The sequence below is a fragment of the Lactobacillus sp. RTP31084st1_F9_RTP31084_210423 genome, from assembly GCF_040919545.1.
In the GTDB taxonomy this organism is placed as follows: Bacteria; Bacillota; Bacilli; order Lactobacillales; family Lactobacillaceae; genus Lactobacillus; species Lactobacillus paragasseri.
In genome coordinates this window covers 877,366-935,036 of record NZ_JBCOVH010000001.1, presented here as the reverse complement: position 1 = coordinate 935,036, position 57,671 = coordinate 877,366, and the positions used below count along the sequence as shown (strand labels likewise).

Genomic DNA, 57,671 nt, shown 5'->3' with positions numbered 1-57,671 from the left:
TCAAGGAACAATGGGAGATGGATTTGGTTTGACCCCAACTATTGGAAAGGTTGTAGCACCTGTTTCAGGAAAAATCAGTATGGTTGCCGATACTAAACATGCTGTCGGAATCGTTACTAACGAAGGGCTAGAAGTACTAGTCCACATGGGCGTTGATACAGTCGGCTTAAAGGGTGCACCATTCACGATTAAGATTGAAAATGGTCAAGAAGTTAAGGCCGGTGATGAAATTGCTGAAATGGATTTAGATGAAATCAAAGCTAAGGGATTAGATACAACAATCATGGTTTTGATTACTAATTCAGCTGACAAGATTTCAGGACTTGATGTAACTGAAGGTGAAGCAAAAGCTGGTGAAGCTGTAGCAACGGCTTACTTAAAGACGGCAGAAGCAGAAGACACTTCAAGCAAAAAATTATCTTATCCAGAGTTAGCTTCTTTTATTATTAAAAATGTCGGCGGTAAGGAGAATGTTAATAATGTAATTCACTGTATTACACGCTTACGTTTTTACTTAAAAGATGAAAATAAAGCAAATGATGACGTTTTAAAAAATCAACGTGGAATTTTAGACGTGATGCATGCGTCAGGACAATATCAGGTTGTAATTGGTAATGAAGTAACTAATGTCTTTGATGAAGTAGTTAAGCAATTAGGACCTTTAGATAGTGAAGCAGCTCCTGCTCCAGAAGATGACGATAAAAATCCAGTTTCAAAAGCTTTTGGTAATTTAATTGGATTTATCACTGGTTCAATGAGTCCAATTATCGGTGTAATTGCTGCAGCTGGTATTATTAAAGGTATTTTGGCATTGCTTACTCTGCCACAATTAGGTAGTTTACTTAGTGTCAAGAGTACAGCCTATATCACTACTAGCGCAATTGCTGATTCGGCTTTCTTCTTCTTGCCAGTTCTAGTTGGTTACTGCGCAGCTAAAAGATTGAATTCCGATCCAATCATCGCAGCAGTAATTGGTGGAGTATTAGTTTATCCGCAGTTAGTTGAATGGGGCAAAGCCTTTAAGACAATGTTTGAAGTTGGCGGAATTAAGTTTGAATTTTTGAACTATACTTACTCAATTTTCCCAATGATTTTAGCCGCATGGCTTGCTAAGAAGTGTGAAGATTGGCTTAAGAAATGGCTACCATCGTACTTACAAATGATTTTTATTCCATTAATTACTGTTTTAGTAGTTTCAGCATTGACTTTAATGGTAACCGGCCCAATTATTCAAGGTGTTGCTAATGGTATTGCAGTCTTCATCAACTGGTTAGTTCATGCATCTGGCTGGATTGGTGGATTTATTATTGGTGGTTTCTACCAAGTATTGGTTATCTTTGGTTTGCACTGGGGTGTTGTGCCGCTTGTTGCCCAACAAATTGCTGGCACTGGTGAAAGTGCATTGAACGCAATTATTTGTTCATCAATGATTGCTCAAGGTGCTGCCGTATTAGCGGTAGCTGTTAAGTCTAAGAAAGAAGACTTAAAGGAATTAGGTTTTGCTTCAACTATTTCTGCAATGTGTGGTGTTACTGAACCAGCTGTTTATGGTATTAGTTTAAGATATAAGAAAGTATTTATTTCCGGTTGTATTGGTTCTGCATTTGGTGGCCTTGTTACTGGTTTAATGCACGGAACAATGTATGGCTTTACTGGTGGATTAATTGGATTTTCTTCATTCTTTAATCCTAAGCATCCTACTGATTTATCTAGCTTCTATACATTTTTGATTGCTAGTGCTGTAACAATTGTGGTTTCATTTATCGTAACTTGGGTTTGGGGCTACAATGATAGCATGGTTCAAGGAGCTAAGGTTGCAAAGAAAAAGAGACCTGGTAGTAAGTAAAAGAATTTATTTAAATTAGATAAAAAATAAAACAACGTTGAAAATTTCAGCGTTGTTTTTTGCGTTTAGGAGTTGCAAATATTAAATCATATTAATATAATTAATAATAATTTAATTAAGTCGTGGATTAGGGGGAAAGGCTATGATTTTTGAAAAGCTTTTTTCTAAAGAGAATAAAAAAGATGAGATAGTTGATGTAAAGTTAAGTGATAAAAAGTTCAATGAATTAAGAATAAAGCTAAGTATTGGAGACGTAACAGTTGAACAAGGCGAGAATTTTTCGGTTAATTTTACTGGGAAAAGACACTACTTACCGCCTATTCGCTTAGAAGATGGTAAACTACGACTTAAGCAAAAAATGAATTTGATTGAAAAGGGAGAAGCTCACTTAAAAGTTGTAATTCCTGCAAAGGCTACTTTGGATAGTCTTGATATTCAAACTAGTAGCGGTGATATTGAGATAGTTGATATTAAGACTGAAAAAGCTTATCTTAAATCGACTGAAGGCAGAGTCAGAGTAAGACGAGTGGCGATAGCTGAGTCACTTCTTGAATCAACAGATGGAAATGTAACAGTACGAAATAGTGATCTGGCCGATGGCAAGTTAGCGACATATGATGGCGAAATCAAAGTATCGGGATCTATTTTATCTAAGATTTCTTTAAATGTAACAGATGGAGATATGAATCTAACTGATGTTACGATTGACGAAGGCAGCGCAAATTTAAAGGCTGGCAACTTTACGCTCGATCATGCTGTATTTAAGAGTGATTATGAAATAAAGAATATTGAAGGAAATAATACTGTTTGGAGTGCAAATTTAAAATATGCCCATGTAAGAACGGCAAATGGTTTAAATAATATTTCGTTTGATCCACAACCTTCAGGCGTTGTTTTAACAATGACAACGGTAGATGGAGATAATGTAGTTGAGTAGAAAAAAAATAAACCTCGTAGAGTAACCTACGAGGTTTATTTCTATTTAACGTTACTTAAAACTGAACGAATTTTAGTAGTAAGCATATCAATTGCTACATCATTTTCGCCGCCTTCTGGAACGATGATGTCAGCGTAGCGTTTAGTTGGTTCGATAAATTGATTGTACATTGGTTTAACGGTCTTTAAGTATTGATCAATAACTGAATGAACTGAACGACCACGTTCTTGCGTGTCGCGCTCTAATCGTCTAATGAAACGAATGTCATCATCAGTATCGACGAAGACCTTGATGCTCATTAAGTTACGTAAGTTTTCTTCACCAAGGACGAGAATACCTTCTAGGATAATAATATCAGCTGGTTCGGTGTGAATAGTCTTTTCACTTCTAGTATGAGCAGTAAAATCATAAACTGGCATTTCAACTGCCTTATAGTCCATTAATTGACGAAGTTGGTCAACAAGTAGTGGCATGTCAAAGGCATCGGGATGATCGTAGTTAATCTTCTTACGCTCTGACATTGATAAGTCATCGTTATTTTTGTAATAAGAATCTTGCGTCATAATTAAAATATGGTCATCTTGTTGTAATTGGTCATAAATTTCATGGGCAATGGTCGTTTTACCACTACCTGAACCACCGGCAATTCCAATGATAATAGGGCGTTTACTTTGCACGATTAAAATCTCCTTTTTTAAACTATTACAATAATACCTTAAAATTACGCTCTGTGATAGATTTACAGGCAATAATATTGACAAATATGTGTTTTTTCTGAACATGTGAAGTAAAATAAAATTGAAAGTGTTATATATGGTTTTAAAAAGAAGGTTTTACTTTGACTGCTCAAGAAAAAGCCGCAATCAAGAATTGGAATCCCCGATATCGGAGAAATGTTTATTTATATCTATGGATTTACGGAATTTTAGGTGCGGTAACTGGAATTACTAATGATGCGGCTTTGTCATACTTTGATATAGTAGCACCAGGATTAATTTCAGGTCTGAATATCTTTAATGCGATTACTGCATTATTAATGTCGTTGATGATTGTTTGGGTGCATGAATTAGGTTATCGTAAAATTTTGTTGATTTTGCCGCCTTTAACTTCTATTTTCCTGGCGTTAACTACTATTACAACTAATCAAATAATTATTATGTTTGCCTACATTATTTCATGGACTGCAATTGGAGTTTATGACTTAATGTATCCTTTGATGTGGACTTCTTATGTACCTAAAGAAATCAGAACTAAGATGTTTACAGTAGTAATGGTTGTAAACTTAGTTGCTCAAACTATCTTAACTTTTATCGGTGGAAAAGCAGTAGTGTACTTCTTTAGTAAGATGCAGGGTATTTCTTATGATATTGCTTCTAATCTATCTGCTCATACCGCCCAATTAAGTGGAAGTTATCTAGCTAATTATACCAATGCCTTTAGAATAGTATTGATTTTGACTGCTTTAGTTAATGTAGTTGCTTTTGTATTAGCAATCTTTATTAAAGATGAGCCAAAGGACTATCGAACCGTGGGGATGAAAAAACCGCAAACGCCAGAAGAGAAGAAAAAAGCTTTTGAAGCTTTGATTAATAAAAAGACGATTATGTGGATCTTGTATATTGCAGGTATTCAACTAGGTGCTAGATTGGTTGTTCCTTATATTCCAATTTATTTGAATGATTATCTGCATATTCCCCGGGGAATTACCTCAACAATTAATACATTTCAGACCGCAGCAATGTTTATTGGATATTTCTTTGCTCCATTCTTAGCCAAGAAGCTAGGTGCCATTGTTTCTATTGCTGCTGGAACCTTAACTTGTGCACCATTAATGTTTTTAATGGCTAACGGTCGACACTTCGGCACTGGAATTACTCTTTTTGTAATTGTAGGGGTTTTGCTATTCTTACGTAGTGGTTTAGCAAATGCAACAATGCCGATTCAGCAAGAAGTACAGATGATTATTGTTGATAAAGATATGCGTCCAGCCTTTACTGCTGTGGTTCAGATTGCATATGCGGTAATTGGAATAATTGATGGATTATTTACAGCCTTTTACTTACTTAAGACGCCAGCTGGGTATGCGAATGCATATTACATTGCGACTGCTCTATATGTAGTAGTAAGTATCTTATTAATTGTAATGTTTGCTAAGCAATATAACTGGATCTTAGATGAGAAAAAGAGCACATCTAATGAAAAATAGTTAATTGATAACTTAAGAATAATAATAAAATACCGAATTAGTCGTAAAAGTGACTGATTCGGTATTTTTGGTATTTTCGAGGGATGAAAGATGGTAATATTTAAGACATAAAAATAATATTTATTATTTAAGGAGAAGAATAATGAAAGAAATTAGAAAAGAAAATATTGTTAAAACTACTACTTTGAGTGAAGAAGAAATGATTGAAGTTGTTGGTGGTACTAGAGTAAATGGTTTTGTTAATGGAAATTTTAGTAAAGGTATATTTTACTGGACGCGCAACATTTGGAAATAAAAATGTTGTTAGTTTATAGCTTTTTAATGCTTATTTCTGGAATAACTGATTTATGGATATTTTTTAGAGTTTCTCAAATTGCAGCTAGTAAAAAAAATATTTTGATTCTCGGTGGAGTGTTATTCTTACTTCCAATTTTATGTGGAGGAGTTGTTGAACTAGCCACTTTTTTGGAAATTTTATTTTTCATATTTTATTTTAGAAAGAGTAAAGAAAAAAATTGGGCTATTGGGGCAATTTTAATTGTAGGAGTTGTAGATTCCATAATAGATATACTAAGTAGTATCTTAATGGAGCTTTTACATATTGAGGATATAATTTATCTTAATTTATTAGTCCAAATTAGTATTATACTTCTTGCAGTTTTTATAATTGAGATCTTCTATAAGTATCTTCACTCATATTTAATGAAAGAAAATCACAATGTGTTTATAGGACTGTTGATCTATCTATATGTTTCCACTACTTTAACAATGATTTTTTATGGACAAACCCAGAAAAATGCATCGTTAAGTATGTTTTTTACAATTTTTGTATTAATTCAAATAGTTTTTGCTATGGCGACTTACGTGGAACTAATAAATATTCAAAAGCATCTTTTAAAAAAATCACAACAAGATAATTTAATAAAAGAGCAAAAACAATTACAAGACTATGCGCAATATCTTGAAGAGAGCGAAGATGAGTTACGTGCTTTTCGGCATGATTATCGAAATATGTTTAACTCATTAAAAATCAGTGCACAGGAAGGAAATACTAAAGAAGTAATCCAAAAGCTTGATGAATATACTAAGGCCAATTTAAATGCAAAAGCATTTGAAAAATATAGAGATGTTAATCATATAAAAATAAAATCTCTCAAAAGTATCATTATTGCTAAGTTAACAGAAATGTATAGAGAACATATTTCATATAATTTTGAATGTAGCAGTGAAATTACGAAATTGCCTAAAAATATTAATGAAATAGATTTAGTCAGAATCGTCGGTATAAGTTGTGACAATGCGATTGAAGAAAGCAAAGTATTAATAGAGCAAAATCAAGAAGCTCATATTGAAATTATGGCTTATTCAAACGAACGTGGTGAATTTGAATATGAAATACAAAATAAACGAGGTGATTCTGAAATTTCAATTAAACAAATACGACAAAACGGTTATTCAACAAAGAAAAGTCACTCTGGCTTGGGCTTAGCCAATATCAATAGTATTAAAAATAAATATGAAAATATGACTATTTCTTATGAAGTGCCTGAAGGATACTTTGATTTCTATCTCGTGATTGAACCAGAGGAGGAAAGTGAAGAATGAAATATTCCGTAATCGTTTGTGATGATGACGAAGTATTAGCAAAAAATTTAGCGAAAAATATTAAATATGCAGTTAGTAACTTTACCGATGATAATCCAGTCTACGAAAATATTGAAATCAATTTAGAGCTAGTTGCTAATACATTTGAGCAAGTTGTAAGTTATGTAGTTGCTAATGATATTCAAAATGCAATTTATTTTTTAGATATTGAATTAAGTCAAAATTCAAAAGCTAAAAACGGAGTAGACTTAGCAGAATTTATTAAAAAGCAAGATCCAAATGCACAAATAATTTTTGTTACTGCTTATGACAAATATGCTCCTTTAACTTATCGTAGAAGAATTGGTGCTATTGATTATATTAATAAGGCCTTAGATTCAAGAGAAATGATGCAGCGATTAGAAGAAACCTTGACTGGCGCCGTTCAAAGTATCAATAATCTTATGAAATCAGGAAGAAAAGAACTTATCTATAAAATTGGACGGAGAGTTAATAAAGTTGAAGACACGACTATTTATTATCTTGAAAATAGTACGTCACAACACAAAGTTAATTTGATAACTGAAACTGGTGTAGCTGAATTCAGAAGTAATATCTCCAAAATTAACGAAGAAAATGATTTTTTAGTTAAGGTATCTCAATCTTGTGTAGTAAATCCAAATAATATCAACAGCATCGACTTTTCAAAAAAGACAATAAAGTTTCCTAATGGAGATGAAGTAGTGTTCGCTCGTAGTTGCAGAAAAACTGTTGAGGATCTATTAAATAAATATCCAGAAATTAATGTTAAGTAAAAGGTAAGACTTATGTTATTCAAATATAAATCCGTATACGTGCCACAAGTGGATGAGATGGATTGCGGCGTTGCTTGTCTAGCAATGATCTTAAAGCAATATCATTCTCGCGTATCTTTAGCACATTTACGTCATGAAGCTCGTACTAATCTTGAAGGCACAACTGCTTTAGGACTAGTGAAGACAGCACAAAAATTTAATTTCAAAACAGAAGCCGTAAAAGCAGATATGTCTTTATTTGATGAGAATAGTATTCAATATCCTTTTATTGCCCACGTCCTAAAACAAGGAGAAATACTTCATTATTACGTAGTTCTTAAAAATGCTAAGAATTATTTAGTAATTGCAGATCCTGATCCATCAGTTGGTGTAGTAAAGATGCCAAAAGACAAATTTGCTCAAGAATGGACTGGTGTTGCACTCTTTATGGTTCCTAACGAAGACTTTGAACCAATCAAAGAAAAGAAGAATAATTTATGGTCTCTCTTTCCATATATGTTTAAACAAAAGCGGCTGATGATTAACATCATTTTAGCCGCTTTATTAATGACCATAATTAGTATCTGTAGTTCATATTTTGTTCAAGGAATAATTGATACTTACATTCCAGATGGAACCTATCAGACTCTTTCGATCTTAGCTGTTGGACTATTAATTGCTTATGTCTTTAATTCAATTTTTTCTTATGGACAGAATTTTTTATTAAATATTTTAGGTCAAAGATTAAGTATTGATCTAAATCTGCGATACATCAGGCATATTTTTGAATTACCAATGGAATTCTTTGTAACAAGAAGAACGGGTGAAATTACTTCGCGTTTTTCTGATGCAAGTAGAATTATTGACGCTTTGGCAAGTACAGTTATTTCGCTCTTCTTAGACCTCTCAATTGTGATTGTGATGGGATTAGTCTTAGCAGCACAAAATATGACATTATTTGGGATTACACTGTTAGCTTTGCCTATTTATGCAGTTGTAATTCTAGGTTTTACTAAAAAGTTTGAAAAACTAAATAACGAACAAATGGAAAGTAATGCTGTTTTGAGTTCTTCAGTTATTGAAGATATTCAAGGAATTGAAACTATTAAAGCTTTAAATAGTGAGAATACAAGATATAGAAGAATCGATAGTCAGTTTGTAGATTACTTAAAGAAGTCATTTAAATATAGTAAGACTGAGAGTTTACAGACAGCACTCAAGACATTTATTCAATTATCTCTTAATGTAATTGTTCTTTGGGTTGGTGCAAAGATTGTAATGCAAGGACAATTGAGCATTGGTCAGTTAATGACGTTCAATGCATTGCTGGCATATTTCATTGATCCCTTGCAAAGTATTATTAATTTACAACCGCGACTTCAATCAGCTAGTGTTGCTCAAAATCGATTAAATGAGGTCTATCAAGTAAAAAGTGAATTCAATCAGAAGGCTACTATTGAAGATCGTAAGCTCCTAGAAGGAAATATTGAATATAAGAATGTGGATTATAGCTATGGTTATGGCACAGATGTCTTAAAAGATATTAATCTCAAAATTAGCCAGGGCGAAAAATTAACGATTGTTGGAATGAGTGGTTCTGGAAAATCTACGATGGTTAAGTTGTTAGTAGATTTCTTTTCGCCAAGTAAAGGTCAGGTTACATTAAATGGACATGCAACAAGTGAAATTGATAAGCATACGTTGCGGTCATATGTAAATTATGTACCTCAAACTCCATATATCTTTTCTGGAACAGTTAAAGAGAATTTGTTGTTAGGTTGTAGGCCAGATATCACTGAAGAAGATGTAATAAAGGCTTGTCAAATTGCTGAGATTGACCAAGAAATAGCTAATCTACCTTTGCAATTTGAAACAAAATTAGATGAAAATGCCAAAATTTTATCTGGTGGACAAAAACAAAGGTTAACTATTGCCCGGGCATTACTATCTCCTGCAAAGGTATTTATTTTTGATGAAGTAACAAGTGGCTTAGATACAATTACTGAGAAGAAAGTGATTGATAATTTGATGAAGCTAAAGGATAAGACAATTATCTTTATTGCGCATCGACTAGCAATTGCAGAACGGGCAGACAAGGTAGTTGTAATTGATCATGGTCAAATAGTTGAAGAAGGCAGCCACAGCGAATTGATGAGTAAGCATGGTTTTTACTATGACTTAGTGAAGGGATAGGTGAGTACAGATGGATGCAAAAGAGTATGAAAGTACAGAATTCTATTCCTATAAGTTCAAGAATTTCTCGACAATGATTATTATTCCAGCCGCTATTTTTGTTCTACTTTTATTTATTGGATCTTTTTTTGCTGTTAGACAGAGTACAGTCTCTTCGGTTGGCGTTGTTGAACCAACGGTTGTAATTAATCAGAAAAATGTTAGCTATGATGAGGGACAAGTCGTTACAAAACATGGTCAAAAATGGGTAGCTCATGTTGATCAAGATAGTGGGATTAGTTTAATGCCTGTTATGAAAGCTAAAGGAAAAGTGAGGATTGTTACCTATGTGCTCACTAATAAAATCTCGTCTATTAAGAAGGGGCAGAAGTTAAACTTTTCTGTACCTACAGTAGACGGCTTGAATAGTAGATTAACTGGTAAGGTAAAGGAGATTGGTGTTTATCCAATAAATGTGAACAAGCAAAGTATGTATGAAGTTATTTCGATTGCCATAGTTAGTGATATAAATGTTAAGTACGGAATGCAAGGTAATGCCACAATAGTGACAGGTCGTAGCACATATTTTAACTATTTTTTAGATAAGGTATTGAATAAAAGATAAATTTGATAGAATAAAAAATTAAAATTTTATTAATCTAAAGATAAAAATATAAGTGAATAAAAAAGAGATGTTAGATAAGAATATTGATTTGCAAAGAGCAATATTTCATATAAAGCAAGATATTAATTTGTATTCTGTAGTGTATGGATTTAAATTGCCTGAAACTTAATTTTGGGAACGAATTTGGATAAAATATACTGTTTTGGTTAGTAAGTAAGCAATATTAATCCATATAAAAAATAAATTGTTTTTTATAGTAGGCTAAATATATAAAGATTATTAATTATAGGAGGTCTTTATTATGAAAAATTTTAATACATTATCATTTGAAACATTGGCTAACATAGTTGGTGGGAGAAATAATTTGGCTGCTAATATAGGTGGAGTAGGTGGAGCGACAGTCGCTGGATGGGCTCTTGGAAATGCAGTTTGCGGTCCTGCTTGTGGCTTTGTTGGAGCACACTATGTTCCAATAGCATGGGCTGGCGTAACGGCAGCTACTGGTGGATTCGGAAAGATAAGAAAGTAGGGAATTAATATGGCTTTAAAAACATTAGAAAAACATGAATTAAGAAATGTAATGGGTGGAAACAAGTGGGGGAATGCTGTAATAGGAGCTGCTACGGGAGCTACTCGCGGAGTAAGTTGGTGCAGAGGATTCGGACCATGGGGAATGACTGCCTGTGGCTTAGGAGGTGCTGCAATTGGAGGATATCTGGGATATAAGAGTAATTAATTTATATAGAGATTTATGTTATTCTTTGTAACTATTATTAATGTAATACTTTTTTTAGGTAACTTGTATCAAACGGGCTTTAATTATTTTAACTTTAATCAATTGCAAGCACTTTTACTAACTATTTTTCTTATTGTTACTGTAATAGTTATCGCTATTAATAAAAAATTAGAAAGAGGTTATGATCTTTCTTTTTTTGCACTTTATTTGTATTGGCCAATTTATGTTTTTGAAGTTAAATTATATAATTCAACAAATTATAAAGATGGAATAGAATTTTGGGTTTATTTCGTACTAATTTTGGCCATATCGTTTGTAATAGGAAAAATATTAAAAAGAATCATAAGAAAGTAATAATAAAACTGAAAGTACTAAATTAGTTTTTGAATGACTGATTTAGTGCTTTTTCTACTTTCTCCTTTATTTAAGTAAATATGAAAATCTAATAGATTTACTTAATGTTAAGCTTATTTTATAAAATTTTGAAAGAGATGGGATTACATGGAATTAAATAAGAAAATCACTACATTAATGTATCTGGGAAAAACTCAGAAATTAAGAAATGCTATTAAATCTTGATATTAATAAACCTTGGTTTAATAACGTTTTTCTTTTGAGTAAAAATCCAGAATTAACTAAAAATAGACTTCTTTCCCAGACACTACTTATCGTTTTGTTTGCTAAGCCAGTAAATGCGCAAGAAGTATAAAATACACAACTTCAAGAAATAAAAATAGAAAAGTATGCTGATGTATCACCTCAGAAATATGAAAACAATGTTTGAGATCAAATATGACTCAAGTTAAGGATTTAATTAGTAAACGCGATAATAAAGAATATTTGCTTTATATTGGACGTCCAACTTGTTATTACTGTCGTGAATTTTTTCAGCATTAAAGGAATTTAATCGGGTAACAGGTGAAAGTCATTATATTTTGATATTTGATGCAAGGTAATGCCACAATAGTGACAGTACGCAGTACATATTTTGAATATTTTTTAGATAAGGTATTGAATAAGCGGTAAATTTGATAGAATAAAACGACATTAAATTATATTATGTGAGGATAAAAAGATGAACGAAACCAAATTAAAAGAGATGTTAGATAAGATTAAAGCAAACTCTGATATTGCAACTGATCCAGAAGCTCAAAAATTGATTGACACCGCTATTGAAAAATTGGATAAGGAAATTAATTTACAAAAGGTAGTATTTAATCTAAAGCAAGATATTAATTTGTATTCTGTAGCACATGGATTCAAATTGCCTGAAACTTTGACCAAGTTGCAACTTTTATTAGATAAAGATCTCGACAAGTGGGCTGGGGCTGGTGAAACTTTGTCATTGACTAATTTTTAGATAAATCAGTATTCAAGCACTAGGCACTATTGAACTTGGCACGTAATAAATAAATACCAAATTTGTCATAAAAAAGACCAAATAGGTCTTTTTTATTTTTTGCCAATTTTTAAATGCTAAAATCATAGCAAGATCTTTACAGGAGAAGAAAGAAAATGAATGATAAACAGCTTATTTTTTATTCTATTCTTAGCGGAATTTTAATTAGTATTCTTGCTAGCTTGGGTGATCTTGCAGTTGGAAGTCAGCTAACTTTTTGCATAATTTTAGGGAATATCCTATGGGGAATAATCTTTGCCTATTTAGTATTTGAATTTATAAAAAGAATGAAAAATAAGAAATTAAAAGTATAAAGGAAGACTACCAATGAAATGGATTGAAACAATTAAAAATAAGGAAACAAATACGGAAGAATGGATAGTGGTTGTACTAAGCTTAATCTTTGCAATTTTTGTAAGAAAAATATTCTTCTATTTCGTAAATATTGATAGTGTAGTCCTAAACTTTGCAATCGGAATTACTAGTATGTGGATTTTCTCAATTACTTATTATTATATGAAAGACAAGTTGCAACAACGCTTAAAGAATAGAAAATAAGAAATATAGGTATGAGCAAAAGAAGAACTTATTAAAAAAAGTAAATAATTTATATATCTAAATACCAAATTGGTAATATATTAGGTCAAATCAGTCATTTTCAAGTTTTACAAAAAATGATAGTAAAATTAATGAATAAATGATAATATTTGGAAACAAAACTACTCTTTGGAGGACAGAAATATGAAAAATGAATTGGAACAAGTGTTGAATTACTTTATCTCACTTGCTAAGACTCATTATGATAGGAAAGGCAATGAATACTTACTAGAACAACTTGAAGTTGCCTTAGACAAGTTAGAACATAATGTTCAAGATGAAGTAGATGAAGCCCGTGTAACTTATCAAAATATAAATACTATTTGTCTTACTAACCATCTTCACTTGGAAACAGATGAAGAAGCATTACTTGAAAAGATTAAAAAAATTTCAATGAGTAAAGGCTGGCTTGGTGGCTTAAACAGCTGGAATACAACTAATACTTGGCCTGGAAGATAAGAAAAACATAAATATCAAAAGAAAAATTTAACAAAGAATGAAGAGTAGTCGAAGGCTACTCTTTTTTTAATATATTAACTTTATGTGCATATTTTTTAAAAGTGAACTAAAATGGATCTGTAAAAAGGAATAGAAGTGATAACTTTGACTAAAAATGATGAAAACGATGAGATAATTAAGGTTGCTCAATTATCTGTTGAAGATGCACTGAAGGAATTAAATACTAGTCAAAGCGGCTTAACAATTGATGAAGTTCATACATTGCAGCAAAAATATGGAGAGAATATTTTTGCCAAAGCAAAACAGGAGCCACTTTGGAAGAAATTTTTAACTAATTTTACTAATTTAATGGCGATTCTGCTTTGGGTAGCAGGTATTATTGCTTTTTGTGCTGATTTAGTGCAATTAGGAATTGCTATTTGGGCAGTAAATATCATTAATGGTATTTTTAGTTTTTGGCAAGAATTTCAAGCTGATAAGGCAACTGAGGCCTTAGCGAATATGCTTCCCTCTTATACTCGTGTTATAAGAAATGGTAAGGAAGAGAAGATTTTAGCTAAAGACTTAGTTCCTGGCGATATCGTTAAGCTTGAAGAGGGAGACGATATTCCAGCTGATATTCGTGTAATTGCAGCTACAACGGCTCAAGCAGATCAGTCCTCACTGACTGGTGAAGTGAACCCAGTTCATAAAGGGGCACATGCTGTTGAAGACGTTAAGAAGAAAAATCATGCTGATCTTAATAACATGATTTTTTCTGGTACTAATATGATGAAGGGCAACATTACCGGTGTTGTGGTTAAAACAGGTATGAATACTGATTTCGGTAAGATTGCTGAATTAACTCAAAACGTTGCTCAACAAAAGAGTCCGCTTGAAAAGGAACTAGATACTTTAACTAAGCAGATTTCAATTTTGGCAATTTCAATTGGAATTATTTTCTTCCTAATTGCTACTTTCTTTGTTCACTATCCTTTAGTAAAGGGCTTTGTTTTTGCCCTGGGAATGATTGTAGCCTTTATTCCAGAAGGATTAGAGCCAACAGTTACTTTATCTTTAGCTGGTGCGGTTCAACGAATGGCAAAAAAGCACGCTCTAATTAAGCGTTTATCTAGCGTAGAAACGTTAGGTTCAACATCAGTGATTTGTTCTGATAAAACAGGAACTTTAACTAAGAATGAAATGACAGTTAAGGAACTTTGGACACTAGAAAAGAGTTATCATGTGTCAGGTGAAGGCTATGCTGTTCGAGGCCATATTAAAGAAGGACCGAAGCATGTTTTTGCTAAAGATAACGATACTTTAAAAGAAGTATTACTTGGTGGCTTTTTTGCAGACAACGCAAGAATTCAAGCACCAGATAAAAAGCATGTCCGTTATCAAATCTTGGGCGATCCAACTGAAGCATGCCTTGAAGTGGTTGCTCGAAAAGGTAAAGTTGATGTTGAAGCTGAATTAAAAAATACGCCGCGAGTTAAAGAACTACCATTTGATTCAAGCAGAAAAATGATGACGGTAATTCAAAGCTCTGATGGCACACACCGTTTTAATACCTATACTAAAGGTGCTCCAAATTGTGTGGTTGATAAGTGTACTTCTTATTTAGAACACGGTGAGATAAAACCTATTACCCAGGAAATAAAAGATAAGATTATGCGAGCTAATGATGGCTATGCGAAGGATGGACTGCGTGTTTTAGCAGTTGCGGGACGTAATCTTGATCAAAAGATGATGAACAATTTAGACTCAGCAACGATTGAGACAGTTGAAGAAAATCTTACTTTCTTAGGTTTAACAGTCATGATGGATCCACCAAGAGCAGAAGTATATAAAGCTGCTCGTGAGTGTCGCAAAGCTGGAATTAAGGTAACGATGGTTACCGGTGATTATGGTTTAACTGCTAAAAGTATTGCGCGCCAGATTGGTTTGACCGATCCAGATAAGCCTTTAACTGTAATTACAGGGGATGCTTTAAAGACAATGCCAGATGATGAATTAAGACATTATCTTGAAGGTGAGGTTGTCTTTGCTAGAATGGCACCTGAGCAAAAATATCGTGTTGTTTCTATGTATGAAAAAATGGGCAAGATTGTTGCTGCTACCGGTGACGGTGTTAACGATGTTCCAGCCTTAAAGAAAGCCAATATTGGAATTGCCATGGGCGGTACTGGTACTGATGTTGCAAAAGAAGCAGCTGATATGATTTTAACTGATGATAACTTTGCTTCTATCGTTGGTGCAATTAAAGAAGGACGCGGTGTGTACAGTAATATTCGTAAGTTCTTAATTTATATTTTGAACTCAAACATGCCTGAAGCAGTTCCTTCAGTCTTGTTCTTGCTTTCAGGTGGTGCAATTCCGCTTGCTTTAACTGTAATGGAAATTCTATTTATTGACCTAGGAACAGATATGATTCCAGCCCTCGGATTAGGACGGGAAGATCCTGAAAAAGGTATCATGGATCGACCTCCAAGGTCACCTAAAGATCACTTAATTAATAAGCATGTTTTAGCTAAAGCATTTTTATGGTATGGCTTAATTGCTTCAATTATTGCAACAGCAGCATTCTTTGGCGCTAATTTCTATCGTGGTCATATTTTTCCAAATTTGCCAGTGGTAGGTTGGGATTATTGTCAAGCAACGACAGTAACTTTAGCTGCAATTATCTTTTGTCAGATTGCGGCAGTATTAAATATTCGTTATTCAAGACAATCAATGTTTAATAGGCATTTCTTCAAGAATTCCATGATCTTTATCGGAATTATTATGGAGATAGTTTTGCTGCTATGCATTTCTTATGTGCCAGTTTTCCAGTCATTCTTTGGTACAGAGCCACTTAATGCACATGATTGGATTATGCTAGTATGTATTCCAATTCCTCTAATTTTAATTGATGAATTAAGAAAGTGGATTCTCAGGAAAAATTATAAAAAGTAAATAAACTTTAACTGCTAGTTTTAACTAGCAGTTTTTTCTTGCTAAAATATTAAAAATAAAGGTGGCGAAAGTATGAAAAAAGGATTGGTAATGGAAGGCGGAGCGATGCGCTGCATGTTTACCGCTGGTGTTATTGATACTTTAATGAAAGAAAAAATTAAGTTTGATGGAGCAATTGGTGTGTCAGCTGGGGCTGCATTTGGCTGTAATTATAAATCTGAACAAATAGGAAGAGTTTTACGTTATAACATTAAATATGCTCATGATCCTCGCTTATCAAGTTGGCAGTCGTGGCTAAAGACAGGAGATTTATATGGCGCTGATTTTTGCTACCGAGAGCTACCAGTTAAATTAGATATCTTTGATACAAATGCTTTTCAAAAAAATCCAATGGATTTTTGGTGTGTGGCAACTGACATTGATAATGGAGAAGCTGTATATCACAAGTTGTTGTCAGGCAAAGAGGCTGATTTAAAATGGATTCGTGCATCTTCTTCTATTCCAGTTTTTGCAAGGCCAGTAGAGATAGGTAATCGTAAATATTGGGATGGGGGAATTAGAGATTCAATCCCGATTAAATTTTTTGAAAAAATTGGCTATCAGAAGAATGTTGTAATTTTAACGCAGCCACTATCTTACCGAAAAGAAGCAAGTAAACTATACCCAGCGTTAGAGTTAGTATTACACAAGTATCCTGCTGTCTTAAAAAAATTGAAGACTAGGGCAACAGATTATAATGATGTCCTTAGTTACATTAGAAAAAAAGAAGTACAAGGCAAAATGTTAGTTATCAGGCCTCCTTATCCTTTAGATATTGGTACGATGGAAAAAGATCCTAAGGAATTGAAACGAGTATACAATATTGGCGTAAAAGAAGCTCAAAAGTGTCTAAAAGCAGTTCAATCTTATTTAAAAGAATAATATTTACTTGTCTTCATTGCGTTTCATTCGCTATAATTAACAAAAGCTTAAAATTTCAGTTTTTAATTTTTAATAGTAATAATATAGAGGGAATGAGCGTAATGAAGAAAACAAAACTATTTAGTTTTTTCTTTGCATTTTTACTCTTCTTCTCACTCGGTGCCACTTTTATTCAACCAGCTCAAGCAGCTAGTGAAAAGAAAGTAGCAGAAGGTAGTGTTTTAAAGAAGATTAAAAAGAGTGGAGAGCTAGTAGTAGGTACATCCGCCGACTATCCGCCATTAGAATTTACAGCAAGTGAAAATGGCAAGACTAAGTATGTTGGAGTCGATATTGAATTAGCTAAAGACATTGCCAAAGATTTAAACGTAAAGCTTGTTATTAAAAATATGTCTTTTGATTCACTGTTAGTTGCACTTGAAACAGGAAAGGTAGACATGGTTATTTCTGCTATGACGCCTACCCCTGAGAGAAAAAAAAGTGTAGCTTTTTCAAAAATTTACTACAAGCCAAGTGGTGAATATTTTTTAGTAAACAAAAAAGATAAGGATAAGTATACAAGCATCCAAAGCCTTAAAGGCCAAACTATTGGTGCTCAAACAGGAAGTAACCAATATAATTTAGTTAAGTCGCAAATGAAAGATTCTAAGTTAAAAGGTCTTGGGAAAATTAATAACTTGGTCTTAGCTTTACAATCTGGTAAGGTTTCGGCAGTTGTCGTTGAAGAATTAATCGCTAAAGCTTATGCGGAAAATAATAATAGCTTAGCTGCAGTACGTTCAAACCTGAAAGAAACACAGTCTGGAAATGCAGTAGCAATTGCAAAGGGACAAGATGAATTAGTTGCTCAGGTGAATAAAACTATTGATCATGTTCAAAAGAAAGACTTAATTAATAAACAATACCTTCCAGCAGCTGCCAAATATATGAAAACGGAAAAGAAAAGTAATACTTTTGCTAAATATATTCCATACTTCTTCAAGGGCATCTGGTACACGATTGTAATTACTGTCTTTTCTGTCATTATTGGTATTGTTTTAGGAATCATTTTAGCCTTGATGCGCCTGTCTAAGAATCCAATTTTACATTGGCTTGCTGTTTGTTATATTGAATTTATTCGCGGTACGCCTCAAATGGTTCAAATCTTGTTTGTATACTTTGGAATTGGATATTTGATTTCTAATCTTTCAGCCTTGGTTGCTGGTATTATTGCCATTGGGCTTAATTCTGGAGCCTATGTGGCTGAGGATATTAGGTCAGGAATTGATTCTTTGCCAAAAGGACAAATGGAAGCAGCACGTTCCCTAGGTTTAAGCCGTCAGAAGGCATTTAGATATGTAATTATTCCTCAGGCAATAAAGAATATTTGGCCAGCCTTAGGTAATGAGTTTATTACTTTATTAAAGGACAGTTCTTTGGTTTCAGTAATTGGGGTTGCTGAATTAATGTACCAAACACAATTAGTTCAGACTTCAACTTATAAGGGTGTATTGCCATTATTCATTGCCATGATTATTTACTTTGTTATGACTTTCTCATTGACGAGATTGTTGAATCACTTTGAAAAGAGGATGAAGCGTAATGACAGCAATGATTAAGGTTGAACATTTAAAGAAAAGTTTTGGAAAAAAAGAAGTCCTCAAAGATATTTCAGCAAATGTTGATAAAGGAAAAGTTATCAGTATCATTGGCCCATCAGGTTCAGGAAAAAGTACATTTTTACGCTGTCTTAATGTACTTGAAAAGCCAAGTAGTGGTAAGATCGTTTTTGATGGACAAGATTTAACGCATATTAATGAAAAAGAGTTAGATGTTTTACGTGAAAAAATGGGAATGGTTTTTCAAAGTTTCAATCTTTTTCCTAATATGAATGTAGTTGAAAATATCAAACTTGCTCCAATGAAGGTTAAGGGCGTAAGTGAAGATGAGGCTGAGAAACAAGCTTTAGAATTACTGGCTAAAGTTGGTTTGAAAGATCGGGCTGAGCAATATCCTTCGAGTCTCTCTGGTGGTCAGCAGCAGCGTGTTGCCATTGCTCGGGCGTTAGCGATGGATCCAGAGGTAATGCTGTTTGATGAGCCAACAAGTGCATTAGACCCAGAAATGGTCGGAGAAGTTTTAAAGACAATGCAGGACTTAGCTGATTCGGGAATGACGATGGTTATCGTTACTCACGAAATGGGGTTTGCTCGTGAAGTTTCTGATGAAGTTTGGTTTATGGCGGATGGATATTTACAGGAACAGGGCAGTCCTGAGCAAATTTTTGAAAATCCGCAGAGCCCACGTGCACAAGATTTCCTTTCTAAAGTTTTATAAATATTAATATTTCTTTTAAATAAGCACTTTCTTTTTACAAGGAGAGTGCTTTTCTTTATAATGGTTTCTTGATAAAAAAGTTGGAAAGGGATGAGTTTAATGAAGATTAGACAAGCTACAATAAATGACTATGATCAAATCATGACAATTTTGAAGGATGGAGCAAACCAACTAGCAGAGCGCGGAGTTGATCAATGGCAAGGAGACTATCCTTCTCCAGATCAAATTAAAGATGATATTGAAAAAGGCTTTGCTTATCTTGCTGTTTCAGCTGATGGCGAAACTGTTGGAGCCATTTCAATTGTTGAAGCTCCAGATCATTCCTACGATAATTTAAAGGGTAAATGGCTTCGTAATACAGACAAGTATGTGGTAATACACCGTGTCGCAATTCATTCAAAGCATGCGGGCAATGGTTATGCTACTAAATTGTTGACTGAGGTAATTGATTATATCCGTGATAATCGTAAAGATATTGATAGTATTCGTATTGATACTCATGAAAATAATACTGCGATGCAGCATTTGATTGATAAAATGAACTTTACTAAAGTAGGAGAACTACATGGCGTTTATCGTCCCGATGAAATTTCATATGTTTATGAAAATGTCAGAGAATAGATAACTTTTTGGCTAGGTTGAAAAACCTAGCCTTTTGTTTAGTTTATGCGTTCTGTTGACAGAGGATATTATGATAAAATATTCTTGTTAAATACTGTAAATTACATGGAGAAATTGATGAGAACAAATTTTAAATTTAAAATAGCTGCTGTTTTAGGACTGCTAGCTATTTTAATCGGACTTACAGGCTGTGCTAACAATAATAGCAATAAGATTACTGTTGTTGGATCTAGTGCCATGCAGCTTTTGGCTGAGCAAGCTGGAAATGACTATCGTCTTTCTCATCCAGACAGTAATATTGTTGTTCAAGGTGGAGGTTCTGGGACTGGTCTTAGCCAAGTACAGGCTGGTGCTGTTGAAATCGGAACTTCTGATGTTTTTGCTGAAACACAAAAAGGAATTGACGCCAAAAAATTGCAAAATCATCTAGTTGCAGTTGTAGGTATTGTACCAATTGTTAATAAGAGCGCTGGCGTGAAAAATTTAACCAGACAGCAATTGAGTGATATTTTTACTGGTAAGATTACCAACTGGAAACAAGTTGGCGGAAAAAATCAAAATATCACTGTAATTAATCGTTCTAAAGGTAGCGGTACTCGAGGAACTTTTGAAGGCTTAATTCTGAATGGAAAAAAGCCAATTCAAGCGCAAGAACAAGATTCTAACGGTACTGTGCGTAAGATCGTCAGCTCTACGCCAGGGACGATTTCTTATATTTCTTTCCCATATGCTAATGATGAAAATATTCAAAAACTGAGTATTGACAAAATAAAGCCTACGAATAAAAATGTGGAAACAAATCGTTGGCATCTTTGGTCTTACGAGCATATGTATACTAACGGAAAGCCTAATAAAAATGTTCAAAAGTTTATTGATTATATGCTTGGTAGTAAAGTTCAAAATGACTTAGTGCCAAAGCTAGGCTACATTAGTATCAATAAGATGCAAGTTGAACGTGATAGTAATAATCATGTTGTTCAAAAATAAAGAATAGGACGTTTTGATGAATAACAAAGATCTAAAAAAAGTAGTTGAATCTGCTTTAGATAAGCAAAAGGTTCCTCATGTTAAATTAAAGAAGATTGGAGCTAGCAAGGTTGATGTTGCTAGTTTAACTGAACCCTCAAAAGAAACGCGACAAGAATATTGGGGTAAGGGGTTAACTTACTGTGCTATTATCTTAATTATTATTTTAGTTGCTTCAATTATTGGTTTTATTGGCTTCCATGGCTTAGAAACATTTACTAAAGACCACGTAAATGTATTTCAATTTTTGGCTTCTAGTGACTGGGATCCAGGTGAAGGAAAGAGCCATGTTGGTGCAGCTGCAATGATTGTAACTTCTTTTTCAGTAACTTTATTAGCAGCTTTAGTAGCAACACCATTTGCCATTGCAGTAGCCTTGTTTATGACTGAATATTCTTCTAAAAAAGGCGCGCGCTTTTTACAATCCGTAATTGAATTATTAGTTGGGATTCCATCTGTTGTTTACGGATTTTTGGGGTTAACAATTATTGTTCCATTTATTAGAAATATTTTTGGTGGCACAGGATTTGGTATTTTGTCTGCTACTTTGGTTTTATTTGTCATGGTCTTACCAACGATTACTTCTTTGACTGTTGACAGTTTAAAGGCTGTTCCTTCTGACTACCGAAAGGCTTCTTTGGCTTTGGGAGCAACTAAGTGGCAAACAATTTATAAGGTGATTTTGCGAGTTGCTTCTCCTAGAATTATGACTGCGGTAATTTTCGGAATGGCACGTGCTTTTGGGGAAGCATTAGCCGTACAAATGGTTATTGGTAATGCGGTTTTAATGCCAGCTAACTTAGTAAGTCCATCAGCTACTTTAACTAGTCAATTAACTAGTCAAATGGGAAATACCGTGATGGGAACTTTGCCTAATAATGCCCTTTGGTCCTTAGCCTTGTTATTATTAATTATGTCTTTAGTCTTTAACTTCTTAGTCCGCTTAATTGGAAAGAGAGGACAGAAATAATGAATGCAAAAACGCGTAATAAAATTGCTACGGCTGGTATTTATACCTTGGTGAGTATTGTCGTAATTATTCTTTTTGGAATTTTAGGCGATATTTTAGTTTCTGGTGTACCACATCTTTCATGGCATTTTTTATCTTCTGAAGCCTCTTCTTATCAAGCTGGTGGTGGAGTAAGAGATCAGCTTTTTAATTCTTTATATTTATTAGTCTTGACACTGATTATTTCTTTGCCAATTGCATTAGGGGCTGGGATTTATTTAGCAGAATATGCAAAGGATAATTGGTTTACAAACTTAATTAGAACAACCATTGAAATCCTGAGTTCTTTACCATCCATTGTTGTAGGTTTATTTGGTTACTTATTATTTGTAGTGCAATTTGGTTTTGGCTTTTCTATTATTTCTGGTGCATTAGCACTAACATTTTTTAATCTACCAACTTTGACTAGTAATATTGAACAAGCTATTGAAGGTGTTCCACAAGCCCAAAGAGATGCTGGACTTGCTTTAGGCTTATCGAACTGGAAGACAATTCGGGGGATTGTTTTACCTGCAGCTTTACCTGGAATTTTAACAGGTATTATTTTAAGTGCTGGTAGAATTTTTGGTGAAGCAGCAGCTTTAATTTATACTGCAGGTCAAAGTGGATCAACTATTGACTATAGTAATTGGAATCCGCTTAGTCCAACTAGTTTCTTAAATGTTATGCGCCCAGCAGAAACTTTAGCTGTTCATATTTGGAAAGTTAATACCGAAGGAATCATTCCTGATGCAACAATTGTTTCAGCTGCAACTTCTGCTTTATTAATCATTGTGGTTATTTTGTTTAACCTGGGTGCACGTGCCTTAGGTAACCATTTATACCGCAAGTTGACAGCTGCTAAGTCATAAGGAGAAATTTATGCAAAATGTAAATGAAGCACCTACTTTTATTCATCAATTCGATCAAGATGAACAAATTATTTCTACTAAGGACCTTAGTGTTTTTTACGGTGGGAGTATTCAAAAGCTTTTTGGAGCTAGTCTGCAATTTAAGAAAAAAACAATTACTGCCTTAATTGGTGGATCTGGATCAGGAAAGTCGACTTTTTTACGTTGCCTTAATAGAATGAATGATAAGGTTGCTCGAGTTGATGGTGAAATTTGGTATCACGGCTTAGATATTAATAAAAACAATATCAATGTTTACCAATTAAGAAAAAATATTGGCATGGTCTTTCAAAAGCCAAATCCATTTCCAAAATCAATTAGAGAAAATATTACGTATGCTCTAAAAGCAAATGGCGAAAAAGATAAGCAAAAGCTAGATCAAATTGTCGAAGAAAGTTTAAGAGCAGCTGCTTTGTGGGATGAGGTGAAGGATAAGCTCGATAAGAGTGCCTTAGCAATGTCGGGTGGACAACAGCAACGTTTATGTATTGCTCGAGCGCTTGCCTTGAAACCTGAAATTCTGCTTCTTGATGAACCAGCTAGTGCGCTTGATCCTGTTTCTACCTCTAAGCTTGAAGATACGCTCAAGCAATTGAGAACCGATTATACGATGATTATGGTTACTCACAATATGCAGCAAGCTAGTCGTATTAGTGACTATACAGCTTTCTTTCATTTAGGACATGTTCTAGAGTACGATAAAACAGAAAATATTTTCACTAATCCTAAGGGTGAAATTACGGAAGATTATATTCGCGGAAGTTTTGGATAAGGGGTTTACTGTGGAAAATATTATTACAAGTAAAGATGTTCATCTAAGTTATGGAAATGTTGAAGCCTTGCATGGGATTAGCTTGGATTTTGAAGAAAAAGAATTAACTGCTTTAATTGGACCTTCGGGATGTGGAAAGTCAACTTTCTTGCGCTGTTTAAATAGGATGAACGATGATATTCCCAACATTCATATTAGCGGTGATATTCAGTTCGAAGGACAAAACATTTATGGTTCTAAGATGGATCTGGTAGAATTGCGTAAGGAAGTTGGGATGGTTTTCCAGCAGCCGAGTCCTTTTCCATTTTCTGTTTATGACAATATTGCTTACGGATTAAAGATTGCTGGAATTAAGGATAAAGAGTTAATTGATCAGCGCGTTGAAGAAAGTCTTAAGCAGGCAGCAATTTGGAAAGAAACAAAAGATAATTTAGATCGCAATGCCCAAGCCTTTTCTGGTGGTCAGCAGCAAAGAATTTGTATTGCGCGTGCTTTAGCAGTTCGTCCGAAAGTAATTTTGCTTGATGAACCCACGAGTGCGCTTGATCCAATTTCAAGTAGTGAAATTGAGGAAACCTTACTTGAATTAAAGCATGAATATACTTTCATCATGGTAACGCATAACTTGCAGCAGGCCAGTCGAATCAGCGATTATACTGCTTTCTTAATGAGTGGGGACTTAATTGAATATGGTAAAACAGCTGATATGTTCATGAATCCTAAGAAACAGATTACAAGTGATTATCTGAATGGACGTTTTGGTTAATAAGGAGAAGTTTTAAGATGCATGAAGTTTTTTTAGATGAATTACGTAAATTAAATACCCGCTTTATGGGGATGGGGATTGATGTTAGTGAGTCAATTGAGGAAGCTACGCAAGCCTTTGTTGATCATGATAAAAAATTAGCTCAAAGCCTAGTAAAAGATGATCAAAAAGTTTCTCGGGCTGCTACTAAAGTTGAGAAGAGAACCTTGAAGTTAATGGCTCTTCAGCAACCGGTTGCTAGTGACTTTAGAAATGTAATTAGTATCTTAAAGGCAACGGGAGATTTAGAACGAATTGGCGAAAATGCACTTTCAATTGCTTGGGAGACAATAAGAGTAAAGGGTAATCCACGTATTCCAGAAGTTGAAACAATTATTAAGTCAATGTCTAAGAAAGTAAACTTCATGCTTGATCAAGTTTTAAAAGCTTATGTTCAAGGCGATGAAAAATTAGCTCGTGAAGTTGCTAAAAAGGATGACGAAGTAGATGAAGATTATGTGAAGGCGCGTAAGTTGATTATTGCTGGGATTAAACAAGATCCAGAAGCTGCAGTTGCTTCTTCAAGTTACTTTATGGTAATTCGTTTACTAGAACGTATTGGTGACCACGTAGTTAATTTAGCACAGTGGGTTGTTTATAAGATGTCAGGTGAATTAGTTGATTTAAATACTAAAGATACTGATGAAATGACTGAACTATAATTGAAAATATTTAAATTAGAAGACTGCAATTTTGCAGTCTTTTTTGTACAGATAAATGTAAGAGCGTGCAAATTTTCATAAAGAAATCTATAATGAAACTATAAATTAAACTGTAAATGTGATCGGGGGAAGTTATGAGTAATACAGTTCAAAAAAAGAAAAAGCATCAATTTCCAACAGCGTATACGGTTATTATTATCGTTCTGCTATTGGTGCAGATTTTAACGTTTTTTATTCCATCGGGTAATTATGCAACGCTTGAGTATGATCAACCTAATAAGGAATTTGTGATTACTAAGCCAAATGGTAGTAAACATAAAGAGGCAGCAACTCAAAAAACTTTAGATAAGTATAAAGTTAAGATTGACGTGAAGAAGTTTACTAATGGTACCATTTATAAGCCTGTGGCAATTCCTGATTCTTATGAAAAGATCGATCAGAAAAAGCCAGGACTAGGTGGAGCAATTTATCAATTTTTATCTTCACAAGTAAATGGAATTGCGCAAAGTATTGATATTATTGCCTTTGTTTTAATTCTTGGTGGATGTATTGGTGTTGTTCACGCAAATGGTGCAATTGATGCCGGTATGCAGGCACTTTCTAAAAAGATTAAAGGTAAGCAAGTATTATTGATTGTTTTGGTAATGGGCTTGATTGCCATTGGTGGTACAACTTTTGGCTTAGCTGAAGAAACCATGGCCTTTTATCCAATTTTAATTCCAGTATTCTTACTGGCAGGATTTGACCGTATGACGGTTGTCGCGACGATCTTCTTAGGAACCAGCATTGGTACGATGGCGTCAACTATTAACCCATTTTCAACTGTAATTGCTTCTAATACTGCTGGTGTTAACTTTACAGAGGCATTGCCGTTAAGAATTTGCATGTGGGCAACTTGTGTTATTGTGGGGATGATTTATGTTATTGCATATGCTAAAAAGGTACAAAAGAACCCTAAGGCTTCATATGTTTATAATGATTTCGTTAAGGAAGATCAAGAATATCTGAATCAAGACCAAACAATACAAGAGCATGAATTTACTTGGCGCCAAAAATTAACATTACTTGTTTTCGCAATTGCATTTATTGTAATGATTTGGGGCGTTCAGCAAAAGGGCTGGTACTTCACTGAAATTGCAGTTGTCTTCTTAGCAACTGGATATATTTTTGCCTTTATTTCAGGCTTAAGTGAGCACAAGTTTGTTGAAAGCTTCGTAAATGGTGCAGGCGACTTATTAGGTGTAGCTTTGACAATTGGATTAGCGCGTGCCGTTTCAATTGTGATGGAAGAAAGTCATACTAGCGATACCATTATGAACTTCTTTAGCCAACAAGTTTCTGGTATGCCACCATTAGTGTTCATTTGGTTTATGTTCTTGGTCTACATTGTTTTAGGATTCTTTATTCAATCATCTTCAGGTTTAGCCGTTCTTTCAATGCCAATTATGGCACCATTAGCTAACGTAGTTGGTATTGACCGAGCAAGTATTATTGATGCTTATAACTGGGGACAAGGCTTTATCAGCTTGGTAGCTCCAACTGGTTTGATCTTAATGAGCTTAATGATGGTGAATATCGGCTTTAATAAGTGGTTTAAGTTTTGCTGGAAATTATTAGTAATTGAATTTGGTATTTGTTTAGCATTTTTAGCAATTGGCTTAGTTGTTTACTGATAAGGCAGATAAATAGCTTTTATTAATTTTTATAGTTATGATTTAAATATAAATATTGTTTTATTCAAGGAGGCATTTTTATGGCTTATCCAAAAACTAAAAAAATTATGAATGAAATCGTTGCTGATTTAACTCAAGCGCATATGGTTGTTCATCAACATCATTGGTATATGCTCGGAAGAGGATTTTTGAAATTACACCCATATTTAGATGATGTAATGGATGAATTAGCTGAACAACAAGATGGAGTTGCAGAAAGATTAATTGAGATTAACGGTAGTCCAATTTCAACTTATGAAGAAGTATTAGAAGAAACTAACGTTCCAGATCAAGTTGGCAGCTGGGACTTATCCATGGAAGAAAGATTTCAATTAATTGTTAATGCATATAAGCAATTACGAGATGATTATGAACGTGGTATTAAGATTAGTGAAGATGAAGGCGACAATTCCACTAATGACTTATTAATTGCTTATCATACCGCCGTTGAAAAGAGAATCTGGATGATGTCAGCTGAACTTGGTAAGAGACCTGGCGAAGGTGAATAGATTTTAAAGAATAAAAAAGGAGCGAATGAATTTTTGCTCCTTTTTATCGTTTATTGTATGATTTAGAAAAATTATAAGTTAAATATATTCTTTTAAGTGAAATGAAAAATTTAGGTATAACAATGGATCTATTTAACAACCAACAAGCTCGAGATGCTGCAATTAAAGCCATGCATGAATATCATTTAGCCTATAAAGCAGGGCAAAGTATTGATACAACAGAAGTTAAACAATCACTGAAAAAGTTATCTCAATCAGATAGAACTTTTATGTTTATTATAGGAAATACAAGCAATCCATTAGTTGCAATTCCGTCGATCAATTATGATATAAAGAAAAACACTTTAAATAAATTAATTATGGCCTACTTTTATTTCAAAAAAGAAACCGAAAACAAAATGGACAGGCAAATATTAGTGGTGCAGGCAGATAACTTTTATAAATCAGTTGCCTTAAATAAATAATAAATGCTCCTTTTTGCTATAATTAAAAGAAAAAGATCGTGCATGAAAGGAAAAATTGATGAATAAAGTTACAATTGTTGGATCAATTAACGTTGACAACATTATGCATATCAAGAAACTTCCTCAACCAGGAGAAACAATAGCAATGTCTGAATTTTCAAAGGCAGCTGGTGGAAAGGGCGCAAATCAAGCAGTTGCAAGTAGTCGTGCCAAGAATGAAACAATATTTGTTGGCCGTGTTGGAGATGATGACAATGGCCGCTTTATGCTTGAACAATTTAAGGATAATGGAGTTAATGTTGATCATGTAACAGTAACGCCTAATGAACAAACTGGTCAAGCTTATATCTTGCTTCAAGAATCTGGTCAAAATTCGATTATTATTCAACATGGTGCCAACTTTGATGTAACTGCTGAAGATGTTAGAAATGCCAAGGATCAAATTGAAGATAGCGATTTTGTGATTGCACAATTTGAAACTCCACTTGAAGCAACTATTGAAGCCTTCAAGATTGCTAGAGCTGCAGGTAAAACTACTATTTTAAATCCTGCTCCTGCTCGTACTGACATTCCTAAAGAATTATTAGAGTTGACCGATTTAATTACTCCTAATGAAACTGAAGCTGAAAGTATTACCGGGATTAAGGTTGATAGTGAAGAATCAATGAAGAAAAGCAGTGAAGTCTTTCATCAGATGGGGATTAAAGGCGTAATTATCACTATTGGTGAACGTGGTTCTTATGTTTCTTATGAAGATATTGAAGAGATTATTCCAGCCTTTAAAGTCAAGGCCGTAGATACAACCGCCGCAGGTGACACTTTCTTAGGTGCTCTATCTAGTGAGTTAAGACCTGATTTAAGCAACTTAAAAGATAGTGTAGTTTATGCGTCTAAATCTTCGTCATTTACTGTACAAAAACTAGGTGCATTTCCATCCATTCCGACTAGAGATGTAGTTGAGCAAGCTTTAAAGGAGAATTAAATAATGGATAAGAGTGAACAAGATCAATTAAAAAAGGAAGCAGCCACTAAAGCTGCTATGATGGTAGAACCTGATTCTGTTTTAGGTGTTGGAACTGGGTCAACAGTTGCTTTCTTTATTGATGCATTAGGTGAACGCAAAGAAAAAGAGGGTTTTAGTCTTAAGCATATTGTTACTACTTCTAATCGTAGTAAAAAGCAACTTGAGGGTTTAGGCTTTAAAGTTGATAAGTTAGCAGATATTGACCAGGCAGATTTGACTGTAGATGGAGCAGATCGTGTTGATGATAATCTAGATGGAATCAAGGGTGGCGGTGGCGCTTTAACTTTAGAAAAGAATGTCGCTATTAACTCAAAGAAGATCATTTGGATTGTTGATGAATCTAAACTCGTTCACCGCCTAAGTGGTTTTCCGCTTCCAGTTGAGGTTCTACCAGTTTCAGCTGAACAAAACTTTAAACGTTTTGAAGTAGAAGGCTTAAAGCCGCAATGGCGTCTAGATAATAGCGGCAAGCGTTATGTAACGCATTATGGAAATTACATTATTGACTTAGCTGCTGATCCAACTCCTGTACCACATGGCTTAGCAGATTACTTAGATCGCACAGTTGGTGTTGTTGAACATGGATTGTTCTTAGATATGTGCGATGAAGTTATTATTGCTCATAGCGATGGTACGATTGAAGATAAGAAAAGAAAATAGATAGTTTTAAAGAAAATAATCTAACTTTTAAAGACTTGACTAGTTCAAGTCTTTTTTTGTAACAAATCTTAGTTCATAATAAATATGATACGTAAATTTAGAAAGAAGGACCTTTATGTCAAAAAAGCCCTTAATTATTAGTACAGATCCAGGAATTGATGATGTAGCTGCAATGACGATTAGTCTCTTTGCAGCTGATCTTGATGTTAAGATGATTGTTCCTACTTGGGGAAATGTATCCTTAGAACACACGCTTCAAAATACTCTTGATTTAGAAAATTTTTTACATACTAAGGTACCAGTAGTTAAAGGTGCTAATCAACCACTAGTACGTCCAGCAATTAGTGCTGCTTCAGTTCATGGCGAAACAGGAATTGCAGGTTTTGAATTTGAAAAAGCAAATAATGATTTATTAATGTCAGGTCTTGCTGCTACTAAAATGTATGAAGCAATTAAAAGTAGTCCTGAAAAGGTAACTCTTTTAGGAATCGGCCCATTAACTGATTTTGCACTTTTATTTAAGCAGTATCCTGATGTAGTAGACAGTATTGCTAAAGTTTACATTATGGGCGGAAATATTGGTCATGGAAATCACAGTCCATTTGCGGAATATAATATTGCTGGAGATCCAGAAGCTGCTCAAATTGTCTTTCATTCTGGATTACCAGTCTATGTTGCTCCACTTGAAATTGGCGACAAGGCGCATTTGACACAAGATCAAATGGATAAGATTAAGGAATGCGGCGAAGTTGGAAAGATGCTATATTCGATGTTTTCACATATTCATGAGCCAGATGGTGATCTTAGAATTAAGATTTATGATCCAACTGCTGTAGGTATAATGCTTCATCCTGAATTCTTCACCTTGAAGCCTGCGAATGTTGAAATTGAATTAGCTGGACGTTATACTTATGGCGCTAGCGTGATGGACTTTTTAAGCAAAGAACATAACGCACAAATCGCAACCGACGTCGATACAGAGAGGTTTGCAACTTGGTTCGTTCAAAGTATCCAAGCTGCCAATAACGGGAGAAAATAATGACTGATTTAGTCTATCGCTCAGTAATGCGCGATATTAAACAAAAAATACTTAATAATGAATATGAAGATATGCGCTTACCAGATGAGCGGAGTTTAAGTGATTATTACCATGTAAGTCGTTCATCAATGAAGCGAGCTTTGGGATTACTTGCACAGCAAGGAATAGTCTTTAAAAAAAGGGGTAGTGGAACTTTTATTAATCCTCTTTACTTAAAGAATCAAGCTCTCTTTAAATATGAGGGATCAAATTTAGGTATTACGGATTCTTTTAGTGTTCCTGGTAAAAAGCAAAGTATTGAGCTATTAGACTATCAAGTAATTAAAGCTGATGAAGATTTAAGGCAAGATCTCTTTTTAAAAGAATCAGACTTTGTTTATCAAATTAAGCGATTACGTTTATTAGATGATCAACCATTTTTGATTGAAACCGGCTTTATTCCAATTAAGATTACGCCAGAATTAAATCCAGATATTTTAAAAGGATCTCTGTTTAATTATTTAGAAGATACGCAAAACAAAACTGTAACACGGTCATTCTTAACAATTACTGTTGAACCTTCAACATTAGAAGATCAATCCAAGTTGATGCTTGCGCCTAATGAACCAGTGGGAGTAATGGAAGGTATTTTCTTTTTAGATGATGGAACGCCATTTGAAGTTTCGAATATGCGAATTCACTATAAATATATGAAGTACAATACCTTTGTTAACTTAAGTCAAGAATAAAAAAATAAGGCATCGTTTTTCTCGGGGGATGAGAGAAACGATGTCTTTTTTGATTGAAGGGATAGTTTAATCAAATTGCAAACTATCGTTAATTGGTGCCAGATATACATAGTTTAAGTTAGTATTTTTGCATTGTTCACTTAGAGAATTAATTAAAGCATCTTGTTCCTTAGTGATTGGAATTTGTTTTAGCGCTATTTGAGATTGCAAAAACATAACTAACTTATTACTCCAAGCAGTTGCGTCATCATGATTTTCGGCTTTGGCTATAACTTTTAAAATTGTCTGTTCAAGAGGAATATATGCCTTAATTTGAACTTTGCTGAAGCTAGCATATAAATCCTTCAGTGTTTTAACAATTTCATTTTGTTTAGTAATAGTAGTTTCTAACATGATAAAGACCTCACTATCTTAAATAACTAATTTATTTCTGGGGCCACTTAAATACTAGCATCTGCAATGTATGAAAAGGTGTTTTTACGCCCATATTGCAGCTTTTGTTAAGTGTTTGTCTTGATTTAAATAACATCATGCTGAAATTTATCAGTGAATCTTTTCTTAAATACTGATAAATGCTTAGAATAAAGCTGAAAATACAGAGAAACACGCAAATATGATAAGGCTTTCTGATAAGATTAGACTTGTGAGGTGAGAGAGATGCAATCGCAAGTTGAAAGATTAGATTTAATTAGACGTACATTAGATGAAAGAAAAACAATTAGTACGCGTGAAATTATGCAATTATGCCAGGTTTCCTTTGATACGGCTAGAAGAGATGTAATTAAGTTAACCAATACTGGTCAAGCAATTCGAATTCATGGTGGATTGATGAAAATCAAGCAAGGAACAGTGCCTGACTATAATTCTAGAGCACATGTTTTATCACCTATTAAGAATAAGATGGCTAAAATGACAGCAAAATATTTGACGGCTGATAAGTTAATATATTTGAATGCGTCAACTACGATTTCGCAGCTTTGCCATTATTTAACAGGTTTGAATGCCACAATTATGACAAATTCAATTGATAATGCAGGAGCCTTAATGATGGATAATTTGCCTAATGTGATTTTACTAGGTGGCTATTTGAATAAGGAAAACCACTATACATCTTCTTTAAATAGTTTGAAAGAAATTGATCAGTATGAGTTTGACGTTGCTGTGATTGGAACGTCATCGGTTAATAAGAATGGTGTATTTGTAGTTAATCATCCTGATGCCCAGATTGAAAGAGAAGTAGTTAATCGGACAAAGACAGTTATTTTGCTAGCAGAAGAGTATAAATTTAAAGAAGATCGATCATCCCCGTACAAGGTAATGGACTGTAAGCAGGCAGATATTTTAATTACGGATAATCGATTAGCTCCTCAGTATCGGAAATATTTCAAAAAGAATATCAAGATTCGCGAGGTATTAGCAGAAGAAAGTTAAAATTAGATTTACAAAATTGGACCGTCCCAATAATTTTAAAAGTTGAATTTTAATGCTTGATGAATTATGATTAATACTGTATTAAGCAATGAAAACTATTTCAAGGAGATATTTTGCTATGGCAGTAAATTACGATTCTCAAGAATACTTAAAGAGCGTCGATGCATATTGGCGTGCAGCCAACTACTTATCAGTTGGTCAACTATTTTTAATGAATAATCCACTATTAAAAGGCGAATTAAAAGCTGAAGATGTAAAGCCCAAGCCAATTGGTCACTGGGGGACAATCGTTCCACAAAACTTTATTTATGCGCACTTAAATCGGGCAATAAAGAAATATAACTTAAACATGTTCTATATTGAAGGATCCGGTCATGGTGGCCAAGTAATGGTATCTAATTCATACTTAGATGGTTCATATACTGAGCGCTATCCAGAAATTACTCAAGATGAAAAGGGAATGGCTAAATTATTTAAGCAATTTAGTTTCCCAGGTGGAGTTGCTTCTCATGCTGCACCAGAAACACCTGGATCGATCCATGAGGGTGGCGAATTGGGCTATTCACTTTCTCACGGTGTAGGTGCAATTTTAGATAATCCAGATGTAATTGCAGCGGTTGAAATTGGTGACGGTGAATCAGAAACTGGACCACTTGCTACTTCTTGGTTCTCAAGTAAATTTATTAATCCAATTAAAGACGGTGCTGTCATTCCAATTTTACAAATCAATGGCTTTAAGATTTCTAACCCAACTATCGTTTCAAGAATGAGTGATGAAGACCTAACTAAGTACTTTGAAGGAATGGGCTGGAAGCCATATTTTGTTTCTGCATATAAAGATGGCGAATTTAATGGTTACAAGGACCACATGGAAGTTCACCACGAGATGGCTAAGACAATGGATGAAGTTGTTGAAGAAATTAAGGCTATTCAAAAGCATGCCCGTGAAAATAACGATGATTCATTAGTTAAATGGCCAATGATTGTCTTTAGAGTGCCTAAGGGATGGACTGGTCCTAAATTTGACTTAGATGGTAATCCAATTGAAAATAGCTTCCGTGCTCACCAAATTCCAATTCCAGTTTCTCAAGGTGATATGAGTCATAAGGAAATGCTTACCGACTGGATGGAAAGCTATAAACCAGAAGAGCTATTTAATGAAGATGGGTCACCTAAGGAAATTGTTAAAGAAAACACCTTATCTGGCGACCAAAGAATGGCGATGAATCCAGTAACTAATGGGGGAATTAATCCTAAAGTTTTAAATATGCCAGATTACCGTGATTTTGCAGTGAAATTTGATAAACCTGGTTCTGTTGAAAAGCAAGACATGGCTGAATGGGCAAAATACTTAGACAAGATGGCTGCCTTAAATCCAACTAATTTCCGTGGTTTTGGTCCAGATGAAACTAAATCTAACCGTTTATTCCAACTTTTAGATAATCAAAAACGTCAATGGATGGAAAATATTCATACTCCAAATGATGAAAACTTGGCTCGCGAAGGTCGCGTGATTGATTCGCAATTATCTGAACACCAAGATGAAGGATGGCTTGAAGGTTACGTTTTGACAGGCAGACATGGTTTCTTTGCTACATATGAAGCATTTGGCCGCGTAGTTGATTCAATGCTTACCCAACACATGAAGTGGTTAAGAAAGGCTAAAGAACAAACTTGGCGTCATGATTATCCAGCTTTGAACTTAGTTGATACTTCAACTGTTTTCCAACAAGATCATAACGGTTATACTCACCAAGATCCTGGTATGTTAACCCACCTTTATGAAAAGAACCGTCCAGATTTAATTCATGAATACTTACCAGCAGATACTAATTCACTTCTTGCTGTATCTGATAAGGCATTTAGAGATCGTGAATGCATTAACGTTTTAGTAACTTCTAAGCAACCTCGTCCGCAATGGTTCTCGATTGAAGAAGCTAAAAAGTTAGTTGATAAAGGTCTTGGCTACATTGACTGGGCATCAACTGATAAGGGTGCTAAGCCAGATGTTGTCTTTGCTTCCACTGGTACTGAACCAACGATTGAGTCGTTAGCTGCGATTGATTTATTGCATAAAAAGTTCCCAGACTTAAAGATTCGTTACATTAATGTTATTGATGTCATGAAATTAATGTCTCCAGAAAAGAATCCGAATGCAATCAGCAATGAAGAATTCGATCGTCTTTTCCCTAAAGACACACCAGTCATCTTTGCATGGCACGGCTTTAAACCAATGATGGAATCAATTTGGTTTGATCGTGGACGCGGAAAGAATGATGTTCATATTCATGGCTATGAAGAAAATGGTGATATTACTACGCCATTTGATATGCGAGTATTGAACCATATGGATCGCTATGATTTAGCAAAAGATGTTGTCGAAAGTGTTCCTGAACTAAGTGAAAAGAATGCTGACTTTATTGATGAAATGGATAGCTTGCTTGCTAAACACCATCAATATATTCGCGACAATGGTAAAGATATGCCTGAAGTTACAGAATGGCAATGGAATGGCTTAAAATAGAGTTTAATAAATAATTTTTATAGAAAGACCTAATAAATGTTAGGTCTTTTTTTATGGCTAATTAGTTATTAAAATTAGCTCTATCCTAAGTGCAGCATAGCTGTTATAATGAGCTTATAGAATGTAAGTGTAATTTTATTGATAAAATATTGAAGGGATGATTGGATGGAATTTAAAGATGTCTTAGCACGTGAACATGCAACAAGAAAATTCACGGATCAAAGAGTAAGTGAAAAAACTGTACGTAAGGTTATCGAAGAAGCACAAAGAACACCATCTTTACTTAATTCGCAGCCTTGGCGCATTTATGTTGCTGAAGGTGAAGTAGCAAAAGCAATTAGAAAAGAACACGAAGAAAAGACTTTGGCTAATGAAGAACCTCATGAAGAATTTGATTCATTATTAAAAGTTGAATGGGATACGTTTCCAAGTAAGAACATGGCAACAATGAGTGAAACTTTAGATTATTTCTTACGAGGAGAAACAGATGATTTTGATCAAGCTCAACTAAAATTATTCAATGCTCCTGTAATTGTTTTTCTTACTATTCCTAAACAATCTCCAGCTTGGTCAATCTTTGACTTAGGTGGTTTTTCACAGACTTTAATGCTGGCTGCAAATAATCGTGGCTTAAGTACAATGCCAGCACATGCTTTTGTTAAGTATCCAGAAGTAATTAGAAAATATTTGAATATTCCAGAAGATGAAACAATTGGAATTGGGATTGGCTTAGGATATCCTAATAAAAAGGCAACGATTAATGATTATAAGTCTAAGCGTGTACCACTGGATGAAATTTTAAAAATTAAGAAAAATCTTTAACCATGATTTCCTGAAGAATTGAATGTAGGTATTCTAGTTCTTCAGGATTTTTATATCCACTTATTTAAAATAAAATTAAAATATGGCATAATTATAAAAAATGGTAAAAGGGATGAAAATGATGACTTTATTAGTTTCTCCGCAGCAGTGGGCTAATTGGGATCAATGGTATAACTACACTTTGCCTGGCTATGTTTTAATTTTAGGAACTATCTTTTTATTTGTGGGCTTAATCCCATTTTTATGTGTAAAAAATAAATTAACGGCGATTTTATTTGGACTAACGACTACAACTCTATGCATTTTTTTAGGCCTATCGTATTTTAAAAATAAGGAATCAACAGAATATATGAAGGAAAATCATTACTTAACTGCAATGGTAAGAGTATATGATGCTCAAATTTTTGCCAAAAAGTATTATGATCCAAATGAAATTGAAACATTTAAATATGTGGCAGATATTAATACACCTTCTCATTTGCCTTCGATTTATCAAAAAATTCCTGTTAAACAAGAAGTTACTTATCTTGGTAAAAATGATTATTATGCTTTTGTTAAACTAGATAATGCAGTGATGAAATTTAGTTTAGCAGATTGTAAGAAGATTCCTGGTAATAAAGCCTATTTTACTGGTTATCATTTTAAGATACGAAATAAGAAATTTTTGAAATTAGGTTTTATTGATTTAAAACATGATTTACGCGATAAGATTGAGTTACCAGCAGATTCTTATAATAAGCAAGTATCAGAGAATATTGAAGAAAATTACAATCATCCAGGATTAGTTGCAAACTGGATCCCTGATTCGGAGAAATAATGCTAAAATAGAGATGTAATTATTTAATATATAAAAAAGGTGAAGATCACTTGTCTACAAGTACTATAACTACTAATTTAATTGTAATTTTCATAACGTTTTTAATTGCGATATTCTTTGTTGTTGCCGAATTTGCTTTAGTGCAAACTAGATCTAGTCAGCTAGAAGATATGCTAGCAAACGGTCAAGGTAGCCCTAAGAAATTAAAGCGAGCATTACACATGGTTCATAACTTAAATGAATCATTATCTACTACTCAAGTAGGTACGACCTTGGTCGGTGTTATTTTAGGGTGGATTGGTCAAGGAACGATCGAAGAGTTATTGACTGATGTATTTAAGATGACGCCCTGGTTTGGAGTAAAGACTAGCGGGGTATTAGGAGCAACTTTAGGTGTTGTACTATTAACATACTTAGAAGTTGTTGTAACTGAAATTGTCCCTAAAAATATTGCCATTGATATGCCTGTTAAGTGTTTGATGGCTGTTGTTACTCCTTTGACTGTATTTCATACGGTAGTATACCCATTTGTTTGGCTACTTAACCATAGCGCCAATGGCTTACTTCATTTGTTGGGAATGCAATCAGCTGATGAAGAAAGTGAAGTTTATTCACAATCTGAAATTCTCCGTTTATCGCGTAATGCTGTGACTGGCGGTTCACTTGATAAAGACGATTTGTTATATATGGAGCGTGCCTTTGAATTAAATGATAAGGTTGCTAAAGATATTATGACTGACCGTACTCAGCTTCAAGTTTTGAATGCCACTGATAATGTTAAGACGGCTTTAAAGAAATATATTGAGGATGGTTTCAGCCGTTTTCCAGTTGTTCGTGATAACGATAAAGATGATATTGTGGGGTATGTTTATGCATATGATATTGTAAGTCAAGATCAGGAGAATCCTGATGTTCCCATTACTAGAATTATTAGAGCGATTATTACTGTGCCTGAATCAATGTTGATTCAAGATATTTTGAAGTTAATGATCAAAAAACACACTCCAATTGTTCTAGTAGTAGATGAATATGGTGGTACCAGTGGTATCGTAACGGATAAAGATATTTATGAAGAACTCTTTGGTTCTATCAAAGATGAAATCGATGATGTTTCCGATGAATATATTGTTCGTGACGATCACGGCGACATTCATGTTTCAGGAAAGACTACTTTATACGATTTTGAACGTTACTTCCATACTAAGCTTAAGAGTTTTGAAGACAGCGATATAATTACTATCGGTGGCTATATGATGGAACATTACCCTAACTTAAAGAAGGGTGAATCTGTTGACTTAGAAGGCTTTAAATTTAAGTTAGTAAATATTGAACAAGGTTTCATGCGTTGGTTCCTTGTTTCTAAGATAGCTAAGGATACTGGCAAAAAAGCAGCAGATAGCGATCAAAATAGTGAAGAAAAAGCCAAATAATCGGCAAAAGCACCATAAGATGGGTGCTTTTTTTGATAATTAAATGTTATAATTCTACTAATAACAAAGCATTTATAAAAAGATATAGAGGGTTAAGATGCAAAATAGTGATAATATTGACAACATTATTGATCGTGTTTTATTCAGCCAGGATGATATTGAAGAAATTTGCCAAAGACTGGGCAAACAATTGACTGAAGACTACGCTGGAAAATTTCCATTAGTCATTGGTGTATTAAAGGGTGCAGTTTATTTCATGACGGATTTAACTCGTCACATGAATGTAAAGATGCAAAATGATTTCATGGATGTTTCAAGTTATGGCGACGGTTTTGAGTCAAGCGGCAAAGTTAGACTAGATATTGACGTTCAAGCTGATGTCAAAGATAGAGACGTTTTACTCGTTGAAGATATTGTTGATACTGGTCATACTTTGAAGTTTATGAAGGATTTATTAACTAAGCGCGGTGCCAAGAGCGTAAAATGCTGTGCTTTGCTTAATAAAACTGAACGTCGTGAAGATGATGTAGTTGTAGATTACTTTGGATCAAAAGTTGAAAATGAATTTGTTGTTGGCTATGGTCTAGATTACTTAAATGCATATCGTAATTTACCTTATGTCGGTGTTTTAAAACCAGAAGTTATTCAGGCAAACTTAAATCGTTAATAATTAAAATATTACTTTAATAGACAATCATAAAAGGGTTGAAAGCTGCTCGTTAGAGATAGTTTCAACCCTTTATTTGTAAATTAATTCTGCTGATTGTGCTTCTTCATATAGTAGTAAACTGGTAATCCCAAAGCCGTTAATCCAATTCCAGTTATTGAAAGCCAAAATTCATTAATTACGGTACTAATTACAATAAACAAACCACCGCCGATTGAAATGATGGGGATAATTGGGTACCAAGGAACAACATATGGACGATCTAGCTTAGGTTCACGATAGCGTAGAATTACCACTGCGATTGAAATTAATGTTGTAAAGGTCCACATGACAAATACCAACATATTAGTTAAGAGATCAAAAGTTCCTAAAAAAATCATTATTAAGGAAACAGTCAAGATAATTAAAGCACTAATTGTCGGCACACCTGTATTAATGTTAGTACGGCCGATTTTATTTGAAAATGGCAACATTTTATCTTTTGCTAGAGTATATGGAATTCTCATTCCGGTAAGCATGAAGCCATTAATTGCTCCATAAACAGAGATTAAAATTCCAATTGTAATTAATTTGCCGCCCAGACTGCCAAAGAGCTTTAATGAGGCAAGATAAGCTGTATTTTGGTTGCCAATTATTTCTTTAAAAGGAATTGCGGTTAAGAAAGCATAATTTACTAACACATAAATCAAAGTAATTGCGGATAGTCCGATAATAATCGCTCTTGAAAGGTTCTTTTCTGGTTCCTTGACTTCACCAGCTAAATTGGTAACATTAATCCAGCCATCATATGCAAATAAAGCAGCTAATAAACCACCACTTAAACCAGCCCAAAAAGAAACATTATGGCCAGAACTTAAGGGAAGTAAGTTGACACTAATTTTAGCTGGATTAAAAAGACCAAAAATCACAATTAAAGCAATTGGAATTGCCTTCAGAATTGTCATCGCTGACTGCATTCTGGTTGAGAACTTGGTAGAAATAAAATTTAAACTCATTAAAAAAAGAGCGAGCAATAAAGCAATCAGGATTGCATATTTAGTAGGGAAACCAAATAAGACAGCAAATTGTTGCCCAAATACCACGCTTAAAGCGGCGATATTGGCAGGAAAGTAGACTAGCATTTGTGCCCAGCCAAATAAAAAGCCCCAAACTTTCCCATAAGTATATTCAATATATTTAATTGATCCGCCAGTAACTGGGAGTGCAGCAGCAATTTCAGAAACTGTTAGACCAGAAGCAATAGAAACGATACCGGCTAGAATCCAAACAAAAAGAGTTAAAGATGGTGTACCTGTTTCATGACTAATGCTACCAATTTTAAAGAAGACACCCCCGCCAATTACAGTTCCCACCACAGTTGCCAGAGCTTGTCCAAAGCTAATTTGTCTTTTCAATATGTGCTTTCCTTTCGATTCATTTATAACTTTTAGTATTGATATCATTTTATACTAAATTTTAGTGAAAGTGGTATAGAAAGGAGAAGTTCGTTAAAATAACTAATGGAGGGATGATTGTGCATCGTTATCGACATAAATATACTTTTCCAAGTATTATTATTTTGCTCATTCTAGCCTTTTCTGGACTAGTGTGGGGATATTTCAATATGAAGCAAAATACAACTGTGCCACGTGGTTCAAATATGAGTGTGCTTGGAATTGAATTAGATCAAACTAAAGATTATATTGACCTTCATAAATTAGAAAAGAACGGTATTTCATTTGTTTATTTGCGTTCAACGCAGGGGAAGTCGTATTTTGACGACAATTATTTGCTTTACCGTGATCAACTTCAGGGGACTAATCTTAATTTTGGTACAATTATTGCCTATAGTGATGAAACCAGCAATCAGGATCAGTATCAATATTTTGTAAATAAAGTAGGAACTAATACTGGCAGTTTACCAGTTATGATTGTACCGGCTACAAATCACTTAACGAAATCATATTGGAAAAGAATGGGTGAATTTGCTCAGATGATAAATAATCTTGGCAAGAGAACGATGATAGCAGGTGACTATCATTATCATAATTACTTTCCAGAAGGAACAAGATTTTTATATACGGGAGCAAGTTTAAAAGATAGGCGACATTATGCCTTTTGGTGTTACACTCAAAATGGAAGAGTTAAAAATATTGATAATTTAGATCGAGATGTAACAATGTTTGCTTACATTGGTACCAATACGCAATATGCGCAATTATATAGTCAAGAAAAAACACAATAATAGAGGAAGTAAAATGTATTCACAAGCAGTTTCACAAGTTCTAGAAAGAGAACACAAGACTAAACCAACTTTAATTCAAGAGCGGACGTATGATGCAATACGCAATGGTGCAAGTCTGGTTGGACTAGCTAAGACTGGTACGGGAAAGACTTTGGCATATGGATTGCCAGTAATGGAGCGCGTTGCAGACATTGGCGGTCGAGGGGTAATTTTAGAGCCAACAACTGAACTAGCAATTCAAACGAGAAATAATCTTTTGCATTATGCCAAAGCTTTAGGACTTAAAACAATCGCACTAGTTGGGGCTGGTAATAGAAAAAGACAATTAGAGCGTTTAAAAAAAGAAAAGCCAGAGATAATTATTGCTACTCCAGGAAGATTTTTTGACTTTCTATCGGAGAATCGAATTAAGTATCAAGATATTAATGCCTTAGTAATTGATGAGGCAGATGATATTCTAGAATTTGCAAAATTAGATTTATTGAGTTCCTTAGGACAAAATTTATCTTCAACAGCTCAAATTTTACTTTTTGGTGCCTCAGAATCTGAAGTTACAAAAAATGCAGAAAATCTTTTTAATCATACTTTTTTATTAGTTGATGTACGCCCAGAGCAAAAGTCTGAAGTTAAACATTATTTCTTGCAAGTTTCAAATGAATATAAAATGCAGTTTCTACAACGCTTAGAAAAGTTAGATAAATTCAAAGGTATCCTGTTCTTTGACAGTAGCGAAACTGAAATGAAATTTGCGCGAATTTTTAATCACAGCAAGACTAAATTTGCTGTTTTAAGTAATGAAACGAGCAAGCAAAACCGTGAAAAGTTGCTTAGTAATTTCAGAGCAGGTCGAATTAAGTTTTTATTTGCGACTGATTTAGCTGCGCGTGGCTTAGATTTACCTGATGTTAGTTATGTCATTAATTTTGAAATACCAAGTGAAGTTAATACATACTTGCATCGTAGTGGTAGAACTGGACGGATGAATAAGTCAGGAACAGTCGTTACTCTTGGGGATGACCATGATTTTAGAAATCTAAAGAAATTGCTGGCTGGTACGTATCAAATTGAAAGAGCATATTTTGCTGGCTATAGTTTAACCACTGAAAAACCTAAGTTTAAAAAAGAAGAGAATGCAGAAAAGAAAGAGCATAAAAAGGTGGAAAAAAATAAGCCAAAGCATAAAAAGAAACGTTGGCGTAATAAGAAAAATAAAGGATATCATCCTCGAAAGAGCAGAGGAGAGAAATAATGTCATCTTTAGTTAAATGGCTTGAAACTTACGTTTTACCTCCTGCATCTCGCTTAGCTCAAGTCCGCTGGCTAGTTGCAATGCGGGATACTTTTATTTCTTTACTACCAATTACAATGGCTGGTTCAATTGCAATGCTATTTAATAGCATCATTAGAGCCGCTAAAGTGCAAATGCATTGGGATACCTTTTATTCTTTGATGCAGCCGATTGTCGCAATTGATAATATTATTTGGGAAGGTACATTTGCACTTTTTGCAGTTTATTTTGCGATTTCTTGGGGCTATCACTTAGCTAAGACCTATGAAGTAAATCGTTTTGCTGGTTCAGTTGCTTCCTTAGTTGCTTTTGCAATGAGTATTAGCGATTCAGTGAAATTACGTATTGATGGAGATGTGGTTGATATTAAAAATGCTTTTGATATTAAGCAGTTTTCAACAATGGGATTATTTACAGCTATTATTTTTGGCTGTATTGGGACTGCCTTGTTTATTGTATTTTATAAGGCAAGAATTCGGCTTAAAGTTGATACCAGTATGCCCCATGCTGAATGGGTAGCATTTAGTACTTTAATTCCAATTCTACTTTCAGTATTTATTTTTGGCTTTGTTAATTACGCATTTCAACGGCTTACTGGAACTTATTTTGGTAATTGGCTTCTTGCTACTATTCAGCGTCCCTTGGTTAATTTGGGGCAGGGTTTTGGAGTCGTCTTATTGGTTACCTTTCTAGTTCAAATCTTTTGGTTCTTTGGGATTAACGGCATCAGCGTTTTAACTCCAGTAATGGACTCTTTGTGGTTAACTCCAGAAAATATTAACGTTACAGCTGTTCGAAATAGTGAGCATGTTCCATATATTTGGGTTCGCGATTCATTTAATGTATTTGCTTGGTTTGGTGGAGCAGGAGGTACATTAGTATTAATTATTGCAATCTTGATGTTTTCTAAACGTAAAGATTATCGAACAATAGCGAAGATGGCTGTAGCACCTGGGGTATTTAATATTAATGAGCCTATTATTTTTGGCTTACCTGTAGTTTTTAATCCAGTTTATTTAATTCCATTTGTTGTTGCTCCGCTTGTAAATGTGTCACTAGCATATTGGGCTACAACGGCCGGCCTAGTTAATCCGGTTCAAATTTTTGTTCCAACAGTAATGCCGCCACTTATTGGACCATTTCTAGCATGTAATTATGACTGGCGTGCTATTGTTTTAGCGCTTATTAATATGGTAATTGCACTTCTTATCTGGATGCCGTTTGTTTTTGCAGCTGACAAGATTGCTAAACAAGATAATAATCAACGCAATTTCTATTTACCACAGTATTAAATTTTTAATAGTTAAAAGTCAGTTTTTATGTTAAAGTAGAAACTGATTCTGACCCCGTAGTTCATCTGGATAGAACAATGGTCTCCTAAACCGTAGAGGTGAGTTCGAATCTCACCGGGGTCATAATTAAAAAGGTATGTACTTCAATTATAAGGAGTACATACCTTTTTGAATATCAGACGTATTTTAATGGATTGATAAAAATTTTCAAAACAACCCAGAGAAAAATAATTAATAAGATGGCAATAATTCCAATTAAAAAATATTTAGTCCTTCGGGGATAGGAATTTCCTAAAAGAAAAACCAGACAGAACACTATAATGGTAATCAGAATTGCAGCCAGAGATAAAAAACTAAACATAATATATTTCACTTTCCTTATAATATATAAGTATAAATTAGTTCGGCTAATAGTACCAAAGAAAATTGAATTAGGCTATAGTATAAGAGATAAGCTATAAGGCGAGGAAATATTTATGAAGAAAATCAAAGTTATGACTGTTTTTGGAACTAGGCCAGAAGCTATTAAGATGGCCCCCTTAGTGTTAAAGCTAAAACAAGATGAGCGTTTTGAGGAAATAACGGTAGTAAGTGCGCAGCACCGTGAGATGCTTGATCAGGTGTTAGATATTTTTAAAATCAAACCTGATTATGATTTTAATATTATGCACAAAAATCAAACTTTGGAAGATATTACTTCAAAGGTATTGATTGATATGGCAAAAGTAATCAAAACAGAACGTCCAGATATCGTTTTGGTTCATGGTGATACAACCACTAGCTTTGCGGCTGGTCTTGCAACGTTTTATGAACAAACTACTTTAGGTCATGTTGAAGCAGGTCTTAGAACCTGGAATAAATATTCACCGTTTCCTGAAGAAATGAATCGGCAAATGACAGATGATTTAGCAGATTTGTATTTTGCACCAACTGAATTAAGTAAAAAGAATTTAATTAAAGAAAATCATCTAAGCGATAATATTTATGTTACTGGAAATACGGCAATTGATGCATTAGAGCAAACAGTAAAAAAAGATTATCACCATGACGTTCTTGATGAGATTAAACCTGGCAATAGAGCTATTTTAGTTACTATGCACCGCAGGGAAAATCAAGGTGAACCGATGAGACGCGTTTTTAAAGTAATGAAGCAGGTAGTTGATAGTTATGATGATGTAGAAATTATTTACCCGGTTCATCTTTCACCAAGAGTTCAAAAAGTTGCAAAGGAAGTACTGGGCGGGGACCCTCGAATTCACTTGATTAAACCACTTGATGTAGTTGATTTTCATAATTTGGCTAAAAGAAGTTACTTTATTATGACTGATTCAGGTGGGGTACAAGAAGAAGCACCTTCTCTTGGTAAACCGGTATTAGTTTTACGCGATACGACTGAACGCCCAGAGGGTGTTGAAGCAGGAACTTTGAAGCTTGTAGGCACTGAAGTAAATAAGGTTCATGATGAAATGATTCGCTTACTTGAAGACAAGAATGCCTATGATGAAATGGCTAATGCTAAGAATCCATATGGAGATGGCAAGGCTTCAGATCGAATTATGGATGCAATTGCTTATTATTTTGATAAAGAACATAATCAAAAACCAGCAGATTTTAGATAAAAAAAAAGCTCCAGAAATTAATCTGGAGCTTTTTTCATTATTTCTTATTAAAATGATCTTTAAATCTTTTAGCAAACTTGTTACTAGTATTAAGGAAAATTGATTTAGTAGTTAAATAGTTAAAAATACCTACTAAAATTTGATCGACAATTTTTACAAAAAGAGCATTCCAGTGAAGCCAGGAAATACCAACTAACATAATCAAGTTATCAGGAATCAAACTGATAATTCGGTAAATAAAGAATAAACATAATTGGTAAACAACGCCATGCTGCTTATCAACATTTTGAATGAAGACGCCATGTTTATTAAAAGAAAAAGAGGCTAAGTTAGAAATAATGAAAGCGACTGTGTTGGCATAAATTACTGGAATTTTCCAAACATTATGAAATAAAAGAAAGCAGGCAATATTAATGACTGCTGCTAAAAAGCCAAAGATAACGTAAACATAAAAGTTTCGGTGCCTGGCAACAAGCTTACTTCCAAGCTCTCGTAACTGGGCTTGGGTAATCTTTTGCCCCTTTCTTTTATGATGATTTTTAGTCATTAAATGCCTCGACTATTTCTTCGGTAGCTTGATCAATTAAATCAATATCTTCGTCATCAACAGCGTTTTCGATTTTTACTGGTTTTGCTACTTCAACTGCGCCGCACTTAATAAATGCCTTTTCAAAGTCATCTACGTTTTCACAATAATGATCTTTGTATGTTTTATCTCCAGACCCCATAACGGCGAATTTTTTACCCGATAAGTCAAGAGTAACCAATTGGTCATAAAAGTCTTTTAATTCATCAGTCATCACACCTTCGCCGTAAGTATAAGTAACCATTACGCAAAGATCAGCATCAAGATAAGAAGAAGCATCTGCAAAACTGACATCAATATTTTCTACGTCAAAACCTGCATCTTGTAAATTTTCTTCTAAGATTTCTGCCATATCTTCATCATTACCAGTCATACTGGCAAAGACAATCTGTGCTTTCATGTAAAAAACTTCTTTCTATAACGTTTTCTCCTATTATACTAAAGAAAGTTGGTGGTTTGTAATCTTAAGAGAAATTATTTAAGAAAAGCTTTATAATGAATGGTTGAGACTGTCTTAATGACTACTAAATTATGTTTATTTAAGGTATGCTAATAGTATATAAATATTAAAAAAGGAGATTTTTTAATGATAACAATTAAGTCAAAACGTGAACTTCAGGGTATGCAAAAATCAGGTCGCGTTTTAGCAGCAATGTTTGAAGGCTTACGTGATGTTATTAAGCCTGGAATTTCTACTTGGGAAATCGAAGAATTTGCTCAAGATTTTATGAAAAAACATGGTGGTCGTCTTTCCGAACAAGGTTTTGAAGGCTATAAATACGGCACTTGTATTAGTGTCAATGACGAAATTGCACATGCCATTCCTCGAAAAGATAAGATCTTAAAAGAAGGCGACTTAGTTAGTGTTGACGTAACTTGTAACGTCGATGGCTATGAAACTGATTCATGCACTACTTACGGCGTTGGTAAGATTTCTGCAGAAGATCAAAAGTTAATGGATGTTACCAAAAAGGCAATGTACATGGGAATTGATCAAGCTGTAGTTGGTAATCGTATTGGTGATATTGGTAGCGTTATTCAGAACTACGTTGAAAATGAAAATGGCTACGGAGACGTTCGTGAATTAGTTGGTCACGGAATTCAACCATCTATTCATGAAGATCCTGAAGTTCCTCACTGGGGTAAGGCTGGTCACGGCTTACGTTTACGTGAAGGTATGACAATTACTGTTGAACCAATGGTCGAAGCTGGTGGTGATTGGAGAATTGAACAAAAGACTGTTTCTGATCCAAACGATGACTGGGTTTACTACGCAACTCCAGATGGCTCAAAGTCAGCACAATTTGAGCATACTTTTGCGATCACTCCAGACGGTCCAAAGATTTTGACTTTGCAAAAGCCATATGATGGCTATGAAAAGTATCTTCCTCATTTTTTAGATGAAGATTAATAAGTAAAATATTTTATGAAATCTTTTCTCAATCAGACTAGGAACCGTACAGCAAATTTTATTCAATTACTATCAAAACATATTAGCCAGGGTGAAATAAACCAAAATTCCATTATTATTGCTTATTATGTATTGTTAAGTATTTTTCCAATCATAATTATTATTGGAAATGTTTTACCTTTATTTAGTATTGATACCAAGCCAATTGCTCGTTATTTAGAATTGATTTTTCCAAGTCAAGTTTCAAGCTTAATTATGCCGATTGTTAATGCTTTATTGAAAAAACATTCAAGTGGATTTATTTCTTTAGGTATTGTAGTTGCAATTTGGTCATTGAGTTGTTTGGTTAATTCGATTCGCTTGGGCGCAAATAAAATTTATGGCGTTGATAAGCAAGAAAAGGGAAAATCTTGGTGGAATTATTTACTAGCCAGAACTTTCACTTTTGCTTTATCAGTAATTTTAGTAGTTGGATTTTCAATAATAATTTTCATTTTCACTTTTGGTAGACAAATTATGGAATTTTTGGCTCCAATTTTTAACCTATCCTTATGGTGGGTTTATAAATTAGAAAATTATCGCTGGCCGATCATAATTTTAATTACAGTGATAGTGAATTTGTACATTAACTATGTAATTCCAAATATTCGAGTTCAAAAACGTGTGGTTTGGCCAGGAGTATGGTTTACTGTAATAAGCTGGAGTGCCTTATCATATTTCTTTGGGTTATACCTAAGACAATTTGGGACACGCTGGCAAAATTACGGGATTGTAGGCTCATTTATTATCTTTATGCTTTGGCTTAATGTAGGTTCATTCTTATTATTGCTGGGTATTTGTATTAATGCAGCAGGAGACGAACTAAAAGGTAGAAAGATTGAATACAGTCAAAGCCCGATTTTGAGAATTTTTAGAAAAAACAAAGAATTACCTAAATAAGTTGACGTAAGTTTGGTAAAATACATTATGGAAAGCTTATTTTTGTGAGGAGAATAAAATGAAAGTAAGAAAAGCAGTTATTCCAGCAGCTGGATTAGGAACTAGATTTTTACCTGCAACTAAGGCTATGCCTAAGGAAATGGTACCAATTGTTGATAAACCAACAATTCAATTTATCGTAGAGGAAGCAAAAAAATCAGGAATTGAAGATATCTTGATTGTTACTGGTAAGAACAAGCGCTCAATTGAAGATCACTTCGATGCTAACCCAGAACTAGAACAAGATTTGGAAGAAAAGGGTAAGACTGAACTTTTACACTTGACTCAATCAATTACTAATTTAGGTGTTAACCTTTACTACACTCGTCAACCACACCCAGCTGGTTTAGGAGATGCGATTTTAAGAGCTCGCAGCTTCGTTGGGGATGAACCATTTGCTGTTATGCTTGGTGACGATTTGATGGACGATAAAGTTCCACTAACTAAGCAATTGATTGATCGCTATGACAAAACACATGCTTCAACTATTGCTGTTATGCCTGTACCACACGAAGAAGTTTCTAAGTATGGTGTTATCGATCCAGATAACGAAATTGAACCAGGTTTGATTAACGTTAAAGCCTTTGTTGAAAAGCCAGATGTTGATAAGGCACCTAGTGATTACGCAATCATTGGTCGTTACTTATTGACTCCAGAAATTTTTGATATTTTAGCACATCAAAAACCTGGTCGTGGTGGTGAAATTCAATTAACTGATGCTATTGATACTATGAACAAGACTCAACGAGTATTTGCTCACGTATTTAACGGCGAACGTCATGATGTTGGTAACAAGGAAGGCTACCTTGAAACATCAATTGAATATGGTTTATCTCACCCACAAATTAAAGATGATTTACGTAAGTACATCATTGCAATGGGCCAAAAATTACAAAATGAAGATAAAAAGACTAATAAGAAAAAATAATATTTTTTATTAACATTTTAGAAAGAAACTATCGATCGATAGTTTCTTTTTTTGATAAAAAATTTTTTTCATTTTTGCGTAATAGTAATTAGAAACTTTTCATAAAAAAGGAGATGCCTATGCGCAAAAATGAAAACGAGTTAGTAGCTAAGATCACTGATGATCCAGTATTCAGCTGGGTAATGGAACAGGATGATAATTGCTGCAAACTGTTGCAGGCAATTTTGCCTGAATTGAATATTACTCGAGTTGAGTTTGAAACACAGAAGAGATTGAAGTTTCATCCTGAAAAGCGAGGGACAATTCCGGATATTTTAGCTTATGATCAAGAAGGAAGAGTATATGACATTGAACTACAGGTATTACAGAATAAGTTTCTTGCTCAACGAATTCGATATTATTTTTCAATGATTGATCAGAATTTGTTGATGAGTGGTGGTAAGTATCGAGATTTACCAGAAACTTATGTGATTTTTATTTTGCCAAATGATCCATATGATCAAGATGAAAAATACTACGAATTTGCCTTTCAGCAGTTGAAACGAAAAAATCCATTGGTGCTTGATACTAAGCAACACGCAATTATCTTAAATGCGAGTGGGAGTATTGGTGAGGTTACACCGCGTCTACAAGGCTTTTTTGACTTGATTCATGATAAAATAAGTACAAAAGATGAGTTTATTGAAAAATTGAATCGAGAAGTTAAAAAGTTTGGTACTGATCCGGGAAGGAGAAAGGAACTTATGGATTATCAGATGCGACTAGATGATGAGAGAGAATTTGGTAAGGAACAGGGAAAACAAAAAGAGCAAATTTCTTCAATCAAGAGACTAATAAAAATGGCTCGGCAATTTAAAGCAAGCGATGATTTTATCTTAAAACAGCTTATGGAAGATTATGGCGATAATTTTTCAAAATCAGAATTGCAAGAGCTTATTAAAAAGAATAAATAAAATTAAAACAAGAATTATGTAAAAAAGAACATAATTCTTATTTTTTTAGTCAAAAAGTGTAATCTTTTTGCCAACTTCTTGTAAGTAGTGAGAAAATATAAGTAACACTTTTTATAAGGATTAAATGATGATTGAATATAAAAATATTTCGAAGAAATATCAGGATCAAGAAATCCTAAAAGATGTTTCTTTTACAGTGAAAAAAGGAGATATCTTCGTCTTAGTTGGACCTAGTGGTAGCGGCAAGACTACGCTACTAAAAATGTTTAATAGACTGATTGAACCAACAAAAGGTGAGATATTGTTAGATGATAAATCAATAAAAGACTACGATTTACGTAAATTAAGAGAAAAAACAGGCTACGTTTTGCAGACGGCCAGCTTGTTTCCAAATTTGACTGTTGGTGAGAACATTACCATTGTCTTAGAGCAAGAAGGCGTTAGTCGAAAAGAGCGACGCAAGAAACAAGAAGAATTACTAAAGTCAGTTGGTTTAGACCCAAAATTGTATTGCGATCGGATGCCAAATGAGCTTTCTGGTGGTGAGCAGCAAAGAGTGGGTATTATTCGTGCGCTAGCTGCAAATCCTGAGGTAGTTCTTATGGATGAGCCTTTTTCTGCACTTGATCCAGTCGTGAGAAAGCAATTACAAGATTTATTGCTTAATCTCCATGATCAGCTCAATAAGACGGTGATATTTGTAACCCACGACATGCAGGAAGCAATTCGGCTAGGCAATACAATTGGTGTTTTACATAAAGGCGTCTTAGAACAAGTGGGTAAGCCCAGAGAAATTTTACGTCATCCTGCAACAAAGTTTGTTCGAGAGTTTTTTGCCGGGAATCGAATTAATCAAAAACTTGATCTAGAAACCTTGCTCAAGAGTGAGTTAGGAGTAGATCCAAGATTTTATCCAAAGGTAGATACTTTAGTTCGCTATCATGTATATAGCGTACAAGATTTAATCAAGGATTGTTCTAATCATCCTGATAGTCTATTTATTGCAGAAACAGAGTTTGGCGAATTTCTAATTGAGCCAAAACGCGTTTGGAATTTCTTTTTAAAGTGGGTGGCTGGAAATGATTAAATCTTTGTGGCAAATGCTGATAACAGAACATGATCAAATTTGGGCTACAACGCTTGTTCATATTAAAATTTCATTGATTGCGCTTCTTATCGCAATGGTCATTGCAATTCCGCTAGCTTTTATCTTAAAAGGACATAAAAAGGCAGCTGAATTCACACTGCAAATTGCTGGTATTATCCAAACTATTCCAAGTTTAGCAATTCTAGGTTTGCTTCTACCATTTGTCGGAATTGGAACTACGCCTGCAATCATTGCTTTAGTTTTATATGCAATAATGCCAATTTTTCAGAATACTTATTCAGGTTTAACAGATATTCCTGATAACTTAGAAGAAGCAGCAACTGCTTTTGGTCTGACTAAATGGAAAAAGCTGCAGCGATTAGAAATTCCAATGGCAATGCCAATGATTTTTGCCGGAGTTAGAATTGCTTTAGTAATGATTATTGGTACCGCAACTCTTGCAGCCTTGATTGGTGGTGGCGGACTAGGTACTTACATTTATGTCGGTATTAACTCAAACAACAATACAGAAGTTCTAATGGGTGCGATTTTATCTGCGCTGCTTGCTTTAGTATTTAGTGGCGTTTTAAAATTTATTGCTAAAAATAATAAGCGACTCACGTGGGGAAGTATTATTATCGCTGGAATTTTGCTTATTTGGGGCGGAAGCAGTTTATATAGTCACTTTACCAGCACTTCAAAGAATGTCGCTGAACCTAAGCAAACAATTACAATTGCCGGGAAAATGGGCTCTGAACCTGCTATTTTAATTAATATGTATAAGGATTTGATTGAGAAGAATGATCCAAATACAAAGGTAGTCTTAAAACCTAATTTTGGAGGAACAACTTTTTTGTTCAAGGCACTTCAAACAGATAAGGTTGATATTTATCCTGAATTTACAGGAACAGTCTTACAAACTTTAGTGAAAACGGGCAAAAAGACTGGTAATGATCCAAATCAAGTTTATGTTGAGGCTAGAAGCGATTTAAAGAAACAATTTGACATGGAATACTTAAAGCCAATGGCTTATCAAAACGGCTATGCCTTAGCAACAACGCAAAAATTTGCGAAAGATAACCATCTAACAAAGATGAGTGATTTAAATCGAGTTAATAAAAAAGTTCATGCGGCTTTTGATCCAGACTTTACTTCTTTAAAAGATGGATATCCTGGTTTAAAGAAAATTTACAAGTTAGATTTTGCTTCAATTAAAAGTACTGAATCAAGCATTCGATATCACGCCATTGCGAATAATCAAGCTAATATTGTTGATGGATACACTACTGATGCTGAGATTAAAAAGTATAACTTAGTGATGCTTGATGATGATAAAAAATTCTTTCCGCCTTATCAAGGTGCTCCGTTAATGAAGGCAAAGTTTGCAGAGAGAAATCTTCGAATTGTAAAGGCATTAAATAAATTAGCTGGTAAAATTACAACTCAAGAAATGCAGGAAATGAATTATCAGGTTAATGTTAAGCATGAAAAACCAGCTAAAGTAGCCCATGATTATTTGGTAAAACATGGATTAATTTAGAAAAGAGATAAGAATGACAAAGTATACAGTAAAAAGTGAGTTAACTGGGACTCCTTGGCAAATTGAAAATAGAACCAAAAAACATAAATTTATCGTAGATGAATCAGCAAGCGGTAAAAATGTTGCTCCTAATCCAGTAGAATATTTAGCTGGTGCAGTAAATTCCTGTATCTCAATTTCTGCGGGGATGATTGCTAACGTCCACCATCTAGACGTAAAGAACTTCAAGGTGACAAATCAAGCAATTACTACTAAGTTAGGCCATGGAAAATCAGTTGTCAGTGAAATGTTAATTACAGTTTCCTTTGATAGCTCCATGTCTAAAGAAGAAAAGCAAGACTTTTTAGCACATACCTTGCATGTTTCAACGGTTTATCAAACAGTCTCTCAAAGCATTAAAACTTATGTAGAATTGGAAGATTAATTTATAAAATACTCTTAGTTACTCGGACTAAGAGTATTTTTGCTTTTTTAGGAAAGATAGGGCAAGATATAAATTAATTGATATAGTCCTACTTTTGTTTTTGTCTTTAGTTTTGATGTTTGCGAGCTATGTAATTTTATCAGATAAGTTAATCAACCATCATCAAATTAGTGAGGGCTTCGTGCTGATGTATAGTCATATCGCAATTGTAGTTTCGATTTTATTATCGACAGTATCTTTGCTTTATTTACAAATAAAAAATGTAAATAAATCATTTCTATTTTTCTTAATTCTTGGCTCACTAGGTTTGTACTATTTTTCCTTAACTATTAATCAAATATATAACAAAAATAGGTGTAAATTTGCCATTCGTGATTTTCTTACACTAATAACTATTTTCTCGTTGGGAGCAGTTTACTTATGGTTGGTAATAAGTTCTGAATTAGGTATTGCAATCTGCTTATTAATTTGGAACCTGGTATTTTTCTTAGATTTTCTAATGAAAAGCAAGAATTCTTTAAAATAGTGTAAGTGTGATTATTAAAAAATCTTTGACTGCTATAATATTAGTAAATCAATAAAGAAGGTTTAATATGGACATTTATGGTGGCTACGCCCCAGTTTTAGATAAACTACTTAATCAAATGCTGGAATATTTTAGAAAAGAAAATAAAATTCACCAAGAGCAAACTGGGGACAGTCTTTATGAACACTTAATTGGTCGAGTAAAAAGACCCGAAAGCATGATTGAAAAATGTCAGCGAAAAGAGCTCCCAGTAACTCCAGAATCAGCAATGAAAAAAATTCGAGACAGCGTTGGAATTCGGGTTGTCTGTAATTTCATTGACGATATTTATACTTGTATTGATTTGATTCAGGATTGGGATGATGTAGTAATTGTTAAGCAAAAAGACTACATTACCAATGCCAAGCCCAACGGTTACCGTTCTTACCACATGATTTTAGATGTTGAAAGACCTGAAAAAGACATTGAGGGCAATACTCCAGGACACTATTACGTTGAAGTACAGCTTAGAACAATTGCAATGGATACTTGGGCAAGTTTAGAGCATGAAATGAAGTATAAGCATAAGATAAAGAATCCTGAAATGATTGGTAAAGAGTTGAAGAGAGTTGCGGATGAATTGGCGTCTTGCGATGTAAGCATGCAGACCTTGCGTCATTTGATTAGAGAGGAAGATTAACTTAATGAAAATTTTACTGGCAGAGGACGAAGAACAGTTATCTCGTGTTTTGGTAGCAGCAATGAAAAGCGTTAATTATGATGTCGATGCTGTTTTTAATGGCAGAGATGCGGTAGAACTTGCTAAAAAGAATTCATATGATGTAATTATCTTAGATATCATGATGCCAATTATGGATGGCATTACTGCGCTGAAGCAAATTCGTAAAAGTGGCGACAAGACCTATGTATTAATGCTTACTGCAAAAGCAGAAATTGATGATCGCGTAACTGGTTTAGATAGCGGGGCAGATGATTATCTGACTAAACCATTTTCATTAAAAGAGTTGCTCGCTCGTTTACGTTCAAAAGAAAGACGAGATGATCAATATACTCCTAATGAGGTTGAGGTTGGCGATCTAGCCTTGAATGTATCTGAGCAAGAGCTAGTAAGTCATAATTCAATTCGCTTAGGAAGTAAAGAGACGCAACTTTTGAATTATTTGATGCTCAATGAAGGTAAAGAATTTTCAACTTCAGACCTATTAGCGCATGTTTGGAAAGATGAAGACGATGCTAATGAAGAGGTAGTCTGGATTTATATTTCTTATTTAAGACAAAAACTACAATCGATTCGAAGTTCAGTTCAGATTGTAGGTGAAAAAGGCGGTAGTTTTTCATTAATTAGGTAGGTGAGATTAATGATTCAAAAATTTCGCTGGAAATTTATTGGAATGTCGATTACGGCGCTGTTCGTAGTTCTAGTTATTACGTTAGGTACATTACTTGGAATTAGCTACACTCAGAGCCATAATGAAGTCGATCGTGTATTGACAACCTTAATCAATAACCAAGGTCAGTTGACACCGCATAATGCTAAACCGGTTTTTGGTAATCAAAAAGATCCAATTAATAAAAATTTCTTAGCTGGTGAGTATAATCCAGAAGCTATTTTTCAGTATCGCTATTTTACGGTTGCAAGTACTAAGAATAATACACCTAAAATAATAAACGACGCTAACGTGTACGATGTAGCGCAAAAGAAAATTATTAATACGAGTAAGCAGGTTTTTAAGGATAAAGTAACTAGTGGATCAGTCAGTATTGGCAATAATCAATATGCTTATCGAGTAGGTAAGGACCAAAAAGGTAATCAGTTTATTGTCTATTTGAACGAATCATTGATCTATCATCGATTTTCCCTTTTATTTAGAGTTTCAGTTGTGCTGGGATTAATTGCTTTAATTGTTTTTGCACTGATTCTAATCTTAGTATCAAAAAAGGCAATTGGACCAATAATTACTACTTATCATAAGCAGCGCGAATTTATTACTAATGCTGGGCATGAATTAAAGACTCCTTTAGCAATTATTTCAGCAAATACTGAAATGGAAGAAATGCTAGGGAATAATTCAGAATGGAATAAAAGTACGAAAGAGCAGGTTGATCGCTTAACTCGGTTAATTAATCGTTTAATTGCTTTAGCTAGAACCGGTGAAACTGGAGAAGTAGTTTTAAATAAGGTTAACTTTTCTGAAATTGTTAAAAAGAATGTTACTAACTTTAAGTCGGTCATGCAGAAGAATGATTTGAAATATAATGCGATAATTATGCCAGATTTGTATGTAAAGGCCGAAAGAAATATTTTAAGTGAATTGACTAATATTTTATTAGATAATGCACGAAAATATTGTGATAAAGATGGTGAAGTTAAGGTAAGTTTGACTAAGGGCAAGCTTGGTACTAATGCAATTTTACGAGTAGCTAACACTTATAAAGAAGGCAAAGGAAAAGACTATTCTCACTTCTTTGAGAGATTCTACCGCGAGGATGAATCTCATAACTCCAAGAAATCTGGCTTTGGTATTGGTTTAGCCATGGCACAAGAGATCGTGCAGACTTTCCATGGTAAGATTCATGTTAGTCATAAAGATGAATTTATTGTTTTTACAGTAATTTTAAAATTAACAAAATAAAAGCAGTTAGTTTTCAGTTTTGAAGACTAACTGCTTTTTTGCATATATTATATTTTTTTTATTATCATCTTAAAAATGAATCCAATACATAGTCGAACTTGAAGTTTCCATCTAAAACATCTCCGTTTCTTACATTTCATGAAAAATCAATTGAGTTTTATCTAAATCAACTGTATAAGTCTCATCTTCAAGTGGGCGCTTAGTCATCCCCTGATCGGTTGAATAGATAATCAAACCTAACCTTGCACCAGCTGGTAAGCGATAGAAAGTAGGTTGCAATTCAAACTCCAAGTCATAGAATTTACCTGCTTCAATCTTTTCAGCGTGTTTCATATCAGCGTAGTTTTGGACGTTCATATGCCCCTTAGTAATCAACTTAGCCTTTGTTTCTTTATCAGGAACAAATTCTTTCATTACTTCAGTTCCGAAACGGTAACCTAATTCCTGAATTTGATCGTTAAAAGACTTAGGAATTGGAGTAAGACGTTTTCTTGATCCTAAATCAACCAAAGCTACTGAAATTTGTCCTTTTGGAAGAGAAGTAGCAAGGCTCATCTTAATCTTAGGACGACCGACTAAAGTTACAGTATGAATGAACTCGTCAGTTACAAAGCGTAATTGCTGATCAAGCCACTTTTCTTCACCAGAGATAAAGTCATATTGCCATTTACCTTCGGAAATCTTAGCTTCTTTGAAGACTTTACCGCCTTGGTCGGTGAATGAAAGTTTATCATTATCTTCGCCGCCATCTTTTAAGAGCTTACCTTTTTTATCAGGGAAGTAAATTTCTTTTTTACCTAGTTCGTTGTTCCAAGTTGGTTCTTCATGCCAGATATCTGGTTGCAAATTATCTTGGATCATAACATCTTCCCATTGCTTGTAAGCATTATTCTTAATGCCTAATAATTCATGACAGAACCACAAATTCATTAAGTCTGAGAAGTCAATTGAAAGTAGGTTGTTCATGTTGTAGTGCGGACCTTGGTGCAAGAATAATTTATGCGCAATTGGTAATTTAGAAACTTTTTGCCAAACTTTGTA

60 protein-coding genes and 1 tRNA gene (2 of these 61 only partly in view) are annotated in these 57,671 nt (G+C 34.1%); 55 read left to right on the top strand and 6 right to left on the bottom strand.

Annotation, left to right across the window (positions count from 1 at the left end):
• A protein-coding gene (locus AB5359_RS04765; RefSeq protein ID WP_048684936.1) for a PTS glucose transporter subunit IIABC crosses the window boundary here: on the top strand, positions 1 to 1,846 show its 3' portion. Its footprint begins 83 nt before the window's first position; 1,846 of the gene's 1,929 nt are visible here — the last part of the coding sequence; the start codon falls outside the window, past its left edge; its stop codon occupies positions 1,844 to 1,846.
• A gap of 142 nt (positions 1,847 to 1,988) precedes the next feature.
• Positions 1,989 to 2,783, top strand: a complete 795-nt coding sequence (locus AB5359_RS04760; RefSeq protein WP_368280012.1) for a DUF4097 family beta strand repeat-containing protein — start codon at positions 1,989 to 1,991, stop codon at positions 2,781 to 2,783.
• Between the two features lie 41 nt (positions 2,784 to 2,824).
• On the opposite strand, the gene udk is transcribed toward AB5359_RS04760, so the two are convergent.
• The gene (gene udk, locus AB5359_RS04755) at positions 2,825 to 3,460 is read right to left on the bottom strand and encodes a uridine kinase (RefSeq protein WP_003649222.1); all 636 of its coding nucleotides are present in this window, start codon (positions 3,458 to 3,460) and stop codon (positions 2,825 to 2,827) included.
• A 161-nt stretch (positions 3,461 to 3,621) separates the two neighbouring features.
• Here udk and AB5359_RS04750 point away from each other — a divergent pair, with 161 nt between their 5' ends.
• From AB5359_RS04750 to AB5359_RS04595, 32 genes are all read left to right on the top strand, one after another.
• Entirely contained in the window at positions 3,622 to 4,989 is a 1,368-nt protein-coding gene (locus AB5359_RS04750) for an MFS transporter (protein WP_048684932.1), read from the top strand.
• Between the two features lie 142 nt (positions 4,990 to 5,131).
• Positions 5,132 to 5,284 (top strand): hypothetical protein, encoded by a 153-nt coding sequence (locus AB5359_RS04745; protein ID WP_003649220.1) that lies wholly within the window; start codon positions 5,132 to 5,134, stop codon positions 5,282 to 5,284.
• Positions 5,275 to 6,594, top strand: coding sequence for a GHKL domain-containing protein (locus tag AB5359_RS04740; RefSeq protein WP_126327865.1), 1,320 nt, complete (start codon positions 5,275 to 5,277; stop codon positions 6,592 to 6,594). Before AB5359_RS04745 ends, AB5359_RS04740 begins: the two co-directional genes overlap by 10 nt.
• Complete coding sequence (locus AB5359_RS04735; RefSeq protein ID WP_003649217.1) at positions 6,591 to 7,388, top strand: LytTR family DNA-binding domain-containing protein; 798 nt, start codon at positions 6,591 to 6,593, stop codon at positions 7,386 to 7,388. The genes AB5359_RS04740 and AB5359_RS04735 overlap by 4 nt, the downstream gene beginning before the upstream one ends.
• A 12-nt stretch (positions 7,389 to 7,400) precedes the next feature.
• Positions 7,401 to 9,560, top strand: coding sequence for a peptide cleavage/export ABC transporter (locus tag AB5359_RS04730; RefSeq protein ID WP_048684925.1), 2,160 nt, complete (start codon positions 7,401 to 7,403; stop codon positions 9,558 to 9,560).
• Between the two features lie 10 nt (positions 9,561 to 9,570).
• On the top strand, positions 9,571 to 10,164 hold the full coding sequence (locus AB5359_RS04725) for a hypothetical protein (RefSeq protein WP_048684922.1): 594 nt from the start codon (positions 9,571 to 9,573) through the stop codon (positions 10,162 to 10,164).
• 301 nt (positions 10,165 to 10,465) lie between these two features.
• Positions 10,466 to 10,693 (top strand): Blp family class II bacteriocin, encoded by a 228-nt coding sequence (locus tag AB5359_RS04720; protein ID WP_048684917.1) that lies wholly within the window; start codon positions 10,466 to 10,468, stop codon positions 10,691 to 10,693.
• Positions 10,694 to 10,702: 9 nt separating this feature from the next.
• The gene (locus tag AB5359_RS04715) at positions 10,703 to 10,900 is read left to right on the top strand and encodes a Blp family class II bacteriocin (RefSeq protein WP_003649213.1); all 198 of its coding nucleotides are present in this window, start codon (positions 10,703 to 10,705) and stop codon (positions 10,898 to 10,900) included.
• 15 nt (positions 10,901 to 10,915) lie between these two features.
• Positions 10,916 to 11,254 carry a hypothetical protein gene (locus AB5359_RS04710; protein ID WP_003649212.1) on the top strand — a complete coding sequence of 113 codons (339 nt, stop codon included), beginning with the start codon at positions 10,916 to 10,918 and terminating at the stop codon, positions 11,252 to 11,254.
• Positions 11,255 to 11,462: 208 nt separating this feature from the next.
• On the top strand, positions 11,463 to 11,609 hold the full coding sequence (locus AB5359_RS04705; protein WP_156235821.1) for a hypothetical protein: 147 nt from the start codon (positions 11,463 to 11,465) through the stop codon (positions 11,607 to 11,609).
• 366 nt (positions 11,610 to 11,975) lie between these two features.
• Positions 11,976 to 12,260, top strand: coding sequence for a bacteriocin immunity protein (locus AB5359_RS04700; RefSeq protein ID WP_003649210.1), 285 nt, complete (start codon positions 11,976 to 11,978; stop codon positions 12,258 to 12,260).
• A gap of 155 nt (positions 12,261 to 12,415) precedes the next feature.
• On the top strand, positions 12,416 to 12,613 hold the full coding sequence (locus AB5359_RS04695; protein WP_003649209.1) for a hypothetical protein: 198 nt from the start codon (positions 12,416 to 12,418) through the stop codon (positions 12,611 to 12,613).
• 13 nt (positions 12,614 to 12,626) lie between these two features.
• A complete protein-coding gene (locus tag AB5359_RS04690; RefSeq protein WP_003649208.1) occupies positions 12,627 to 12,857 on the top strand; it encodes a hypothetical protein in 231 nt (76 codons plus the stop codon).
• A 183-nt stretch (positions 12,858 to 13,040) separates the two neighbouring features.
• A complete protein-coding gene (locus tag AB5359_RS04685) occupies positions 13,041 to 13,355 on the top strand; it encodes a bacteriocin immunity protein (protein WP_368280015.1) in 315 nt (104 codons plus the stop codon).
• 135 nt (positions 13,356 to 13,490) lie between these two features.
• Positions 13,491 to 16,292, top strand: a complete 2,802-nt coding sequence (locus tag AB5359_RS04680; RefSeq protein WP_368280016.1) for a cation-translocating P-type ATPase — start codon at positions 13,491 to 13,493, stop codon at positions 16,290 to 16,292.
• Between the two features lie 72 nt (positions 16,293 to 16,364).
• Entirely contained in the window at positions 16,365 to 17,213 is an 849-nt protein-coding gene (locus tag AB5359_RS04675) for a patatin family protein (protein WP_048684910.1), read from the top strand.
• Positions 17,214 to 17,314: 101 nt separating this feature from the next.
• Positions 17,315 to 18,811 (top strand): ABC transporter substrate-binding protein/permease, encoded by a 1,497-nt coding sequence (locus AB5359_RS04670; RefSeq protein ID WP_048684906.1) that lies wholly within the window; start codon positions 17,315 to 17,317, stop codon positions 18,809 to 18,811.
• Positions 18,795 to 19,529 (top strand): amino acid ABC transporter ATP-binding protein, encoded by a 735-nt coding sequence (locus AB5359_RS04665; protein WP_024273037.1) that lies wholly within the window; start codon positions 18,795 to 18,797, stop codon positions 19,527 to 19,529. The genes AB5359_RS04670 and AB5359_RS04665 overlap by 17 nt, the downstream gene beginning before the upstream one ends.
• A 99-nt stretch (positions 19,530 to 19,628) precedes the next feature.
• A complete protein-coding gene (locus AB5359_RS04660; RefSeq protein WP_020806820.1) occupies positions 19,629 to 20,150 on the top strand; it encodes a GNAT family N-acetyltransferase in 522 nt (173 codons plus the stop codon).
• Between the two features lie 117 nt (positions 20,151 to 20,267).
• Positions 20,268 to 21,137, top strand: coding sequence for a phosphate ABC transporter substrate-binding protein (locus AB5359_RS04655; protein WP_048684903.1), 870 nt, complete (start codon positions 20,268 to 20,270; stop codon positions 21,135 to 21,137).
• Positions 21,138 to 21,153: 16 nt separating this feature from the next.
• Positions 21,154 to 22,146 (top strand): phosphate ABC transporter permease subunit PstC, encoded by a 993-nt coding sequence (pstC, locus tag AB5359_RS04650; RefSeq protein WP_048684900.1) that lies wholly within the window; start codon positions 21,154 to 21,156, stop codon positions 22,144 to 22,146.
• Positions 22,146 to 23,036, top strand: coding sequence for a phosphate ABC transporter permease PstA (gene pstA / locus AB5359_RS04645; RefSeq protein WP_003647609.1), 891 nt, complete (start codon positions 22,146 to 22,148; stop codon positions 23,034 to 23,036). The genes pstC and pstA overlap by 1 nt, the downstream gene beginning before the upstream one ends.
• A 10-nt stretch (positions 23,037 to 23,046) precedes the next feature.
• Complete coding sequence (pstB, locus tag AB5359_RS04640; protein WP_003647608.1) at positions 23,047 to 23,847, top strand: phosphate ABC transporter ATP-binding protein PstB; 801 nt, start codon at positions 23,047 to 23,049, stop codon at positions 23,845 to 23,847.
• A 10-nt stretch (positions 23,848 to 23,857) separates the two neighbouring features.
• Complete coding sequence (gene pstB, locus AB5359_RS04635) at positions 23,858 to 24,613, top strand: phosphate ABC transporter ATP-binding protein PstB (protein ID WP_048684895.1); 756 nt, start codon at positions 23,858 to 23,860, stop codon at positions 24,611 to 24,613.
• Between the two features lie 17 nt (positions 24,614 to 24,630).
• Positions 24,631 to 25,314: a phosphate signaling complex protein PhoU gene (gene phoU, locus AB5359_RS04630; RefSeq protein WP_048684893.1), complete on the top strand. Its 684-nt coding sequence runs from the start codon at positions 24,631 to 24,633 to the stop codon at positions 25,312 to 25,314.
• A gap of 134 nt (positions 25,315 to 25,448) precedes the next feature.
• On the top strand, positions 25,449 to 26,987 hold the full coding sequence (locus tag AB5359_RS04625) for a YfcC family protein (RefSeq protein WP_048684891.1): 1,539 nt from the start codon (positions 25,449 to 25,451) through the stop codon (positions 26,985 to 26,987).
• A gap of 80 nt (positions 26,988 to 27,067) precedes the next feature.
• Positions 27,068 to 27,535, top strand: a complete 468-nt coding sequence (locus AB5359_RS04620) for a DNA starvation/stationary phase protection protein (protein ID WP_003649196.1) — start codon at positions 27,068 to 27,070, stop codon at positions 27,533 to 27,535.
• A gap of 101 nt (positions 27,536 to 27,636) precedes the next feature.
• Positions 27,637 to 27,999: a hypothetical protein gene (locus AB5359_RS04615; protein ID WP_231589391.1), complete on the top strand. Its 363-nt coding sequence runs from the start codon at positions 27,637 to 27,639 to the stop codon at positions 27,997 to 27,999.
• A 58-nt stretch (positions 28,000 to 28,057) separates the two neighbouring features.
• Positions 28,058 to 28,981, top strand: a complete 924-nt coding sequence (gene rbsK / locus AB5359_RS04610; RefSeq protein ID WP_048684886.1) for a ribokinase — start codon at positions 28,058 to 28,060, stop codon at positions 28,979 to 28,981.
• A gap of 3 nt (positions 28,982 to 28,984) precedes the next feature.
• Complete coding sequence (rpiA, locus tag AB5359_RS04605) at positions 28,985 to 29,683, top strand: ribose-5-phosphate isomerase RpiA (protein WP_048684881.1); 699 nt, start codon at positions 28,985 to 28,987, stop codon at positions 29,681 to 29,683.
• Between the two features lie 115 nt (positions 29,684 to 29,798).
• On the top strand, positions 29,799 to 30,722 hold the full coding sequence (locus AB5359_RS04600; protein ID WP_048684876.1) for a nucleoside hydrolase: 924 nt from the start codon (positions 29,799 to 29,801) through the stop codon (positions 30,720 to 30,722).
• Entirely contained in the window at positions 30,722 to 31,450 is a 729-nt protein-coding gene (locus tag AB5359_RS04595; RefSeq protein WP_003647599.1) for a GntR family transcriptional regulator, read from the top strand. Before AB5359_RS04600 ends, AB5359_RS04595 begins: the two co-directional genes overlap by 1 nt.
• A 66-nt stretch (positions 31,451 to 31,516) precedes the next feature.
• Here AB5359_RS04595 and AB5359_RS04590 read toward each other — a convergent pair whose 3' ends face one another.
• Positions 31,517 to 31,843 (bottom strand): bacteriocin immunity protein, encoded by a 327-nt coding sequence (locus tag AB5359_RS04590; RefSeq protein WP_048684873.1) that lies wholly within the window; start codon positions 31,841 to 31,843, stop codon positions 31,517 to 31,519.
• 264 nt (positions 31,844 to 32,107) lie between these two features.
• On the opposite strand from AB5359_RS04590, the gene AB5359_RS04585 reads away from it, so the two are divergent.
• The 6 genes from AB5359_RS04585 to hpt all read left to right on the top strand — a co-directional run bounded on the left by AB5359_RS04585 (position 32,108) and on the right by hpt (position 39,141).
• Positions 32,108 to 32,881: a DeoR/GlpR family DNA-binding transcription regulator gene (locus tag AB5359_RS04585; RefSeq protein ID WP_048684870.1), complete on the top strand. Its 774-nt coding sequence runs from the start codon at positions 32,108 to 32,110 to the stop codon at positions 32,879 to 32,881.
• Positions 32,882 to 32,999: 118 nt separating this feature from the next.
• Positions 33,000 to 35,405 carry a phosphoketolase family protein gene (locus tag AB5359_RS04580; RefSeq protein ID WP_048684868.1) on the top strand — a complete coding sequence of 802 codons (2,406 nt, stop codon included), beginning with the start codon at positions 33,000 to 33,002 and terminating at the stop codon, positions 35,403 to 35,405.
• Positions 35,406 to 35,570: 165 nt separating this feature from the next.
• A complete protein-coding gene (locus AB5359_RS04575; protein ID WP_003649188.1) occupies positions 35,571 to 36,227 on the top strand; it encodes a nitroreductase in 657 nt (218 codons plus the stop codon).
• 118 nt (positions 36,228 to 36,345) lie between these two features.
• Positions 36,346 to 37,044, top strand: coding sequence for a hypothetical protein (locus tag AB5359_RS04570; protein ID WP_065425537.1), 699 nt, complete (start codon positions 36,346 to 36,348; stop codon positions 37,042 to 37,044).
• Positions 37,045 to 37,094: 50 nt separating this feature from the next.
• Positions 37,095 to 38,474: a hemolysin family protein gene (locus AB5359_RS04565; RefSeq protein WP_003649186.1), complete on the top strand. Its 1,380-nt coding sequence runs from the start codon at positions 37,095 to 37,097 to the stop codon at positions 38,472 to 38,474.
• A 97-nt stretch (positions 38,475 to 38,571) separates the two neighbouring features.
• On the top strand, positions 38,572 to 39,141 hold the full coding sequence (hpt, locus tag AB5359_RS04560; protein ID WP_003649185.1) for a hypoxanthine phosphoribosyltransferase: 570 nt from the start codon (positions 38,572 to 38,574) through the stop codon (positions 39,139 to 39,141).
• Between the two features lie 83 nt (positions 39,142 to 39,224).
• Here hpt and AB5359_RS04555 read toward each other — a convergent pair whose 3' ends face one another.
• Entirely contained in the window at positions 39,225 to 40,535 is a 1,311-nt protein-coding gene (locus tag AB5359_RS04555; protein WP_048684862.1) for an APC family permease, read from the bottom strand.
• Between the two features lie 113 nt (positions 40,536 to 40,648).
• Between AB5359_RS04555 and AB5359_RS04550 the strand changes: the two genes are divergently transcribed.
• The 5 genes from AB5359_RS04550 to wecB all read left to right on the top strand — a co-directional run bounded on the left by AB5359_RS04550 (position 40,649) and on the right by wecB (position 45,564).
• Positions 40,649 to 41,365 (top strand): GH25 family lysozyme, encoded by a 717-nt coding sequence (locus AB5359_RS04550; protein WP_077410209.1) that lies wholly within the window; start codon positions 40,649 to 40,651, stop codon positions 41,363 to 41,365.
• Between the two features lie 13 nt (positions 41,366 to 41,378).
• The gene (locus AB5359_RS04545) at positions 41,379 to 42,614 is read left to right on the top strand and encodes a DEAD/DEAH box helicase (RefSeq protein ID WP_048684858.1); all 1,236 of its coding nucleotides are present in this window, start codon (positions 41,379 to 41,381) and stop codon (positions 42,612 to 42,614) included.
• Positions 42,614 to 43,945, top strand: a complete 1,332-nt coding sequence (locus AB5359_RS04540) for a PTS sugar transporter subunit IIC (RefSeq protein ID WP_048684855.1) — start codon at positions 42,614 to 42,616, stop codon at positions 43,943 to 43,945. The genes AB5359_RS04545 and AB5359_RS04540 overlap by 1 nt, the downstream gene beginning before the upstream one ends.
• A gap of 50 nt (positions 43,946 to 43,995) precedes the next feature.
• Positions 43,996 to 44,068 (top strand) — tRNA-Arg (locus tag AB5359_RS04535).
• 353 nt (positions 44,069 to 44,421) lie between these two features.
• A complete protein-coding gene (gene wecB / locus AB5359_RS04530) occupies positions 44,422 to 45,564 on the top strand; it encodes a non-hydrolyzing UDP-N-acetylglucosamine 2-epimerase (protein WP_048684852.1) in 1,143 nt (380 codons plus the stop codon).
• A 37-nt stretch (positions 45,565 to 45,601) separates the two neighbouring features.
• On the opposite strand, the gene AB5359_RS04525 is transcribed toward wecB, so the two are convergent.
• Together AB5359_RS04525 and AB5359_RS04520 are read right to left on the bottom strand one after the other, a co-directional pair.
• Positions 45,602 to 46,111, bottom strand: coding sequence for a GtrA family protein (locus tag AB5359_RS04525; protein WP_020806800.1), 510 nt, complete (start codon positions 46,109 to 46,111; stop codon positions 45,602 to 45,604).
• A complete protein-coding gene (locus tag AB5359_RS04520) occupies positions 46,104 to 46,550 on the bottom strand; it encodes a flavodoxin (RefSeq protein WP_003649178.1) in 447 nt (148 codons plus the stop codon). The genes AB5359_RS04525 and AB5359_RS04520 overlap by 8 nt, the downstream gene beginning before the upstream one ends.
• 186 nt (positions 46,551 to 46,736) lie before the next feature.
• Here AB5359_RS04520 and map point away from each other — a divergent pair, with 186 nt between their 5' ends.
• From map to AB5359_RS04470, 10 genes are all read left to right on the top strand, one after another.
• Positions 46,737 to 47,561 (top strand): type I methionyl aminopeptidase, encoded by an 825-nt coding sequence (gene map, locus AB5359_RS04515; RefSeq protein ID WP_048684847.1) that lies wholly within the window; start codon positions 46,737 to 46,739, stop codon positions 47,559 to 47,561.
• Positions 47,562 to 47,576: 15 nt separating this feature from the next.
• On the top strand, positions 47,577 to 48,500 hold the full coding sequence (locus tag AB5359_RS04510; protein ID WP_048684845.1) for a YihY/virulence factor BrkB family protein: 924 nt from the start codon (positions 47,577 to 47,579) through the stop codon (positions 48,498 to 48,500).
• A 58-nt stretch (positions 48,501 to 48,558) separates the two neighbouring features.
• Complete coding sequence (gene galU / locus AB5359_RS04505) at positions 48,559 to 49,467, top strand: UTP--glucose-1-phosphate uridylyltransferase GalU (protein ID WP_003649175.1); 909 nt, start codon at positions 48,559 to 48,561, stop codon at positions 49,465 to 49,467.
• Between the two features lie 119 nt (positions 49,468 to 49,586).
• A complete protein-coding gene (locus AB5359_RS04500) occupies positions 49,587 to 50,420 on the top strand; it encodes an Rpn family recombination-promoting nuclease/putative transposase (protein ID WP_048684843.1) in 834 nt (277 codons plus the stop codon).
• A 127-nt stretch (positions 50,421 to 50,547) separates the two neighbouring features.
• The gene (locus AB5359_RS04495; RefSeq protein ID WP_048684837.1) at positions 50,548 to 51,507 is read left to right on the top strand and encodes an ABC transporter ATP-binding protein; all 960 of its coding nucleotides are present in this window, start codon (positions 50,548 to 50,550) and stop codon (positions 51,505 to 51,507) included.
• Positions 51,500 to 53,047 (top strand): ABC transporter permease/substrate-binding protein, encoded by a 1,548-nt coding sequence (locus AB5359_RS04490; RefSeq protein ID WP_048684835.1) that lies wholly within the window; start codon positions 51,500 to 51,502, stop codon positions 53,045 to 53,047. Before AB5359_RS04495 ends, AB5359_RS04490 begins: the two co-directional genes overlap by 8 nt.
• A 13-nt stretch (positions 53,048 to 53,060) precedes the next feature.
• Positions 53,061 to 53,471 (top strand): OsmC family protein, encoded by a 411-nt coding sequence (locus AB5359_RS04485; RefSeq protein ID WP_003649171.1) that lies wholly within the window; start codon positions 53,061 to 53,063, stop codon positions 53,469 to 53,471.
• Between the two features lie 593 nt (positions 53,472 to 54,064).
• Positions 54,065 to 54,676, top strand: coding sequence for a GTP pyrophosphokinase family protein (locus AB5359_RS04480; RefSeq protein ID WP_020806793.1), 612 nt, complete (start codon positions 54,065 to 54,067; stop codon positions 54,674 to 54,676).
• A 4-nt stretch (positions 54,677 to 54,680) separates the two neighbouring features.
• Positions 54,681 to 55,346: a response regulator transcription factor gene (locus AB5359_RS04475; RefSeq protein ID WP_020806792.1), complete on the top strand. Its 666-nt coding sequence runs from the start codon at positions 54,681 to 54,683 to the stop codon at positions 55,344 to 55,346.
• Between the two features lie 9 nt (positions 55,347 to 55,355).
• Entirely contained in the window at positions 55,356 to 56,630 is a 1,275-nt protein-coding gene (locus tag AB5359_RS04470) for a cell wall metabolism sensor histidine kinase WalK (protein ID WP_048684827.1), read from the top strand.
• A 129-nt stretch (positions 56,631 to 56,759) separates the two neighbouring features.
• Here the strand turns inward: AB5359_RS04470 and AB5359_RS04465 are convergent, their stop codons facing one another.
• Positions 56,760 to 57,671, bottom strand: the final stretch of a protein-coding gene (locus tag AB5359_RS04465; protein ID WP_048684825.1) for a Xaa-Pro dipeptidyl-peptidase. 1,473 nt of this gene lie beyond the right edge of the window; 912 of the gene's 2,385 nt are visible here — the last part of the coding sequence; its start codon lies beyond the right edge, outside the window; it ends in the stop codon at positions 56,760 to 56,762.

Excerpts from the sequence above, each read along its gene's own strand:
- AB5359_RS04655 (WP_048684903.1), top strand. The coding sequence starts at position 20,268 with ATGAGAACAAATTTTAAATTTAAAATAGCTGCTGTTTTAGGACTGCTA.
- AB5359_RS04700 (WP_003649210.1), top strand. The coding sequence starts at position 11,976 with ATGAACGAAACCAAATTAAAAGAGATGTTAGATAAGATTAAAGCAAAC.
- galU (WP_003649175.1), top strand. The coding sequence starts at position 48,559 with ATGAAAGTAAGAAAAGCAGTTATTCCAGCAGCTGGATTAGGAACTAGA.
- AB5359_RS04520 (WP_003649178.1), bottom strand. The coding sequence starts at position 46,550 with ATGAAAGCACAGATTGTCTTTGCCAGTATGACTGGTAATGATGAAGAT.
- AB5359_RS04685 (WP_368280015.1), top strand. The coding sequence starts at position 13,041 with ATGAAAAATGAATTGGAACAAGTGTTGAATTACTTTATCTCACTTGCT.
- AB5359_RS04525 (WP_020806800.1), bottom strand. The coding sequence starts at position 46,111 with ATGACTAAAAATCATCATAAAAGAAAGGGGCAAAAGATTACCCAAGCC.
- pstB (WP_003647608.1), top strand. The coding sequence starts at position 23,047 with ATGCAAAATGTAAATGAAGCACCTACTTTTATTCATCAATTCGATCAA.
- AB5359_RS04590 (WP_048684873.1), bottom strand. The coding sequence starts at position 31,843 with ATGTTAGAAACTACTATTACTAAACAAAATGAAATTGTTAAAACACTG.
- AB5359_RS04730 (WP_048684925.1), top strand. The coding sequence starts at position 7,401 with ATGTTATTCAAATATAAATCCGTATACGTGCCACAAGTGGATGAGATG.
- map (WP_048684847.1), top strand. The coding sequence starts at position 46,737 with ATGATAACAATTAAGTCAAAACGTGAACTTCAGGGTATGCAAAAATCA.
- AB5359_RS04665 (WP_024273037.1), top strand. The coding sequence starts at position 18,795 with ATGACAGCAATGATTAAGGTTGAACATTTAAAGAAAAGTTTTGGAAAA.
- AB5359_RS04600 (WP_048684876.1), top strand. The coding sequence starts at position 29,799 with ATGTCAAAAAAGCCCTTAATTATTAGTACAGATCCAGGAATTGATGAT.
- phoU (WP_048684893.1), top strand. The coding sequence starts at position 24,631 with ATGCATGAAGTTTTTTTAGATGAATTACGTAAATTAAATACCCGCTTT.
- AB5359_RS04585 (WP_048684870.1), top strand. The coding sequence starts at position 32,108 with ATGCAATCGCAAGTTGAAAGATTAGATTTAATTAGACGTACATTAGAT.
- AB5359_RS04615 (WP_231589391.1), top strand. The coding sequence starts at position 27,637 with ATGAAAAATTTAGGTATAACAATGGATCTATTTAACAACCAACAAGCT.
- AB5359_RS04620 (WP_003649196.1), top strand. The coding sequence starts at position 27,068 with ATGGCTTATCCAAAAACTAAAAAAATTATGAATGAAATCGTTGCTGAT.
- AB5359_RS04710 (WP_003649212.1), top strand. The coding sequence starts at position 10,916 with ATGTTATTCTTTGTAACTATTATTAATGTAATACTTTTTTTAGGTAAC.
- AB5359_RS04570 (WP_065425537.1), top strand. The coding sequence starts at position 36,346 with ATGATGACTTTATTAGTTTCTCCGCAGCAGTGGGCTAATTGGGATCAA.
- AB5359_RS04595 (WP_003647599.1), top strand. The coding sequence starts at position 30,722 with ATGACTGATTTAGTCTATCGCTCAGTAATGCGCGATATTAAACAAAAA.
- AB5359_RS04690 (WP_003649208.1), top strand. The coding sequence starts at position 12,627 with ATGAAATGGATTGAAACAATTAAAAATAAGGAAACAAATACGGAAGAA.
- AB5359_RS04485 (WP_003649171.1), top strand. The coding sequence starts at position 53,061 with ATGACAAAGTATACAGTAAAAAGTGAGTTAACTGGGACTCCTTGGCAA.
- AB5359_RS04705 (WP_156235821.1), top strand. The coding sequence starts at position 11,463 with ATGCTATTAAATCTTGATATTAATAAACCTTGGTTTAATAACGTTTTT.
- AB5359_RS04575 (WP_003649188.1), top strand. The coding sequence starts at position 35,571 with ATGGAATTTAAAGATGTCTTAGCACGTGAACATGCAACAAGAAAATTC.
- AB5359_RS04490 (WP_048684835.1), top strand. The coding sequence starts at position 51,500 with ATGATTAAATCTTTGTGGCAAATGCTGATAACAGAACATGATCAAATT.
- AB5359_RS04760 (WP_368280012.1), top strand. The coding sequence starts at position 1,989 with ATGATTTTTGAAAAGCTTTTTTCTAAAGAGAATAAAAAAGATGAGATA.
- AB5359_RS04510 (WP_048684845.1), top strand. The coding sequence starts at position 47,577 with ATGAAATCTTTTCTCAATCAGACTAGGAACCGTACAGCAAATTTTATT.
- AB5359_RS04580 (WP_048684868.1), top strand. The coding sequence starts at position 33,000 with ATGGCAGTAAATTACGATTCTCAAGAATACTTAAAGAGCGTCGATGCA.
- AB5359_RS04495 (WP_048684837.1), top strand. The coding sequence starts at position 50,548 with ATGATTGAATATAAAAATATTTCGAAGAAATATCAGGATCAAGAAATC.
- rpiA (WP_048684881.1), top strand. The coding sequence starts at position 28,985 with ATGGATAAGAGTGAACAAGATCAATTAAAAAAGGAAGCAGCCACTAAA.
- AB5359_RS04660 (WP_020806820.1), top strand. The coding sequence starts at position 19,629 with ATGAAGATTAGACAAGCTACAATAAATGACTATGATCAAATCATGACA.
- AB5359_RS04745 (WP_003649220.1), top strand. The coding sequence starts at position 5,132 with ATGAAAGAAATTAGAAAAGAAAATATTGTTAAAACTACTACTTTGAGT.
- AB5359_RS04540 (WP_048684855.1), top strand. The coding sequence starts at position 42,614 with ATGTCATCTTTAGTTAAATGGCTTGAAACTTACGTTTTACCTCCTGCA.
- AB5359_RS04470 (WP_048684827.1), top strand. The coding sequence starts at position 55,356 with ATGATTCAAAAATTTCGCTGGAAATTTATTGGAATGTCGATTACGGCG.
- AB5359_RS04670 (WP_048684906.1), top strand. The coding sequence starts at position 17,315 with ATGAAGAAAACAAAACTATTTAGTTTTTTCTTTGCATTTTTACTCTTC.
- AB5359_RS04725 (WP_048684922.1), top strand. The coding sequence starts at position 9,571 with ATGGATGCAAAAGAGTATGAAAGTACAGAATTCTATTCCTATAAGTTC.
- AB5359_RS04695 (WP_003649209.1), top strand. The coding sequence starts at position 12,416 with ATGAATGATAAACAGCTTATTTTTTATTCTATTCTTAGCGGAATTTTA.
- pstA (WP_003647609.1), top strand. The coding sequence starts at position 22,146 with ATGAATGCAAAAACGCGTAATAAAATTGCTACGGCTGGTATTTATACC.
- AB5359_RS04480 (WP_020806793.1), top strand. The coding sequence starts at position 54,065 with ATGGACATTTATGGTGGCTACGCCCCAGTTTTAGATAAACTACTTAAT.
- AB5359_RS04735 (WP_003649217.1), top strand. The coding sequence starts at position 6,591 with ATGAAATATTCCGTAATCGTTTGTGATGATGACGAAGTATTAGCAAAA.
- AB5359_RS04720 (WP_048684917.1), top strand. The coding sequence starts at position 10,466 with ATGAAAAATTTTAATACATTATCATTTGAAACATTGGCTAACATAGTT.
- wecB (WP_048684852.1), top strand. The coding sequence starts at position 44,422 with ATGAAGAAAATCAAAGTTATGACTGTTTTTGGAACTAGGCCAGAAGCT.
- AB5359_RS04625 (WP_048684891.1), top strand. The coding sequence starts at position 25,449 with ATGAGTAATACAGTTCAAAAAAAGAAAAAGCATCAATTTCCAACAGCG.
- rbsK (WP_048684886.1), top strand. The coding sequence starts at position 28,058 with ATGAATAAAGTTACAATTGTTGGATCAATTAACGTTGACAACATTATG.
- pstC (WP_048684900.1), top strand. The coding sequence starts at position 21,154 with ATGAATAACAAAGATCTAAAAAAAGTAGTTGAATCTGCTTTAGATAAG.
- AB5359_RS04550 (WP_077410209.1), top strand. The coding sequence starts at position 40,649 with ATGATTGTGCATCGTTATCGACATAAATATACTTTTCCAAGTATTATT.
- AB5359_RS04500 (WP_048684843.1), top strand. The coding sequence starts at position 49,587 with ATGCGCAAAAATGAAAACGAGTTAGTAGCTAAGATCACTGATGATCCA.
- AB5359_RS04675 (WP_048684910.1), top strand. The coding sequence starts at position 16,365 with ATGAAAAAAGGATTGGTAATGGAAGGCGGAGCGATGCGCTGCATGTTT.
- AB5359_RS04715 (WP_003649213.1), top strand. The coding sequence starts at position 10,703 with ATGGCTTTAAAAACATTAGAAAAACATGAATTAAGAAATGTAATGGGT.
- hpt (WP_003649185.1), top strand. The coding sequence starts at position 38,572 with ATGCAAAATAGTGATAATATTGACAACATTATTGATCGTGTTTTATTC.
- AB5359_RS04475 (WP_020806792.1), top strand. The coding sequence starts at position 54,681 with ATGAAAATTTTACTGGCAGAGGACGAAGAACAGTTATCTCGTGTTTTG.
- AB5359_RS04545 (WP_048684858.1), top strand. The coding sequence starts at position 41,379 with ATGTATTCACAAGCAGTTTCACAAGTTCTAGAAAGAGAACACAAGACT.